Source organism: Leucobacter faecis, from assembly GCF_054456695.2.
This window is the reverse complement of sequence record NZ_JBTJER020000006.1, coordinates 115343-173013: the sequence shown is the minus strand read 5'-3', so window position 1 is coordinate 173013 and position 57671 is coordinate 115343. Positions and strand designations below refer to the sequence as shown.

Here is a 57671-nt window from a genome sequence, read left to right as displayed (position 1 = left end):
GGCCCTGCACCCCGGCACCGACGCCGCGCTCGGCCTCGCCATGGGGCACGTGATCTTGAAGGAGCACTACGTCGAGAAGCGCACCGCACGCTTCGAAGACTACATGCGCCGGTTCACCGATTCGCCGTTTCTCGTAGAGGTCGATGCGCTCGAAGGCGACGCTGCCGCCGCGTTCGACCCCGCCACCGGCAAGCTCGTACCCGGCAAGTTCGTGACCGCGGCCGACCTGGGCGGCGAAGCAGCCGCCGCCACCAACGCCGAGTTCAAACCCGCACTGCTCGATATGTCGGGCGACGCACGCGTGCCAAACGGTTCGCTCGGCCACCGCTACGCGCAGGCAGACAAAGGCAAGTGGAACCTCGACCTGGGCGACATCGTCCCGGCTCTGTCGGTCGCAGATCTTGAATCCTGGAACGGCGACGCCGTCGAACTGTCGCTGCCCCGCTTTGACCTCGCGCCCGAGGAGGGGCAGGAGCACGCGGGCGGATCCGGCGTTGTAACAAGGGGCGTGCCCGTGATGCGCGTCGCAGGAAAGCTGGTGACGACGGTCTTCGACCTGATGCTCGCGCAGTACGGTGTGGCGCGCGAGGGCCTGCCGGGCCAGTGGCCCGCGGGCTACGACGACGCCGCGACACCGGGCACCCCGGCGTGGCAAGAGGAGCACACGAGCGTGCCCGCCGAGCAGGCGATACGCATCGCCCGCGAGTTCGCCGACAATGCCGACCGGTCGGGCGGCCGCTCCATGATTTTGATGGGCGCTGGCACCAACCACTGGTTCCACTCAGACACGATCTACCGCACGTTTCTCGCGCTCACGATGATGACGGGCTGCCAGGGCGTGAACGGCGGCGGCTGGGCACACTACGTGGGGCAAGAGAAGGTGCGCCCGCTCACCGGGTACCAGCAGTACGCGGCCGCCGCCGACTGGCAGCGGCCGCCTCGGCACACGATCGGCACCGCGTTTTGGTACCTCGCGACCGACCAGTGGCGCTACGACGGGCTGCCCGCCAACTCGCTCGCCTCACCGCTCGCGCGCGGCCAGTTCGACGACCGCACGACCGCCGATTGCCTCGTCGAATCGGCGAAGCGTGGCTGGATGCCGAGCTACCCGACCTACAACCGCAACCCGCTCGACCTCGCCGACGAGGCAGAGCGGGCGGGCAAGGAGCCTGCCCAGCACGTCGTCGACTCACTGAGCGACGGGTCGCTCGCCTACGCGTGCGAAGACCCCGATGCGCCCGAGAACTTTCCGCGCGTCGTGCTGATCTGGCGCGCCAACGTCTTGGGCTCGTCGGGCAAGGGCAACGAGTACTTCTTGAAGCACCTGCTCGGCACCGACGCGGCCGTACGTGCGCCCGAAGCGGGGCCGGGCGAGCGGCCCCGCGACATGGCCTGGCACGATGAAGCACCCGAGGGCAAGCTCGACCTGCTCGCGACCGCCGACTTCAGAATGACGAGCACCACACTGTTCTCTGACATCGTGTTCCCCGCCGCGACCTGGTACGAGAAGTACGACCTGTCGTCGACCGACATGCACCCGTTCATTCACTCGTTCAACCCGGCGATCGCGCCGCCCTGGCAGACGAAGACCGACTTCGAGCTGTTTGGGCTCATGGCGCAGCGCTTTGGCGAATTCTCTGAAACGCACCTGGGGGTGCGCAAGGACGTCGTCGCAACCCCGCTGCAGCACGACACCCCCGACGCGATGGCAACCCCCAAGGGTCGCGTGCCAGAGGGCGCGCCGCTCATACCGGGCGTCACGATGCCTAAGCTCACCGTCGTCGAGCGCGACTACCCCGGCATCTTCGATCGCTGGCGGTCACTCGGCCCGCTCACGAGCGAGCTCGGCATGATGACGAAGGGCATCAAATACCAGCCGGATCCCGAGATCGAAGCCCTCGCGCACGTGAACGGCACGGTGCCAAACGGGCCGTGCGAGGGGCGTGTGCGGCTCGACACCGACAAGCGGGCGTGCGAGATGATTCTCGCGTTCTCGGGCACGAGCAACGGGCGCCTCGCAACACAGGGCTTTCGCCAGCTCGAAGAACACACGGGCCAGAAGATGGCGTTCCTGTCTGAGGAACACGAGGGCTCGCGCATCACATTTCATGACGTGCAGGTGCAGCCGCGCAGCGTGATCACCTCACCCGAATGGTCGGGGTCTGAGCACGGCGGCCGCAGGTACACCGCGTTCGCGATCAACGTCGAGCATTTGAAACCCTGGCACACGCTCACAGGAAGGCAACACTTCTATCTCGACCACGACTGGATGCAAGAGCTCGGCGAGCAGCTTCCCGTCTACCGCCCGCCGCTCGACATGCACCGCCTGTTTGGTGATGCGAAGCTCGGCCGCACGAGCACGCACGAGTCGGGCAACGCCGAGGTCGCGGTGCGCTACCTCACCCCGCACTCGAAGTGGTCGATTCACTCTGAGTACCAAGACAACCTGTTCATGCTCTCGCTGTCGCGCGGCGGGCCCACGATCTGGATGAGCCCCGGGGACGCCGACAAGATTGGGGTGCGCGACAACGAGTGGATCGAATCGTACAACCGCAATGGCGTGGTGGTGGCCCGCGCGATCGTATCGCACCGCATGCCCGAGGGCACCGTCTACATGTACCACGCCAAAGATCGCACGGTCGATGTGCCGATTGCCGAGACGAGCGGGCTGCGCGGCGGCATTCACAACTCGCTCACCCGCATTCTGATGAAACCGAGCCACCTAATCGGCGGCTACGCGCAGCTCGCGTGGGCGTTCAACTATCTGGGGCCCACGGGCAACCAGCGCGACGAGGTGACGACTATTCGTCGCCGCAGCCAGGAGGTGCAGTACTGATGAAGGTCATGGCGCAGATGTCGATGGTCATGAACCTCGACAAGTGCATCGGGTGTCACACCTGCTCGGTGACGTGCAAGCAGGCGTGGACCAACCGCTCGGGCGTCGAGTATGTCTGGTTTAACAACGTCGAGACCCGGCCTGGGGTCGGCTACCCGCGCGGCTACGAAGACCAAGACAAGTGGCGCGGCGGCTGGGTGCGCGACAAGAAGGGCAGGCTGCGGCTGCGCGACGGTGGCCGGCTGCACAAGCTGAGCCGCATCTTCTCAAACCCCAAGCTGCCTGAGATTCACGACTACTACGAGCCGTGGACCTACGACTACGACATGCTGCTGAACGCGCCCAGCGGCGCGCACACCCCCGTCGCGAAACCCAAGAGCTTACTCACCGGGAAGGACATGAAGATCGGGTGGTCTGCGAACTGGGATGACAACCTGGGCGGCTCGATCGAGACGATGCAAGACGACCCGATCCTCAAAAAGATGAGCGAGCAGGTCGAGGCCGAGTACCAAAAGGCCTTCATGTTCTATCTACCGCGCATCTGCGAGCACTGCCTCAACCCGTCGTGTGTCGCATCGTGCCCTTCTGGTGCAATGTACAAGCGTCAAGAGGACGGCATTGTGCTCGTCGACCAAGACGCCTGCCGCGGCTGGCGCATGTGCGTGTCTGGCTGCCCCTATAAGAAGGTGTACTTTAACCACCGCACAGGCAAGGCCGAGAAGTGCACGATGTGTTACCCGCGCATCGAGGTGGGGTTGCCCACTGTGTGCGCCGAGACCTGCGTGGGGCGACTGCGCTATCTGGGGCTCGTGCTCTACGACGCCGACCGTGTCGCCGAGGCCGCGTCTGTTGAGAACGAGCACGACCTGCTCGAAGCACAAAAATCTGTGATTCTCGATCCCTTCGACCCCGAGGTCGTGGCGGGCGCACGCGCCGAGGGGATCCCCGAGGACTGGATCACGGGCGCTCAGAAGAGCCCCATCTACAAGCTCATTAAAGAGTATGAGGTCGCGCTCCCGCTGCACCCCGAGTACCGCACGATGCCCATGGTCTGGTACATTCCGCCGCTGTCGCCCGTCGTCGATGTCGTCACCGGCTCTGGGGCCGACGGCGAAGACGCGCGCACGCTGTTCGCTGCGATCGATAAGCTCCGGATCCCTATTGGGTACCTCGCCGAGATCTTCAGCGCCGGTGACCCCGCTCCCGTCGACCTCGCGCTGCGCAAGCTCGCAGCGATGCGCTCGTTCATGCGGGGCGTGTCAATCGATGATGTGCGTGACGAACGCATCGCAAACGCGGTGGGCATGTCGGGCGCCGCGATCGAAGAGATGTATCGGCTGCTCGCGATCGCAAAGTATGAGGAGCGGTACGTGATTCCGTCGGCCCACGCCGAGCAGGCCCACGACCTCGAAGAGATGGGGTGCTCGCTCGAGTTCGACGGCGGCCCGGGCATGGGCGGCGCGGGCCCCTTCGGCTCGTCGAGCGGTGAGCCCGTCCCCGTAGCGGTCGAGAACTTCAACGCGCTCAAGAACCGGCAGACCGCAGACCGACCGTCGACACCCGGCCGCGTAAACCTGCTCAACTGGGACGGCAACGGCAGCCCCGACGGGCTCTTTCCACCCTCTGGCACCCCCACCACGCTGCCAGAGGGCGACCTCGGGCCCGTGCGCAAAACCGGCAAGCAGGGCCGAGAGCGGGGGCAGGCGTGATCACGAAACTGCTCAATCGTGTCACGCCGAGGCGCCCGCTGCCGGGCACCCTGGCGCCTGTGACGCTTACGCGCGATGAGCGATCCGGAGCGCACATGCTCGCCTCGCTCTTGCTCGATTACCCGGGCCCCGAGTGGTTCGCGCGCTTAGACACGCTCGAAGCCCACGCGCGCACGCTGCCCCCCGTGCTGTCCCAGCTTTTCACCGAGTTCATCGACCTTGCGCGGGCGGCGGGCCCCACCGAATGGCAGCGGCAGTACGTGGTCACGTTCGACCTGAAACGCAAGTGCAGCCTCTACCTCAGCTACTTCGCGACCGGTGACACCCGCAAGCGCGGCACCGCGCTCGTCACGTTCATCGAAGCGTACCGCGCGGCAGGGTGGGAGATCGCTCCAGACGAGCTGCCCGACTATCTGCCCGCTGTGCTCGAGTTCTCGGCACGCTCGGGCGACCCGATTGCCGAGGCGCTGCTAGCCGCGCACCTCGAGGGCATCGAGGTGCTGCGCGCCGCGCTCGAAGCGATCGACAGCCCGTGGGCGGGCGTCGTGCGCACCGTCACGCTGTCGCTGCCGCAGGTGGACCGCGAAACGCGCGAACGCGTGCTGGCGCTCGTGAGCGAAGGCCCGCCCACCGAAACCGTGGGGCTCAGCTTCTTAGGTAACCTACCGCCGTTCAATCCGAGGGGGGACGTATGAGCACCTTAGACATTTTGTTGTGGGTGGCGCTGCCGTACGCGTGCGCTGCCGTCTTCATTGTCGGCCATATTTGGCGCTATCGCTACGACAAGTTTGGCTGGACCACCCGCTCGAGCCAAACCTACGAGAACCGGCTGTTGCGCTGGGGCTCGCCCATGTTTCACTTTGGTATTTTGATGGTGATCGCGGGCCACGTCGTGGGTCTGCTAATTCCGCGAGAGTGGCTCAACGCGATCGGCATCAACGATCACATGTACCACCTCGGCGCCGTATGGATGGGCTCGTTCGCGGCGGTGCTGACGCTGGCCGGCCTCGCAATCTTGATCTACCGCCGCCGCACCGTTGGCCCCGTGTTTCTTGCGACCACGGTGATGGACAAGGTGATGTACGTGTTCTTGGGCATGACGCTGATCTTTGGCACGCTTTCGACGGTCGTCTACCAAATGTTTGGCGAGGGGTTCACCTATCGCACCACAATCTCGCCGTGGATCAGGCACCTGATCATCTTTCAGCCAGAGCCAGAGCTCATGTCGACGGTGCCGCTCTTCTTTCAGCTGCACATCATCTCGGCTTCGCTGCTGTTTGCGCTGTGGCCATTCACGCGGCTGGTACACGTGTGGTCTGCGCCCTTCCCCTACCTGTTTCGCCCGTACATCGTCTATCGATCGCGCGATGCTGGCCCCACCGGTATGCGCCCCGTGAGGCGTGGCTGGGATCCGATCACCGAGCCGCCAGACCCCAAACGCTTGAACCGGCCATAACGATAGGTTACGGTTCACCATACGTCGGATGCGCGTCGCCATCCCCCCATAAACGACGCGCATCCGCCGACCTATTTACACGCGCCTTCGCAGGTGTAAGTGAAACAGGCTTTGTGACAGTACCACAGCGCGGGGCGCTGCTCTGTCTCTCCACACGATAGCCCCACTGTGCTACAGATGTCTATAGTGCGTTTTGGTGGTCGAGAGGTACCGGCTACGGCGTTTGCAGGTCCGCTAGTTCGCGCAGGTCAATGGGATCGGGCACGTTAGGAAACTCGACCGGACGCTGCGAGAGCTCTCGCACGTTGTCAAGTCGGCAAGCGAGTCGCGATGCTCGCGTACCGCTGCACGTTTCGTCGCCGCTGTCGTCAGTGCCGCTGTCGTCGGTGCCGCTGTCGTCAGTGTCGCTCTTCGCGTTCTGCTCCTTGGGGGCGTACTGCCCGATCGCGTCATACTCGCCCGGGAGCACGGGTGCCATGACCGCCCCGCAGGCAAATGACACGATCAGGCAGGCCGCGAGCACGGCCCCCGCCGCGGGCGACCACAGCGCGGGTGCGGCCACGTTCACCAGCACCGTCGCCTTGATCTGACCGCGGGCACGCAACTCAGCCAGCCACGTCAGAAACCACCCCGTGAGCGGCGAGAGCACCATAGCCGACGTCGACAGCAGCATGACCGCTGCGGCATCACCTCTGCTCTGACCGAAGCCCACCGCAGCGTGTATCACGCCAAACAGCAGCCACAGCCCCGCCGATTCAAAGCAACGCAGCACAACGAGCGCCATCTGGCTGCGCCGGTGCGCGGCCAGGCGCACTATCGCATCGCGGTCGAGCACTCCGCCCTCCATGCGACGCGCGCGGGTCAGGTATCCCAGCTGCCACGCCAGCGAGCACGCGAACGACGCCGCGGCGAGCATGCACAGCGCCACAACGACCCAGCGCACCACTACGGCATCGCGCGTGGTCGACGCGACAACGACGGCCGTAACACCGGTCGCCGCCAGGGCACCAAGGACCACGATCTCGCCCAAACGGCGGGCGCGGTCGGCCGGGCCAGATCCGGCAATCTGCGTGCGAAACCCGCGCGAAATGCACTTGCTCAACACCCAATAGCGTGCCCACTGCACGCCGCCCACAATCGCCGCGATAACCCACCACACCACAACATTTCGCGGGTCAGCTGTGCCCCCGGCAAAGCCGGCGAGAATGCCGATCGAAGCGAAAGCGATCAGGTACATTGGCGCGTCGATGCGCACCCTCAGCCGAAACCAGAGCTGCCCAAACAGCGCCGTGCGCGCAATGCGATGCTGGGGGTCACCGGCGAGCAACTTGCTCATCTCGGCCGCGTGCGCAAGCTCTTGCCCCATCATGCCTTTGCCGTTTGTTGGCGTATTGGCGGTGATAAGGCCCGCGTGTAACTCGAGCAGATCGGCGTCTTGCGGTGCCTCTGCAAGCCCCCTCTTGCAGGTCTCGAGGGCAGCACGTGTGCGCCCGAGCCCCCATTGCAAGCGCACGGCAACAGCGATCACGTCTGGTTTGCTCGCAGCAAAGGCGAGCGCCTGCTGCGTTTGTGCGAGCGCAGCGCGTTTCAGGCTGCGCCTGTCGCGACGCTCAGGCATTGCGGCAACAAGAATCTGTGCGCTCTGCAGCAGAAAGGCCGGGTTGTTTGGCTCCGCCGCCAAGCAGGCGTCAACCTCGCGTTCGGCCTGCTGGTGCTTGTTCTGCTGTAACAGCGCGTGAGCCAAGAGGTATCGCGCACTGGCCAGATCGGGGTGCGCCCCCAGCAACTGTTCAAGCGTGAACCGTGCCTCATCGACCCGCCACAGTTTGAGCAGCACCCAGGCACGCTCGTGCAGCAGGTAGGGGTTCTGCGGGTCAACCGCGAGACCCGGGCCAAGCGCCTCGAGCGCCTCGGCAAAGCGCCCCTGTGCACCAAGCATTTCGGCGTGTTTGAGGCATAGATCAATCTGCTGCCCCGGGTCGGGTGCGCCCGCACCGGGAGATGCCGCGCGCACCGTCATTTCATGAATTTTTCGCGGGTGAGGTACTGCTGCAGTTCGTCGTAACGGCCGTCGACGTTGCCAAACGTGACAACATTCACGGCGCTGTGCATCCACCCGCCCGTGCTCGGCTGCACCTCTGCAAATGCGGCATCAAAATCGGCCATCGTGATGGGGCGCACCTGGCCCGCGGCAATCGAATCGGCCATCGCCTTCTCAGCGGCGGTCGTCGCGAGGTGTTCAAGGTCGGCCCCCGAGAATTTCTCCGTGCGCTGCGCGAGCCGTGCAAGGTCGATGCCCGCCAGCGGGCGCCCGGCGAGTGCACCGCGCAGAATTTCGATGCGGGCCGGGGCATCGGGCGGAGTGACCAGCACCACCCGGTCGAAGCGGCCCGGGCGCAGCAGGGCGTCGTCCACCTCCCACGGGTGGTTCGTTGCGGCGAGCACAAACACGCCGTCGTTATTGCTGCCCACCCCGTCGAGCTCGGTGAGGAGCTGATTAACTACCCCACGCATCCACGTGGCGCTCGAACTGTACATCGAACGTTTGCCGCCAATCGAGTCGAGCTCGTCAATGAACAGCACACACGGGGCATGCTTACGGGCACGCTCGAACAGGCGCTGCACGTTCTTTTCGCTTTCACCGATAAACGAATTGAGCACGTCAGCGACGGTGACCGTTAGAAACTTCGCGCCGAGCTCGCCGGCGATCGCCTTCGCAATGAAGGTCTTGCCCGTACCGGGAGGGCCGTAGAGCAACAGGCCGCCGCGCAGGCTCTTCTGAAACGCCTTCGCGATTTCGGGGTTGCGCATGGGTTCGAGAAACGCGACGTTCAATCGGTCTTTCACATGCTGCAGCCCGCCCACATCGGCAAGCGTCACCGCGGGGGTCTCGGGCGGAGCATCGAGCTCGGCCTCGGCAGTGTCACCTGATACGGGCATTGGCTGCGCTGTTTCGGTAGCACCAACGTACTCTATTGACCCGACGAACGGCGGGTCAATCGCCACGTCGACTTCTTGTTCGAGGCGCTGCCAGTCGATCCCGTCGGCGGCACCGGCTTCGCTGTGGCTCGAGCTATCCCCCGCCTCGGCCTGGCTCGGGGCACTCGTGGCACTCGGGGCGCTCAACGCCTCGCGCATCAGCTGCTGCGCTCGCGCGTTGCTCGCATCGCGCACGAGCACCTGAGACAACTCGGTCACGGCGCGCGCAGACTCGCCGTTTGCAAGAAGCAGCTCAGCGAGGTGCAATCGTAGCGGCAGCGATTCGGGGTCTGCGGCCACCGCAGTGGCTATCGCGCTGATGAGGTCAGTCATGTCGCCCCTTTCGGCGTGAACGTTTCGGCCCCGAGCGAGGCCCTTTTAGTCTCTCACGGGGCGGGTGGGCAACGTCGCGGCGACGGCCCGCACGAACCGCGTAGCCGGGGCCGCGAGCACCGCATGCACCTCGCCCTGCTGCGCGATACGGCCACGCTCGATGACGATGAGTCGGTGTGCCAGCTCGGCCGCGTCGACCGCCGAGTGCGACACAACTACGGCGGTGGTGCCGGTGCGCTTAAGTTCTTCACGCAACAGCGCACGCATGTCGGCCGCGGCCTCGACATCGAGCGAGGCAAACGGTTCGTCGACGAGCAGCAGCCGTGGGGCCGCCGCGAGCGCGCGGGCGAGTGCGATGCGCTGACGCTGGCCACCCGACAGCTCTGCGGGCAGCTTCGCGGCCACTTCGTCAAGGCCGAGGCGCGTGAGCCACCCGTCTGCTTCGGCGAGCGCCTCGCGTTTGCCTGTACCACGTGCGCGGGCGGCGAAGGCGATGTTGCGCGCGGCACTGAGGTGCGGAAACAGCCGCGGTTCTTGCCCGAGTAGCCCCACGCCTCGCGCGTGCGGTGGCACGTGCACGCGTTCCCCCGCGTCTGCGAGCACGAGCCCCTGCGCACCACCGAGCACTATGCGGCCCGCGGTGAGACGCTCGGTGCCGGCAAGCGCGTGCACGATGCTTGACTTACCCGCCCCGCTCGGCCCCATGAGCGCGAGTGTCTCGCCAGCCATTAGCTCGAACGACACGTCAAGTTCAAACCCCGTACGCGGCATGCCGATCGCGGCCGAGAGCGCGGCGGGGCTGAGTGGCAATGGCCGCTGCGCGCTGATCCGGCGCCTCATTTGAGCGCCCCGGGCTTCCAGGCGCGCACGCTCACCAGCACCAGCACCGCGGTCGCGAGCAGCAGTAGCGAGAGCGCGACGGCCGGCTCGCGGCCAGACGCGGCGCCGTTGAAGGCCGTGTAGATCGCGAGCGGCATGGTCTGGGTGACGCCCGGAGCGTTACCGGCAAACAGGGCGGTCGCGCCAAACTCCCCGATCGCGCGCGCAAAACACAAGATCACGCCGGCCACGAGTCCCGGGGCCGCGAGCGGCAAGGTCACCCGCGCAAACACCATCCAGGGGCCCGCCCCGAGGGTCGCGGCGGTGCGTTCGTAGGCGGCGCCCGTCGCGCGCAGCGAGCCCTCCACCGACAGCACGAGAAACGGCAGCGCGACGAACGCCTGCGCGAGCACGACCGCGGCGGTCGTGAACGGCAGCGTGACGCCCCACAGCTGCTCGATGACCTGGCCCACGGGGCTCGTGCGACCGAATAAGAACAAGAGCGCGACGCCGCCCACCATGGGCGGCAGCACGAGCGGCACCGCCACGAGCGCCCGCAGCAGCTGCGATGTTTTGGGGCCGGATCGCGCGATGACCAGCGCCAATGGCACGCCGAGCGCGACGCACAGCGCGGTTGCCGCGAGCCCCGTGCCGAGCGACAGCGCGAGCGCCTGCCTGGCGGTTTCGCTCGTGATGTCTTGCCACAGCGTGCTCCATGACGCGCGGCTCACGAGCGCCGCGAGCGGCAGCACGAGCAGTGCGATACCGAGCACGGCGGGCGCGACCGCGACGCCCGGGGCGTTCGAGCCAGTGCGGGAGGTCTTCATGATGCTGTGGTTCCTGTGTGTTGCTGTAGTTTTGCGGTTCTTCGCGCTACAGCGCCGAGCCGAAGCCGTGGCGCTCGAGCACGCCCTGCCCGTCTTTGCCCAGCACGTATGCGACGAACTCGCGCGCCGCAGCGTGCTTCGCGTCGCTCGTGTTGGCGCCTGAGCTGGCCTTGGCGTCGCGCGACTGGGCCGCGGGGGTGAGCGCTGCTATCGGGTACCTATTGACCACGTCTTGGGTGCCCTCGGGGTCGATGCTTTCGACGGCGTCGTCGCCTACCACGTCGGTGCGGTAGACGAGGCCCGCATCTGCCTCGCCCGCGGCAACCTTCGCCAGCACCGCGGTGACGTTTTGTTCGAGGCTCGCGGGGGTCACCTTGACGGCCGCGTTCTTCAGCAGGGTCTCAGATGCTCCGCCGCACGGCACCTCGGGCGCGCACAGCACCGTTACCGCGTCTTGCAGGTCTTTGAGGCCCGTCACCTTAGCCGGGTTGCCCGCGGGCACCGCGATCACGAGCGTGTTTGTCGCAAAAACTTGCGGGTCGCTTGCGAGAGCCTCGTCGACGACGACCTGCATGTTGCGTTCATCGGCAGACGCAAACACGTCGACCGGGGCGCCCTCGACGATCTGTGTCGCGAGCGTCGATGAGCCGTCGTAGCTGAGAGTGACCTTGACGCCGGGGTGCTGTTCTTCGAACTGTTGCGCGATCTCGTCGAAGGAGCGTTGCAGCGAGGCCGCGGCCGACACGTTGAGGGTGACCGTCCCTTCCTCCGCCGTGTCGCTGACGCTTGAACAGCCCACAAGCCCCATCGCCAACACCGCCACTACAGCGGCGAGCGCGCTGCGCCGACCCGAGCGGCGGTGCTGCTGGTTCGTGAACGGGTGCGGCTTTGTGCTCGGCAGCGGCATGCACGGTCTCCTTGTGGTTCGTCTCGCAACTCTCTTGCACCCCAACGCTATCGAATCAGCCCACCCGGCCTCTCGGGGCTTGCCTCTGCCGTCGCTTTGACGGCCGCGGGTATCGCTGCGGGGTCTGCGTCTGGGTGAAACTCGGGGTGCGTCGTCGAGGCGTAGAGGTTGAGGCCGAGTGCACGCGAGAGGTACGCGCAGGCCCGTTCGCCTCGAACGCTGTTACCGGCAGAGTTGAGCGGCGGGGAGTACGTCGCAAGCGCTCCCTTGCCCGGCGCGATCGCGACGATGCCGCCCGATACACCCGACTTCGCGGGCAACCCGATCTCGAACAGCCACTCCCCCGAACGCTCATACATGCCGCAGCTCGCAAGCACCGCGAGCGTGTCACGGGCCACGCTTGCAGACACCACCCGCTCACCGGTGATCGGGTTCACCCCGCCGTCTGCGATCGTCGCTCCCATCACCGCGAGATCGTAGGCCGAGACCTTTAGCGCGCACTGCTTCGTGTACACATCGACGGCCTCTTCGGGGTTGCCATCGATGCGACCGTAGCTGTGCAGCAGCCGGGCGATGCCGCGGTTGCGCGAGTTGGTACGCGACTCTGATTCGTAGACGGCCTCGTCGATTTCGAGAGCACGCCCCGCAAACCGTGAGAGCCCCGCGCGCACGTTCTCCCAGCGCTCCCGCGGTGTCGCACCAGGCACCATGCTCGTCGTTACGATTGCCCCCGCGTTGACCATAGGGTTTTGCGGGCTGCCCTCGTTGAGCTCAAGCGCGATCACCGAGTTAAACGCGAGCCCGGTGTTGTTGACACCCACGCGCTCGGGCACCGCGCGGTGGCCAATCGCATCGCACACGAGTGCAAACACAAACGCTTTTGAAATCGACTGAATCGAAAATTCTACGGCAGAGTCGCCCACGGTGTGGGTGCTGCCGTTCACGCCCACAAGCGCAAGCCCAAACTCGAGCGGGTCTGCGCTCGCGAGCACCGGAATATAGCTGGCGACCGTACCGTCGTAGGTGTCGCGGTAGCGCGTGTGCGCTGCGAGTAATAGCTCATCTACTCTGGCCGCTGTGGGTAATTCGCCCGTCGAAACACGCTGTGTAACCTTCAAAACCTCGACTTCTGGCACGGTGGAGCTCCATTCTGCGGCGACGGGCGGGCACCCATCACGCTATCGCGCAGCTCCGCCCCCTGTCACTAGCGGGCCCGGGTTTATTCACGGTGGGCGAACTCGCGCTCCTTGCCTACGGGCCCTAGTGTGGAGATGAAGCTGCGATCCGGATCGGACGCAACAAGATAGGCCCGCACGCTCGCCGCGTGCACGCCGGGTGAGGAGGCGATTCATGGCGCAGATGCTGCCGTCAGCGGGGGTCGCCCCGGGCCTTGCCGACGCACGTAACCGGCCGCTGCGCGATCTGCGCATTTCGGTGACGGATCGCTGCAATTTTCGCTGCGTGTACTGCATGCCGAAGGAGATTTTCGGCCGCGACTTTCAGTTTCGTGAGCGCGACGAGTTGCTCACGTTCGAGGAGATCGAGCGGCTGGCGCGCGTCGCCGTGGGCCTCGGTGTGCGCAAGCTGCGGCTCACCGGGGGCGAGCCGCTGTTGCGCCGCGGCATCGAGGAGCTCGCGTCTCGGCTTGCCGCGCTGCGCACCCCCGAGGGGGATCCCGTTGACCTCGCGCTCACCACGAACGGTTCGGCGCTGCCGGTGAAGGCGGCGGCGCTGAAGGCGGCGGGGCTACAGCGCGTCACGATCTCGCTCGATTCGCTCATCGAGGAGCGGTTTCAAGCGATTAACGACGTGAAATTTCCTGTGGCTCGCGTGTTTACTGCGATCGATGCGGCCGCCGAGGCGGGACTTGGGCCGGTCAAGATCAACACGGTGCTCAAACGCGGCGTCAATGACGACGAGATTCTGTCGCTCGCCGAGCGTTTTCGCGGTACGGGGCACGTGCTGCGTTTTATCGAGTACATGGATGTGGGCGCGACTAATGGTTGGCGGCTCGACGACGTAGTGCCGTCGGCCGAGGTGGTGGCGCGCATTAGCGAGCGGTACCCGCTCGAGCCCGCGGCCCCCACCCACCCCGGCGAGACGGCGAAGCGCTGGCAGTACGTAGACGGTGCCGGCGAGATCGGTGTGATCTCAAGCGTCACCGGCGCATTTTGCGGCGACTGCTCGCGCGCCCGTGTGTCTGCCGAGGGGCAGATCTACACGTGCCTGTTTGCGTCGTCGGGCTTCGACTTGCGTGCGCTGTTGCGTGGCGATGACAGCCGTTCTCCTCTGACGGACGCAGAGCTCTCTGACGTATTGGCGGGCCGCTGGCGGGTGCGCGACGACAACTACTCTGAGCGCCGCGCAGCCCTCACCCCCGGCAACCGCCGCCGCATCGAAATGTCGTATATCGGCGGTTAGGCCGACGCTGCCTTGTCGAGGGCCGCACGCTTGAGGGTGTCGAACTCCTCTTGCGTGATCGTCTGTTCGTCGAGCAGCTTCTTCGCCTGCGCGATCTGCTCAGCCGGGTGCGGGTGCACGGCGACCGAACGAATGTAGTCGTCTGCGGCGTTCTGTGTTGCCTGCGCCTGCGCGGCAGCGCGCTCGCCCATGCCCCTACCGCGCGCAATCAGGTAGACGATCGCTGTCAAGAACGGCAAGAATACGAGAAAGATCAGCCAGATTGCTTTCGCGACACCGGGCAGCTTCTTGTCACGGAAGAGGTCACTGATGATCGAGAACAGCGCCATGAGGTAGGCGATAAACACGAAGATCGTGACCGCAAACCACAAAAAGTCCCAAATGTTTGCCAAGAAGCCCATGATGTTCCTTTCGCAGGTGAGCAACAGCGCTCCCCGTGGTTTCATCCTGGCATTACCGCGCCCGCGTGCGCCTCACGATGACGAATTGTGATGCGTTCTTCACCCGCACTTTCACCCGGTCGTGAGGCGTGCCCACACAAAAGCGGGGGTGAGGTGCGCTCGGCCCCTCACCCCCGCTCTGTGTCATGCGCCTCGCGCCTCGCGGCGCGCACGCGGCTCGCGCTAGCGCGTGTTCACGGTCTTTCGGCGCGCCCGGAGCACCAGCACCGCACCGGCAACCAGTAGCAGCAGCGCCACGCCCCCGCCAATCCCCGCCTGCGCACCAGTGATGCTTAGCCCGGGGATCAGTGGCTTGGACGTCGACGCTTCGGGAGTGGTGTGCGTCGTCGTGGCCGGCGGCGGGGTGATCGTTGTACCGCCCGGCGTCGCGGTCGACGACACCGTGTTTTCGATCGTCACCTTGCCCACTTCGTCATGCACCTTCACGCGGTAGGTGACGTCGACGCGCTCGCCAATGTCGAGCGTGCCCTCCCAGGTAAGCGTCGTGCCGTCGAGCTGCGGCGCGGCAGCCCGGGATTCGACGCCCTGGGCATCTACGATCGTAGCGCTCGGCGTGCCCACCAATTCGGTGTTGTCAAGCACGGCCGACAGGTCATCGGTCAGCACCACCGGGTCGAGCACGGTCGCGCCCGTGTTCGTGCCTGTGAGCGTGAACTGGATCAGCTGGCCTGCTTTTACCTCCGTTCCGGATCCGGGATCGCTCGTCTTGGCGAGGGTGTACCCCGGCACCGGGTGCTCCGTCGTAGCGGGGGGCGGCTCAACCGGCGGCTTGCCAGGCGGGGTCGCTGTTGAGACGGCAATATTTTTGAGCGTTTGACCTTCAGCGCCTTCGTTCACGGTGACGCTGTAGTTGATGCTCACGGTCTCCCCGACCTCGAGCTTGCCAGACCAGCTGAGCGACGTTCCGCTCAATTCCGGTGCCGTACCCTCGCGGGCTACACCGTCGGCTCCGGTGATCGTTGCTTCGATGTCACCGTCGAGCGTTGCATGCGCGAGTACCTTCGATAGATCATCGGTAATCTCGACCGGATCGAGTACGGTCTCGCCGCTGTTGCGCCCGGTGAGCGTGTAGGTGATCGACTCGCCCACGGCAACCGGGTTGTCACGCGCCGGGTTCGCGCTCTTCCAGAACGTGTAGCCCGGGGTTGGGTGCTGGGTTTCGACCGTCGGCGGAACGATGGGTGGCTGACCCGGTGGGGTCGCCGTCGACGATGCCCTGTTGTGAATGATCACACCCTCGGTCCCATCGTTGAGCTGTACCGAGTACACCAGCTGCACAGATTCGCCCACTCCCAGCGCACCGGTCCAAGCAAGCGATGTGTCATCAGCGGTCACTGTTCCACCGTCACGGGTGGCCCCCGCGGCGTCAGTGATCGTGACGACGGGGTCACCCATGAGTACGGCATGTTCGAGCACACCCGACAGGTCGTCGGAGATCTCGACCGGGTCGAGCACGGTGAGCCCCGTGTTCGTGCCCGTCAACGTATATGTGATCGCCTCTCCCGGAAGCACAGTTGTGCCCGAAACAGGGTTGCTCGTCTTCGTGAATTCATAGCCGGGCACAGGCTCAAGCGCCAGGTCCAGGGTGAGGTTCGTGAACTCGTCGGTGGTCAGCGGACTGACACTGAGCGAGCCAACGTTGTCACCGATCGGCTCGTGGCCGATAATCTTCGAACCATCGACACTGGCTGACAGTGTAATCGTGCCGGCGCTGCGCACTCGATCACCGTCGTTGATGGCGTGGTGATCGGCGGTCTCGTTGAGGTCGGTGTCTGCGTCTGCCTTTGAGTTCACGGCGGCGGCTGAGTACCCTGCCAACAGACCCCCACTCGCAAACTCGGCCGCGGGAATCACGGCGTAGTAATCACCCTCGGCGAGGTCGTTGAGAATCCAACGCCCGTCCTCGTTCGTAGTGGCCCGGCCTGCGAGTGTGCCCCCGTCGGCTGCACTGTACACCTCAACGGTTACTCCTGCGGGTGCCGCAAGATCGCGAGCTTCATCGAATTTACCGTCACGATCCTGGTCGATCCAGATCAGGTCGCCCAGGCTAAAGCCGAGCACGCGCACGGTCGTCTGGTTTGAGGTGAGAAGCTGGTAACCTTCCTGTTCCCCTGAGAACGTATCGCTAAACGCGGTAAAGCGGTTCGCGTACAGGTCGCCGGGGTCGTTGTCGCGCTGCTCGGTTTCGAAGGTCAGAATCAAGCCCGACTTCTTCGTGTTTGTACCGGTCTCGAGCTTCGTGTCGCCCACAAATTTGAAGGCGGTCACCTGAGTCCAGTCGGCGGGCGCACCCGGCGCACCGAAGTCGGACTCAGCAAACCAGATGCTCGCGTCATCGTCGTTCAGGTTTTGTGGCACATCTTCTGGCGCTACCGAGGTGTAGTACGTGGTGCCGGCTAGTGCGGTTTCACCTCCGAAGTCGGTTGCCGTCACCGGGCCGGTCAGACCGCTGGTACCCGCGAAGTCAGAAGCCGGCGTACGGTTCACGTTTGCCTGGTTCTTGGCGTCACCGTTATACGGGAGCACCTCGATCACGGTTACCGGCAAGATCGACAGATTCTGACTGAAGTTCTTCACCTTCAGGGTGTAAGCCTGCGTATCGTTTTGCAGGTCAAGCGTCTGATCGACGCTCTTCTGCAGCTGCAGCTTGCCGTCCTGTGCGAGGGTGACAGTGTGATCGTCGGCGTGTGCCTTAAGCGGCACGAGCGTATCGCCGGTAATCTTGGCGCTCGACACCAGGGCGGTGCTCGCGGGTGTCAGCGCGTCAGTGTCGGTGTAGATGATGCGTGACGGCAGTTTCTCGTTGGGCGTCACGTCACCGATCAGCCAGGTGAGGGTCGTCGTTCCGTCGGGGTTCACCACAGCGGTCGTGGCGGGTGTACCGCCCCGAGTAAGCGCCGTCATCTCTGCGTTGTACGTGACGTGCTTGGGCAGCGTCTGTGTAACGACAACGTTCTTCACCAATGCGGGTGTGGCCGAATTGGCTGAGACCCCAGCAACCGTCTCCCATATCACCGGTGTACCAGCGAGGGTGCTGCCTGTTGTGTCGAAGTCGGCTGCACCACCGCCCACACCCTCGACCTCGATGGTGCGCAGGTTGAGCTGTGCCATCGCTCGAGTTACGGTCCAGCGGTCCCCGTCGGTGAGCGCTGACTCAGGCTGCGGCTCATACCGCTGAGCGAATGTCGAGTCGGTGAGCTTCAGACTCCAGCCCGGGCTGAGGGTGTCTGTGGTGACCTGGCCATAGTTCGCTGCCACGGTTCCCACAGGGATCGTCTGCCCCGCATTGGGGCCTCCGTTGAACTCGTCTCGCTGCTCAAACGCGCTCATCAGGTACAGGCTCGTGCCAGTCGAAATCTTTGACCCGTCGGCGGCGACGGCACGGATCGCGTTGACGCTGTCGATTCCACCCGCGACCTTGTTGGGGTCACTGTGCCATTCGGTGGCGGTGTCGGCGCAGCGCGCATTGGCCTGGTTCAGCCAGGAGCCCCCGAAGCGGTTGGTACCCGCGTCGAACACCCCGTTGTTGGCGGTGTCGTTACCAAAGTCGAATGCACCGTACTCGATCGTGTAGTGCTGCTGGTTTGGTTCTTGGCTCGACTTGCGGCCCGGCAGTGAACTGTCATGCACATAGGCGTACAGGTCATTCGCGTACTGCGCCGCGTTCGCCTCGCTCATGCCCGTTACCTGGTTGAGCGGTGCAAGCTTCAGAGTTGTGTTGTCGAATACGTCGCACAATCCCGCTTCAGTCCAGGGGGTACCGCCGTTCACAAGCACCACTTGGGACTGGTGCACTTCGCCGGGCTGGATCGTCGCTGCCCCGTCGTGTGAGCCAGTGGATCCCGGGAGCCTGGTGAGTGTATAGCTCCACGGCGTCAAGTGGTCAAGAAAGCTCTTCGAGAACGAGCCAGGTGACATCTGAATCGATGTGGGACCCGCGACGTTGTTGCTGCGCGTGTTGTCTTCCATCAGGTCACACCTGTTGAAGTCACCTCCCACGCGGCGATCCGCACAGAAGCCGGGCTCGTTGTCGTCGCCAAAGTTGCTGACGCCGCTCAGACCCACGGGGTCAAACCCGGTGATCTGGTTGTACGCGTACAACTGACCAATTCCGTCTCCCTCGACGCCGTTCGCACGGTCAACCTGAGTGAGCGGTATGAACACCGCCACCTCATAGCTGGCGACATAGTAGGGGCCAGCGCTCAGGTCAGCTCCACCGTTCAACTTCGTGGGGTAGTGCTTGCCAGACGTATCGATTCCGTCGAAGGTGAGCGTGTACGGACTCGTGTTGTCGTCGGCGGTGCGCTCAAACGCGCACGTGCCCGAGTCGCTCACGCTTGACGCAGAGTTCGTGTCGCCCTTGTTGACACCGCCGAGGATCGCCTCTGTCGTTCCATAGTTCGTGGAGGGACGGCAGGCGACGATTTCGTATTCAAGGTCTTTGACCGCAGACGTTCCCACCTCGGCCTTGCGGTCGAGCTGCGCCCAGAAGTCTTCAGTAGCGGTAACGGGCTGTTGGAATGCTTCTACGCCCTGCTTGCGGTCTGTGGAAATGGTGATCGGGTAGTAGATCTGGCGCCCGGGCACCTTCTCACCATTGATCGTGCGGAAGGTCCAGGTGCTCGAGAACGGTGCGTGCTTTGCGAGGTCATAGCGTGGCTTCGAGGTGATCTCGATCGGGCCTACCGCGACCGGCCCGTCGGGCCGAGCGGTAGCGACGCCCGCGGCGTTCACGCCGTACACACGTGTTACCGAGGTGAAAGTCGAACCGTTGACTGAGTCGGGGCTCGCCCAAACCGCAGTGTCGAGCAGTGTTGCCGCAGTAGCAATGCCTACTTCACCGAGGTTGCAGGTGAGGGTGACGTGGGTGGTACCAGCGGGCGGCGCTGTGCGCTTCTCGATAGGTGTGCCCACCGTGTCATTCGGTGACGAGAACGCCCGAATTTCGCTGGCGGGTGCTGTCCCGTCGCACACCATTGGCACGTTTGTGAAGTTTGCGACTGCTCCGTCGCTGAGCTCAATCGTCTGCTCGAACACCGCCGATGTGAACGCATCGGCGAGCGCCTCCGTGGCGTTTGCGGTGATACTCCAGGTGAACGACGTGACGTCGCCGCTGCGCACCACGTCGTTGTCGGTGCCGGTGTCAGAGCCCGGGCCGTTCTTCGAGTCCCAGGGCGCAGCACCAGTGAACACGGCTTTACCGTCAAGTCCACCTTCTGCGTTGGGGAGCTTCACGTCTAGCTGCCACGTGGGCCACACCAGCGCATCGAGGTTCGCCGGTGCGCTCTCGGCGCTAAACGGCGTGCTACGCGCAACTTGGTTGGCATCGTTGACCGCCGCAAAGGCATTGTCTGCGCTCACCGACTTGTGTACCGCATAGACGTCGCCCGCGACGCCGGTCACGTCTACGGTGACGTGCAGCTGGTCGTCTGCGCAGTGAGCCTTCCAGTCGGTGTCAACTGCGAAGCTCCATGCCCCGTTCGCATCGGTCTGCGTTGACCATCCGCCGTGCTCGGCGTCGAGCGGCGTGGCGCACGCGAGTGTGACCGCGGCCTCTGCCACACCCAGGTCGACCTTACCGGCCGTGCCAGATGCATCAAGTGCGTTGTTTTGTGTCGCGTCGGCATACACAGTACCCGCTACGAGCACCGGTTCCGTCGTGCGCTCAGGCGCTGCCGCGGCGGGTGTCTCGTCTTGTATGAGCGAGAGCCCCGACAGCACCATCACTGCGCACAGTGCAGCGCCCAGGAGGCGCCGCCCCGACGCCCGTTTCTTGCGCGTGGCATGATCGCCACGTCGTCGTGTTACAGAAAGTTCTGACACCCCGAAGTCCTTCTTTCAATGCCGCCCCGCCCGCGCAATCGGGCAGCACTCAAAGAGGCACCCCGGCACACAGGTGGTAGCTGCGTTCCCCAAGCAAGATGTCGTGTTGGCGTGGCGTCGTCAGGTTTCACACCTCACCGTTGCTCAACACGTGCTTTGTAAATAAGCAAACCATAGGCGACACCAATAACCTAAATCGCCACTTTCGTAGTGGGCCGCGGCTACAGGCCCACCCACTCCGACACGCCTGCGACGAAGTGCTGCCGCTTCCAAATGGGTACCTCGTGCTTAATGCGTTCGACGAGACGTTCAATCGCTTCGAATGCCTCGCGCCGGTGCGCCGACGCTGCGGCCGCCACGAGCGCAGCGTCGCCGATCGCGAGCGCTCCCACTCGGTGCACGGCCGCTAAGCGAATACCGGTGCGCGCATGTTCTTCGGCAACGATGCTCGCGAGAAACCGCTCGGCCTCGGGGTGGCACGAATAGTCGAGCGCGCGCACGCTCTCGCCGCCGTCATGATTGCGAATAATGCCGTGAAACATGACGACGGCCCCCGCGTCGGGCCCGTCAACGGCGGCCCGCACCGCCGCCTCATCGATAACCTCGTCGGTGACTCTCGCCAGCTGCTCGCTCATGCATTCCTCTCGATCAGCTCGGGCGCTACCTGCGCAACCTCGAAGATACCGCCCGTCACCACGCGCGCGTGCACGCCACCGCGAGCAAGCAATTGCGCGGCCCGCACCGACCGCGGGTCGCGCGCGCAGTGCACAAAGATCGGCGCGCCCTGCCCCACCGTCTTGATGAGCGCCGCGACGCTCTCGGGCACGGGATCGCCCGCGCCCGCGGCCGCCTCAATCTCACCGAGCGGCACGCCCCACGAGCCTGCGATGCGCGACTCACCCCGCTCCTCGGGCGTGCGCACGTCGATCAGGCAGGGCGCAGCTCCGGATCGCAGCATGCGGGCCAGCTCGGCGGCACTGGTGCGCTCGGGCTGCGCATCTTCGCCCGAGCAGAACAGCTCGTAGTCGATGAGTTCGGTGATCGGGCTCGCCTGCGGGTCTCGGCCGTAGCTGATCTCGCGGGTGCGTGCGGCGAGCGCGTCGTATACGAGAACCCGGCCAATGAGCGGGGCCCCAATGCCCGTGATCACTTTGAGCGCCTCGGTTGCGAGCAGCGAACCGACGGTGCCGCACAGGCCGGGGAGCACACCTCCCACCGCGCAGCTCGGCACCGTGCCTGGGGCGGGCGGCGCCGGAAACAGGTCGCGATAGCCCGGCCCGTATTCGTGCCACGCGACACCAACCTGCCCGTGGTGCTGCAAGATGGCGCCCCACACCAGCGGAATACCGCTGAGCTGCGCCGCATCGTTGGCCAGGTAGCGGGTCGCAAAATTGTCGCTGCCGTCGATGACGAGGTCGTAGCTGTTGAATATCTCGAGGGCGTTGTCTGAGGTGAGACGTAGGGTATGCCGCACCACATTGACCCCCGGGTCGAGGCGGTGCGCGGCCTCTGCCAGGGAGTCGGTTTTGTTGTGCCCGAGGCCCGCGGTCGTGTGTGTTACTTGCCGGTGCAGATTAGAGAGTTCCACGACGTCATCATCGAGAATACCGATCATGCCTGCCCCCGCCCCCACACCGGCGCCGACGAGGTAGGGCACGCTCGCGCTGCCGAGCCCGCCCGCACCGATCACCAGCACGCGGGCATTGGCGAGTCGACGCTGCGCTTCTTCGCTGAATCCGGGGAGCGTAAGCTGCCGCTCAGCGCGAGCACGCTGCGCTGCAGTGAGGGGTGCCCCCAGCGAGGCGGCGGGGCCGGGGCGAGTTGCGGTCATACTGGGATCCTACGCTTCTGCGGCCGCGCCTTGGGGAGTGGATAACATAGCAGCATGTCGCAAATCACTGTTCGATACTTTGCGGCCGCGGCCGAAGCGGCCGGGCTTGAAGAAGAGCCCTGGGCAGCTACGACGCTGGCCGTACTACGCGCGGGCCTTACCGACAAGTACGGCGAGCCCATGGCACAGGTGCTGCGCGCCGGCAGCTTTCTCGTCGACGGCGTCGTGCGTCGCGACGACGGGCTGATCGCAGCTCCAGCAGACGAAACAGGCGCCGCGAGCGGGGTGGGCGCCGCTACGCACCGATCCGGCATCACGGTCGACGTGCTGCCCCCGTTCGCCGGAGGATAGGACAGACATGGCCTGCACGCTAGAGAAGCACCGCGACGAGATTGCCGCGCTGCTGCAGCCGCTGCTCGCGCACGTGCGTGAGAACGCCCCCGAGTCCCTGCACGTTGCCGACCCTGCGCTCGCGGGGCGCGTCACAGCGCGCGAGGTGACGGCCCGGCTGCCGATTCCGGCGTTCACGAACTCCCAGATGGACGGTTACGCGGTGCGCGCGGTCGACCTGGCGGCGGCTTCGAAGCAGTCGCCGGTCACGCTGCCCCTCGGGTACGCGGCGGCAGCGGGTGACCCGCAGCTGTGGCACGCGCCGCGCACCGCCACCCCCGTGATGACGGGGGCGCCGGTGCCGCGGGGCGCCGACACGATTGTGCCCGTCGAAGAAAGCACGAGCGGCGAGTTTGCGCCGCTCACGCGCGCCCCGCGAGGCGGGGCGACCGCAACGAACACCGCCACCGCCGAGTTTCACGCGCTGCCGAGCGGCAGCGCGACGTTTACCGCGCCGAGCCCCGAGGGCCGCTTCGTGCGCCCCGCGGGCGAAGACCTCGCGCACGGAGCGGTTGTAGCAGCTGCCGGCGCAGCGCTCACTCCCACCCGCATCGGTGCGCTCGCTGCGAGCGGCGTGACCGAGGTGGCGGTGCGGCGCAGGCTGCGCGTGCTCGTGTGCGCGACAGGCGACGAGCTTGCGCACCCCGGTGAACCGTGGAACGCAGCGCACATTCCCGACGCGAACGGGCCCATGCTGGCTGCGCTGCTGCGGCAGTACGGCGCAGAGGTCGAGCACACGATCGTGCCCGACGACCCGCAGCTGCTCGCCGAGCGGCTACACATGCACGCTGGTCTCGCCGACCTGATCATCACGATGGGCGGCATCAGCATGGGCGCCTTCGAGGTGGTGCGCGAGGCGCTCGCCCCACTGGGCGGCGAGTTTCACGCGGTCGCGATGCAGCCGGGCGGCCCGCAGGGCTTCGCCCGGGTTCAACTCGCGGGCGTGCCAGACACCCCGGTGCTGTGTTTTCCGGGTAACCCTGTGAGCTCGTTCCTGTCTGCCGAACTGTTTCTCGCGCCCATTCTGCGCGAGTTTGCGGGACTGGCCGAGCCTGAGCCCGGCACGCACCCGCTCGCGCACGACGTCAGCTCCCCCGCCGCGAAACACCAGGTGCGCCGCGGCATGCTCACCCCCGAGGGCACCGTGCAGGTGCTCGCCCCGGGCTCGCACCTCGTGCACGACCTCGCGAACGCCGACGTGCTCGTACAGATTCCCGTGGGCGTGACGCACCTCGCCGCGGGCACCCTCGTAGAAACCTGGAGACTCAATGCCTGACCCGGCTGACCCCGCCGCCCCTGCTGTTCCCGCTGTTCCCCCGCAAGAGTCGCGTCTCACGCACCTGCGCGCAGACGGCAGCGCTCACATGGTCGACGTGAGCGACAAGGCCATCACCAAGCGCACCGCCACGGCCGAGGCGTTGTTCGTCACCCGCGCAGACGTGGTGGCGCAGCTCATGGCGGGTGATCTGCCCAAGGGCGAGGCCCTCGGCACCGCCCGCGTCGCCGGCATTATGGCCGCCAAGCGCACTTGGGAGCTCGTGCCACTGTGCCACCCGCTGCCCATCTCGAAGGTTGCCGTCGACTTCGCCGCCGAGGGCGATTGCGTGCGCGTCACGGCCACGGTTACGACGAAGGGTGTGACCGGAGTCGAGATGGAGGCGCTCACCGCCGCGAGCGTCGCCGCGCTCACCCTCTACGACATGACGAAGGCCGTCGACAAGCACGCCGAGATCACGGGCCTGCGCGTGCTCGCCAAGTCGGGCGGCAAGAGCGGCGACTGGAGCCTTGAGGCGCGAAATGGGGCGGGCGATGCCACGCACGACGCATGATCCGAGTCCCGCCGCTTCACCTGGCGAGCCAGGCACCGCGCCCACTGCCGCGGTGGTTGTCGCGTCGACAAGCGCCGCCGCCGGTGAGGCGCCCGATCGTACGGGCCCCGTGATTGCGCAGTGGCTGCGCGAACGCGGATTCTTGGTTGAGGACCCGATCGTCGTGTCGGACGGGCCGCCGGTGGGCGTAGCGCTCGATAGGCTCCTCAACCCGTTGCTATTGCCCGACGCCGTGGACGACCGCAACCCCTGTCTGGCGCCGAGCGTGATCCTCACTACGGGTGGCACTGGTGTCTCTCCCTCAGATCAGACGCCCGAAGAAACCCGCCCGTACCTCGATGTCGAACTGCCCGGCATTATCGAGGCGATCAGGAGCCGCGGTGCAGCAACTGCGCCGCTCGCGGCCCTCACCCGCGGTGTTGCCGGCTTCGCCCGGACGACTCTGATTGTGAACTTTCCGGGCTCCCCCGGCGGGGTGCGCGACGGGCTCGCGGTGCTCGAGCCGCTGCTTACGCACGCGCTCGCGCAGCGGGCGGGCGGGGGCGCGCACGATGCGCGCCCCCGCATCTAGCCCACTTCGAGGTCGTGAGCGCGAAGCTCAGGCACTTTGGGTGTTAGGCACCCCTTTGGCGGCGCCTGGCGGCCACCAGCAGCGTGGCGCCTGCGAGCAGCAGCGAGACCGTGAGGCCTCCGGCGATCGTTTCTGCACCGCCGGTCGTCGCAAGCGACGGCCCCTGCCGCAACGGTGTTGCGGTGGTTGGTTTCTTATGGTCGGGAGTTGGTTTCTTCGGCGGCACATACGCTTCGACGGTCACTGCGAAGTCGGCGGTGGCGGTGTTCTCGGCCGCATCGACCGCGGCGCAGGTCACCGTGGTGACTCCGGCCATCAGTGTGCTCCCTGACATGGGGGCGCACGAGGGCGCGACCGCGCCGTCCACGAGGTCGTTGGCGCTCGCTACATATGTCACCACTGCGCCAGCCGGGCTGCTCGCGGTGGCGCGCATGTCACTCGGTACAGTAATGATCGGCGCCGTGGTGTCGCGCACGGTTACCTCAAAGTCGCCGGAGGCGATGTTGCCCGCGGCATCGCTCACCTCGCACGTGATCGTCGCCGTGCCGAGAGGGAGCTCGGCACCAGAGGCGGGGGTACATGCGGGGACTAGTGCGCCGTCTACGAGGTCTTCTGCGGTGGCCGTGTAATCGATCGTGGCGCCGCCTGGGCCTTCAGCTTCAATCGACAACGCCCCCGGCAGAGTGAGCGCGGGCTCGGTGGTGTCCTCGATGGTCACCGTGAATGAACCGGTCGCAGAGTTGCCCTGCGCGTCGGTAGCTTCGCAGTTGACGGTCGTATCGCCGAGTGCAAACACGGTGCCAGAGGCCGGCGTGCAGCTCGCGGCCACGGACCCCTCAACAAGATCGCTCGCTGTCACAGTGTACGAGACTTCGGCGCCGTCGGGGCCCTCTGCTTCTGCTGTCACCGAGTCGAGGCCTGCGAGCATCGGGGCGGTCGTGTCGACGAGCGATACTACGAAACTCGCGCTGCCGATGTTGCCGGCGTCGTCTTCGGCTGTGCAGGTCACGGTGGTATCGCCGAGAGGAAAGAGTTCTCCCGAGGCGGGGGTGCAGCTCGTCGGGAGGCTCCCGTCGACGGTGTCGCTCGCGGTTGCCGTAAAGGTGACCACGCTTCCCGCCGCACTCTCTGCCTCGGTTGTGACCGCAGCCGGAGTCGACACGGTCGGCTCTGTCGTGTCACTCACCATGATATGGAATGAACCCGTCGCCGTATTCTGTTGCGAGTCGGTTGCCGTGCACGTGACGGTCGTGTCACCGAGCGCGAACAGCGAGCCAGAGGCGGGCGTGCACGTCGCAGTGAGCGCTCCGTCAACCAGGTCGGCCGCGGTTACGGTGAAGTCGACGGTAGCACCGTCTGCACCCGTCGCTTCAGCGGTGCGGCCGTAGATCCCCAACAGAGTCGGTGCGACACTGTCTTGAACCGTCACCGTGAAGCTCTGAGAACCCGTATTACCGGCAGTGTCGATTGCATCGCAGGTAACCGTGGTGACTCCGAGCGGAAAGGTGGACCCCGAAGCGGGGTTACACGACGGTGTGAGTACACCGTCGACCGCGTCATTGGCGGCCGCGGTGAAATTTACGGCGGCACCACCCGGGCCTGTGGCCTCCGCGCTGATGGGCGCAGGTACGCTAACCACGGGCGCTTCCTCATCACTCACGTGCACTGTGAACGTTGCAGTCGAGCTGTTATTGCGGCTATCGCTTGATGTACAGGTGACAGGCGTCGACCCGAGCGGGAATCGGGAACCGGATGCTGGAGAGCAGCTAACCGGGCGTGCCCCCTCGACGAGGTCTGAAGCTGTGACCCAGTAAGTAACGATGGAGCCACTTGCGTCCTCAGCCACGGCGCGGACCGGCCCTTGGGTGGTGATGCGCGGTCCTGTTGTGTCGATTACGTCCACAGTAAAGCTGCCGGTGCCGACGCTGCCCGCCGCGTCCGTCGCCGTACACGTGACCAGGGTGGAGCCGAAAGGAAACCGCGACCCCGAGGCCGGTGAGCATGTAGGCGTGAGCGCGCCGTCGACGTCGTCTGTGGCCGTCGCGCTATAAGACACGCTGGCGCCCGCGGGCCCTTGCGCCTCGGCGATAACGGGTGATTGCGGTACCGTGACGACCGGCGGGGTCGTGTCGATCACTGGGCCCGCCGAGGGCAGAAGCGTCACCTCAATCGGCGTGATCGTGGAGCTCACATCCACTGAAAAATCACCGAGGTCGCTCGCCCCCAGGCCCGAAACCACCAGGTAGAACGTCTGCTCGGTATAGGGGGCAGGCAGCGCATTGATCGGGGTGGTCATCGGAACCGTCGCACCTGCCCCGCTCCCGTTGATCGAGCCCCAGCAGTTCACATGCGGGCCTTCGGGCAGAAACGCTCCCTGGTACAGGCTGATATTCGCCGCGAATCCCACCGGATTTACGGCGATTGTGAGGTTGGTATCTGCCAAACCGCCCACCTTCACCGCGATCACGCGATAATGCGTCGGAATGCTGCCCACAGCGCAGGGGTTTCCTGCAACCGGGTTCAGGTGGGTGTAGGTCGGGTCGGCGGCGGTGATTGTGCCAGACACCGACCCGGAGTCGGCGCGGGCGCCGGGCACCGCGACAAAGGTCACAATGAGCAGCGCCATGATCGCCGTGCCCGCGAGCAGCACAGCACGACTTTTCCCCCACGAAAGTTTCACATTCTGAATTTTAGACACCGTCAAGAGAGCGATCGATCACTTTTTGTTACGGTTTTGTTGCAATTGCGCTGAGGGCCGGCTGTGGCGGGTGGGCACGGCCTGATCCGGCGCGCGAAAATGGGCAGTGAGACCAATAATCCCCCTCTCGAACACGAGAGGGGGATTATTGTTCACTCACCACAGTGACCGGGGCGAACCCCATTTTCGAGCCTTAGGCCCGAAAGCTATTGCGCGCTACGCCGTGACGTAGGAGTCGGCGACGTTCAACGCCTCGTCGATGATGTCGAGGCCCTTGATCAGGTCTTCCTCTGAGATCACGAGCGGCGGTGCGACCTGCAGACGGTTGCCCGCGGCGAACGGCCACAGGCCCGCGGCCTTGCAGGCTCCGACGACGGCGTTGAACGGGGCCGCGGCCTCACCCGACGCGTTGAACGGTACGAGCGGCTCGCGCGTCTCGCGGTTCTTGACGAGCTCGATCGCCCAGAACAGACCCTTGCCGCGCACCTCACCCACGGAGGGGTGCTTCTCGGCCATCGCCTCGAGACGGGGGCGCACGACGCGCTCACCGAGGTCGCGCACGCGCTCGAGGATCTGCTCTTCTTCGAAGATGTCGAAGGTTGCGACGCCCGCGGCGCAGGCGAGCGGGTGGCCCGAGTAGGTGAGCCCGCCGGGGAACGCCTTCTGATCGAACGTGTTGTGAATCGCCTCGCTAATCACGACGCCACCGAGGGGCACGTAGCCCGAGTTGACGCCCTTCGCGAAGGTCACGAGATCCGGGTTAACCCCGAAGCCCTGGAACGCGAACCACTCGCCGGTGCGGCCGAAGCCTGCCATGACCTCATCGCAGATCATCATGATGCCAAACTCGTCGCACAGCGCGCGCACGCCCTCGAGGTAGCCGGGGGTAGGAATCAAGATGCCGTTGGTGCCGGTGACCGACTCGAGGATGATCGCCGCGATGGTGCTGGCACCCTCGAGCTCGATGGTCGCACGCAAGTGTGCGAGCGCCCGCTCGGTCTCCTGCTCCGGGGTCTCGGCGTAGAACGCCGAACGGTAGGGGTAGGGGCCCGTGAAGTGCACAACGCCCGCGTCGAGCGTGCCGTTGGCCCAGCGGCGCGGTTCACCTGTCAGCGTGATCGCGGTGCCGGTTGAGCCGTGGTACGAGCGGTAGCGTGCGAGCACCTTGTGCTTGCCTGTGTGGTGACGGGCCATGCGCACCGCGTACTCGACCGCGTCGGCGCCACCGTTGGTAAAGAACACCGAACGAGCGCCCTCAAACGAGTGCTCAACGATGCGCTTCGCGAGTTCGCCGCGCACGTCGCTGCCGAGCGCGGGCTGAATCGTCGCGAGGCGGCCCGCCTGCTCTTGAATCGCCTTCACAAGGCCGGGGTGCTGGTGACCCAGGTTGAGGTTGACGAGCTGCGACGAGAAGTCGAGGTACTCGGTGCCGTCGTAGTCCCAGAACCGCACGCCCTCGCCCTTGGCGATGGGCAGCGTGTTGAGCGTGCCCTGCGCCGACCACGAGTGGAAGACGTACTGGCGGTCGTTCTCGCGCACCTCGCGCTGCGCCTCGGTGTCGCCAAAGCTCTGCTCGGCACCGTTCAAGTCTGTGTAATCAGCCATGATGTCTGTTCCGCTCGTCCTAGTGGTTGCTCGGGAAGCCCAGGTCGATCTTGGACTGATCCGGCTCAGGCCAGCGCGTCGTGACGACTTTCGAGCGCGTGTAGAAGTTGATCGACTCGGGGCCGTAGATGTGGGTGTCGCCGAACAGCGAGTCCTTCCAACCACCAAACGAGAACGAGCCCACGGGAACGGGGATCGGCACGTTGATGCCCACCATGCCGGCCTCAACATCGAACTCGAACTGGCGCGCCACGCCACCGTCGCGGGTGAAGATGGCAGTGCCGTTGCCGAACTGGTGCGAATTGATGAGCTCGAGGCCCTCTTCGTAGGTCTCGACGCGCACGACTGCGAGTACGGGGCCAAAGATCTCGTCACGGTACACGTCGCTGTCGGTCTTGACGTGGTCGAGCAGGGTGGGACCTGTGAAGAATCCGTTGCCCTCGAACTTGAAGTCGCGGCCGTCAACGACGACGGTAGCGCCCTGAGCGGCGGCCCCTGCGACGTAGCTGTCAACGCGAGCCTTCGCCTCGGGGGTGATGAGCGGGCCCATGTCGGTGCCCTCGGCTGCGCCGTCGCCGATCTTCAAGTCAGCGATGCGGCTTACGAGCTCAGGGATGATGCGGTCGGCCATGTCATCGCCCACAGCTACGAGCACCGAGACAGCCATGCAGCGCTCGCCTGCTGCGCCGTACGCGGCCGAGATCGCAGCGTCTGCCGTGACCTTGATGTCGGCGTCGGGCATAACGAGCATGTGGTTCTTTGCGCCACCGAGCGCCTGCACGCGCTTGCCGTTGGCGGCCGCACGCTCGTAGATGTACTTTGCGATGGGGGTCGAGCCGACGAACGAGATCGCCTTCACGTCGGGGGCGTCGATCAGGGTATCGACGGCAACCTTGTCACCGTGTACGACATTCAGCACGCCATCGGGCAGGCCGGCTTCGCGGAACAGGTCGGCGATGAACACAGAAGCCGAGGGGTCGCGCTCAGACGGCTTGAGTACCACGGTGTTGCCGCAGGCGATGGCCGAGGCGATCATCCACAGCGGCACCATGATCGGAAAGTTGAAGGGGGTGACGCAGGCGACAACGCCTACGGGCTGCTTGATCGAGTGCACGTCAACGCCGGTCGAAACCTGCTCGTCGCGCTCGCCCTTCAGTACGTTGAGCAGGCCAGCGGCGAACTCGACGTTCTCGAGACCGCGCGAAACCTCGCCCGCGGCGTCTGAGAGTACCTTGCCGTGCTCAGCGGTCACGATCGCCGAGAGCTCGGGGGTGCGCTGCTTGAGCAGCTGGCGCAGGTTGAAGAACACGTTGGCGCGCTTGGTGAGGCTGGTGCGGCGCCAAGCGGGAAGGGCTGCCGCGGCGGCCGCGATTGCTTCTTCAACGGTCGCGACCGATGCGATCGCTACTTCGTGCTGCTCTTCGCCGGTGGCGGGGTTGTAGACCGCCTGGTAGCGCTCTGCTGCGTCGGTCTTTTCGCCGCCGATGACGTGAGGAATGCGAGCCATTCGTGTGCCCTTTCTAACTGGGGTGAGATACTGCGCCGGATCTAACGGGCATACTGTTCGAGGCCGTGCGCCTCGCCACCACCCATGTTGCCACTAGCCTCTGGGCATATCGAGCGACAAACCATCGCAATCTCTGCCCGGTTTCGTACAATGTGTATGTGTCTGATTTCAGTGCTGCGAACGCGCCCACTATTACCGTCGACGACGTGCTCAGGTTTCCTGAGTTACGCGCAGGCAAAGCAGAGATAGTCGCAGGCAGAAAAGGGCTGTCACGCACGCTGCGCTGGGCACACGTCGTGGCGGGGCAGAGCGCGATCTCACTGCTCGAGGGGGGCGAGTTGGTGCTCACCACGGGTGCTGGCTGGCCGGTGACGGGCCCCGCACTAGACGATCTCGCAGCGCAGCTCGTCGCGTCGGGCCCCGCGGGCGTCATACTCGAGCTCGGCGGGCAGTACGACTCAGCCCCGCCAGAGCTCATTGCCGCCTGCGAGCGGGCCGGTATTGCGCTCGCGGTGCTGCACGGCGAGGTGCGATTCGTGCAGATCACGCAGCGCGTGCACCAGCGCGTGCTCGCCGCGCAGACCGAGGCGCTCGAGGCGCGGGCAGCGGTGCACGCGATGCTCACCGAGCTCGGACTCAATCGCAGCCCCATCGACTACGTGATCGAGCGGTTGGCCGAAACGATTCAGGCGCCCGTCGTGCTTGAGGACTCTGCCGGCCGCGTCGTCGCCTGGGCGGGCGGCGGCGCAGGGAGCGCAGGGAGCGCAAACCCCGAGCTGGTGCTGCGCGGCTTCGGCGAGATTGCGCCCGCAGCAACAACAGCCGCAACAACAACCACAGCCACAGCGACAGCCACTTTCACCGACAACACCGATCATGTGCCGGTCGAGGCACAGGGCAAACGCTTTGGCAGGCTTACGGCGCTGCCCGGCCCCGCGCACCCCGCTGGCCGCCGCACCGTGCTCGAGCTCGGCGCATTCGCTCTCGCGCTCGGCAGGCTCGCCGACCCCGAGGGTGATCAGTGGTTGCAGCTGAGCTCAAAGCAGCTGTTCGACACGCTGCTGAGCGGCAGATTTCGGCGCGACGCCGAGGTGGCGGCGCAGCTGCGCGCCGCAGGCCTGCCCATCGATGGGCGCATGTTGCAGGGCGCTACGCTGCGCGGCACGGGTGACTTTGGCGCGCACGAGTCGCTCGAGCGCGCGGTGCTTGAGACCGCGCTCCGGCGCGCGGTCGCCCCCGAGGGCCGTGTGATCTTGGTGCCAGACCCAGACGACCGCTCCCCCAACCCCGCCCTGCTCGCGCTGCTATCGTTTGCGCCAGGCGACCCGCGCGTGCAGATCGCGCAGACCCCACCGCTCGCTACGCGTCTCGCGCACGAGCTCGATATGCTGCTGCCCTCGACGACACCCCGCCCCTGGCGTGCGCACCTGGGCCTCGGAGCCCCCGGCCGCGGGCTACGTTCGCTCATCACGTCGCTCGAGCGCGTGCGCGCCTCGGGTCACCTCGCCCCCACCGCCAAGACCGGCCGAGTCACGGTGCAGCAGGCCGAGCGCCAGGCGCTCGCGTATCTCATGCGCGGGCTCGCCGCGCTGCCCGAAGTGCAGGAGTTTGCGAGTGACACCCTGGGGCCGCTCATCGATCACGACGAAGCCACCGGCCCCGGCCACTCGGGCGACCTCATCACGGTGCTCGAGGCGTACCTCGCGCACCCCACGAACCGCTCGCTCGCAGCCCAGAACGCCCGGCTCTCGCGCTCGGTGTTCTACCAGCGGCTCGCGCTCATCGAAGAGCTGCTCGCGGTCGATCTCGCCGACGGCGGCACGATCGCCACTCTCGCGGTCGCGCTGCACGCGCGCCGCTAGCGGCCGTGGCAGCTTGGAAAGATCCGGATCATGCCGCGCACACCCACGGTCGTCCTGCGGTGACGGAGTCGCTCGCAGGATCCACGCTGCTAGGGCGTCGCGTTCCAGAGCGCCGGGTAGTCGTACCCGAGCCCTGTGACGAGCCTGCGCAGGGCGGGTAGCGACAGCCCGATCACGGCACTCGGGGCACCCTCGATGCGCTCAATGAACGCGCCCGCGAGGCCGTCGATCGCGAAGCCGCCGGCGAGCTCGAGCGGTTCGCCGGTGGCGACGTAGGCCGCGAGCTCGGCGTCGGTGACATCGGCGGCGAGCGTCACGCGCGCCGTATCGACTGCGCCGGCCGCACCGCGCTGCTGCCCGCCTGTGTGGTCGATGAGCCAGTGGCCCGAGTGCAGCGAGCCCGCGCGGCCGCGGTGCGCTTTCGAGCGTTCGAGCGCGACCTCGGGCAGGTGCGGCTTGCCGAGGATCTCGTCGCCGAGCAAGAACATGGAGTCACCGCCGAGCACCAGCCCGTCGATTTCGTGGCCGTGGCGTCGCACGACATCTTCGGCTTTGAGGCGGCCGAGATACTCCGTGAGCTCTGGCGCGGTGAGCGGGCGGCCGAGCTCGGCCTCGCGCTGGGCGACCGCGGCGTCTTCGTCGACCTCGGGTGACAAACAGATCGGTTCGATACCGGCCCCGCGCAGCACCGAAAGGCGGGCGGGCGAAGTGGAGGCGAGATACAAGCGCATAGCCAAAATACTAGCTATTTGCATGTCTGCGTGCGAAGATGCGCGCATGGGCCACCTCATCTATGCAGCAACCACCGAGTACGCCATTGAAGACCGGGCGCTCGCCCATTTGAAGGCTGCTGTCGGCGTGAAGTTGCGGCTCCACGAAACATTTTTCGTGAGTTGGTCGTTTACGCCCGAGCAGGGCAGCGGGCGCGTTTCGCTGTGGTGCGGGCCTTCGATACCAATGATCTTTCGGTTCTCGGGCAGTCGCCCTGTTGAGCTCAACCCCGTGTGGGTCGAGGTCTTGACTGAGCTCGGTAACTCTTCGCGGGGTATCCAGCTGCTCACCGAACACGAGGCCGAGCGGTATCACGCGGCACATCACGGTTAGTCTCGCTCACTGCCCACGCAAGCTGACGCTAACCCTCTCACTTTACGCCTCATATTTGGTGAGAGCCAGGGGGTGGGATTCGCTCCGTTTGAGGCATACTCTGGCGTCACCATGAGGTTTAGCGCCGCGAGGTGCTTGAGATCGAACGGAGGATCGCCATGTTTACACTCAACGACCAAAGTTCATCGGGCGGGGCCCGGCATGCTTCTGACGAGCCGCAGGGTCTGTCAGAAGATTTGGCGCAAGATGAGCCGCTTGAGCCACGTTCTGTTGGAGACGACGCGGCTGCGGCTGCGCGCCCGTCGAAGGAAGCCCCGCATCCCGCGTCTCGCTACGACGCTGGCACAGGGCAGGGCACCCTCTTCAGAATGCCGCAGGGCGATGTCATCGAACACCCCGTGCTTGACGGCGCTACCGAGGGCCGCGCCGCCCAGCGTGCCACAGAGAACCCGTTTAGGGGCCACAGGGACCCTGCGATGGGCGAGTGGAACTACGTGCATCCGCACGATCACGAAGACGAGGTCGCCTACGAGCCCGAGCGCAGGCGCGAACGCGAGGCCGAGGAGGCCGCGCACGCAAACGACCCCGAGCCACGGCACTGGTACAAGTACGACCCGTTTCGTGAGGAGCGCAACCGCGAAAAGGCCGAGGCGCGGGCGCACGAGGAACACGAGGGCCGCGGCCGCGAGGCACACGAGGAGGGCTAGCGCGTTCGCAGCGCGCGGTGCTCATAGGACTCGCGGCGCTTACAGCATTTACGGCGCTTACGGCGTGCGCCGCCGCAGCGTAAGCGCCGCGAGTCCTAGCGCGCCAACGGTTACCGCGGCGATCACGATGAGCGGCGCCCCCAACGTCCAATCGGTGTCGCCCGCTGCCACCGCGTTCACCGCATCGACAACGTAGCTCAGCGGCATCCAATCAGAGATGGCCTGCAGCACGTCTGGCATGGCGTCGCGCGGCAGCAGCAGCCCACCAATGAGGATCTGCGGAAACACGATGAGCGGCATAAACTGCACCGCCTGAAACTCGGTGCGCGCAAACGCGCTCGCGAGCAGCCCCAACCCGGTGCCGAGCAGCGCGTCGAGCACCGCCACGAGCCCCAGTAGCCACACCGACCCCGTCACCTCGAGCCCGCACACGAGCACCGCAAACGCTACCGTGATCGTCGCTTGCAGCGCGGCGACCAGTCCAAATGCGAGTGCGTAACCCACGATGAAGTCGGCCTGTGTAAGCGGCGTCGTCATGAGCCGCTCGAGGGTGCCAGATCGCCGCTCGCGCAGGGTCGTCACACTCGTCACCACGAACATCAAGATGAACGGAAACAGGGCGAGAATGGGGCCGCCATAGTGGTCAAACGCGCCCTTCTGGTCGCTCATCAGCCATGCAAACAGCCCCACGAGCAGGCTCGGCGCGGCCAGCAGCAACGCCACCGACCGGTGGTCGTGCGACAGCTGCCGCAGCACACGCGCGGCGGTCGCGAGAGTGCGCACGGGGCTCATGAGCTGCTCGCTTTCTCAGCGCGCGCAATGACCTCAAGGAATGCTGCCTCTGGGTCGTTCGTGCCGGTCTCCGCGAGCAGATCACTGGGCGAGGAGTCAGACAAAATACGGCCGTCACGCATGAGCAGCAGTCGGTCGCAGCGCAGCGCCTCGTCCATCACGTGGCTGCTCACGAGCAGCGTCACCCCCTCGCTCGCGAGCCCGCGAAACAGGCTCCAGAGCTCGGCCCGCAGCACCGGATCAAGGCCCACCGTTGGCTCGTCGAGTACGATCAGCTCTGGCTCGCCGAGCAGCGCCACAGCGAGCGAGACGCGCCCCTGCTGGCCACCGCTCAGCGTGTGCACGCGGCGGCCCGCCTCGGCACCGAGGCCGACCCGTTCGATCGCACGCTCGGCGGCGCCCGCGCCGAGCCCCTGCACACGGGCAAAGTATCTGAGGTTCTGTACGACTGACAGGTCGTCGTAGACAGACGCCGACTGCGTGGCGTACGCGACCCTCGTGCGCAGCTGCGGGTTGCCGGCCGGGCGCCCCAGCACCGTCAAGTCGCCCCGCACTCGAGCCTGCACCCCTACGATGCTGCGCAAAAGCGTACTCTTGCCACACCCCGAGGGGCCAAGCAATCCGGTGATCTGCCCGACCGGAATACTCAGGTCGAGGCCGTGCAGCACTTCTCGCCCGCCCCGTCGTACGGAGAGGGCCGTGCTCGATATCGCGAAGCCGCCGTGCTTCATGCGCCCATAATAAACCCGCTAGCGCGCGAGCGCGAGGGGGTGCGCGGCCACACGAAAACTGACCGTCCCACACGGGCGCACAACCAGCCAGGCTCTGGGAGAATAGACGCATGGTATCTACCCCGCAGAACTCTGCACTCTCCATCGGCGACACCGTCGAACTCGAGGTCACCGGCATCGCTCACGGCGGTATCTGCGTGGCTCGCCACGACGGTCGCGTCGTCTTTGTCTCTGACGCGATTCCCGGCGAGCGCGTGCGCGCCCTCGTCACCGACGCCAAGAAGAAGTCGTTCGCACGCGCGACGACCGTCGAGGTGCTCGAGGCTTCACCCCACCGCCGCGATCACGTCTGGGCCGAAGCGTCGGTCGATCGCGCTCCCGAGGACCGCGTGGGCGGCGCCGAGTTTGGACACATCAATCTTGACCACCAGCGTGCGCTGAAGGCGCAGGTGCTCACCGACTCGATGCGCCGCTTTGGCGGTATTGAACTCGCCGAGCTGGGCTTCGACCTCGCGCACCCCGAAGAGGGGCGCGTAGAGGCGGCCCCCGGCGATGACGAGCGCAACGGCCTGGGCTACCGCACCCGCGTACGGCTGCACGTTGACGAGGCGACCGGCATGGTCGGGCCCTACGCCGCACGCAGCCGTCGCATCATCGATGTCGAAAGCCTGCCGCTTGCAAACGACGAGATCGGCCAGATCGCGCCGCTCGGCGAAGAAATGCAGGGCGTCGAGTCTGTCGACCTGGTGGCTCCGTCAGGGGACGACCCGCGCATGCTGCTGCGACTGAGCGGCGAGAAGACGCGCTCGGGTGAAGGCGACGCAGTGGGCGAGCTCGTCGAGGAGCGCGGCTTCGTCGTGCGCGCCGGCGGCTTCTGGCAGGTGCACCGCGAGGCCCCTGCCGTGTTGTTTACGGCTGTACGCGACGCGGTGCAGGGTCTCATCGAGCAGGGCGTCTTCGACAATAGCGCCGCGAACCTCGACCTCTACGGCGGCGCGGGCTTGCTCGCGGCTGCCATGCTCGAGGCCGCGGGCCCCACGCTCAAGGTGACCACCGTCGAGGCCGACTCAGGCGCAACCGAAGACGCGGGCGAGAACCTCGCCGACTTTGTGGGCGCGCTCGCGATCACCGCACGCGTTGACCGCTACCTGAGCGAGCTCCTCGCGGCCGCTGCTCCCGTGCGCGGGCGTCTTCGCCGCGGCACCGTGGTGCTCGACCCGCCCCGCTCGGGCGCGGGCGGGGACGTCACTAAGCAGCTGGGCGAGCTCGCCCCCGCCAACATCATCTACGTTGCGTGTGACCCCGTTGCGCTCGCCCGCGACACGAAGACGCTGCTTGACGCCGGCTACAAGCTCACGAGCCTGCGGGCGTTCGACATCTTCCCGCACACGCACCACTTCGAGTCGCTCGCGGTGTTTCAGCGCGCATAGGCCGCGCGGCGGTGCATTGCACCGAGGCCCGCCGGGCTGACGCTTTGGGGCCAAGGGTGGTGGTAATGAGCACGCATTACCACCACTCTTGGCCCCAATAGGTGTAGCGAGCGTGCGGCGGCTCCCGTGCTCGCGGCTACAACGCCCGCGCGGCCACGAGCGCACAGCCGTAGGCGCCCGCCCAATCGCCCAGCTGCGCGGGCACGATCTCGGGCACACGGTGAAACGTGGCACGCTGCCTGGCCGCACGCGCTGCCTCTGTGACGAGCGTGTGTGGTGGCTGCGCAAGCCCGCCACCGATCACAATGCGCCCCGGATCAACGAGCGCACACAGCGTGAGCAGCGCCTCACCGAGGGTGTCGGCCGCGCGGTCAACCACCCCGGCCGCAGCCGCATCGCCCGATGTGTGGGCCGCAAACAGGCCACGCGTACCACCCGTGCCGCCGGCCCGTTCCCAGGCCGCCGTTACGGCAGGGGCGCCCAGCACCGTTTCAAGGCAGCCCGTGTTACCGCACGAGCAGAGCGCACCTGTGGGGTCAACGACGACGTGGCCAAGTTCGCCCGCAAAGCCGTGTGCGCCGCCCGCGACCTCACCCGACACCACATGGGCGCCCGCGATACCGGTGCCCAGGGCGAGCACAAACACGCTCGTCTGGCCGCTACCAGCACCCCACTCGGCCTCGGCGAGCGCCGCCGCCGCGCCGTCATTAACGACCCGCACCGGCACCCCGGTCGCCGCCGCGAGCTGCGGACCCAGGTCGACGCCCGAAAGCTCGGGAATGTTGACACACTGCTCGACCGCACCGCGCTCGGCGTCAACCGTGCCCGGAATCGACACCGCAATCGCTGCCACCGTAAAATCTCGCTGCACTTGTGCGACGATCTCGAGAAGCCCCGCGACGGGAGCGGCATGCGGGGTGGGGGCCCGAAACTGCAGCACCGCGTCGGGTTTACCAACGATTACCGCACCAACCGGTGTCGCAAGCACCTTGACGCTCGAACCGCCCACGTCGAGGCCGAGCACGACGGTGCCGCGCACAGACTCGTGAACCCGGTTGTGGTCCGCCAGCTGTCCGGCGCCGTGCACCGCGCCACCCTGCACCGCGGTCACGCCGCTCGGCCCGTGAGCGCCGCGATCACCGCACGCGCGGTGTCCTCGCAGGTCACTTCGTACCCGCCGACCCCGTCGGCGTCGCTCGACCCCATACTCACGATGGGGCGCTCGACGACGTCGCGCTTCGCCGAAAAGTGCACGGCGTCAACGCCTGCGGCCCACAGCTCGGCCACGTTCTGCGCGTTCACACCGCTGCCCGCCATGACCGCGATGCGGCCCGAAGCCGCCGCCACCATGCGCGCGAGGGTCGCTGCTCCCTCGATCGCGCGGGGCGCTCCCCCAGACGTCAGCACGCGCGCCACGCCCAGATCTGGGCGATCAGCGAGGGCCTGCACGGTCGCGACCGGATCGGGGGTTACGTCGACTACGCGGTGCAGCGAGAGCTGCGCGTCGCCCGCGGCCTCGCGCATGCGCGCAAGGGCCTCGAGGTCGAGTTCGCCCGAGGCGAGCTGGCTGCCCACGACCACGCCGTCGACGCCCGAGCGCACGGCCGCGCGAATGTCTGCGAGGATCACACAGAGCTCGTCATCCGAGTACACAAAGCCGCCCGCGCGCGGGCGAATCAGGGCGTGGACTTCGACCCGGTGCGTAGGCGTAGCGCTCGCACGCGACGCCGCAACGGCTGCCTCGACGAGGCCGGCGCTCGGTGTAATGCCGCCGAGCGCAAGCCCCTGGCACAGCTCGACGCGCGTCGCACCGAGCCTTGCCGCGAGTCGCACCGCGGCCGGGTCTTGGGCGATGATCTCGTACTCAAACGAACGGGTCATGGGAGCCTCACTTGCTCGCAGCGAGCAACGCGGCACGCGATATACGACGCTCGCGCTGCGCGGCCGGATCCGGAACAGGAACCGCAGCCAGCAGTCGCCGGCTGTAGGCGTGCTGCGGATGCAGCAGCACCTCAGCCGACGAGCCCACCTCGACAAGCTCACCCTGCAGCATCACGGCGACGCGGTCAGAGAAGCTCTCGACGACGGCGAGGTCGTGGCTGATGAACAGGCACGCGAAGTTGAACTGCTCCTGCAGCCCCTTGAGCACGTCGAGCACCGCCGCCTGCACCGACACGTCGAGCGCGCTCGTCGGCTCGTCGGCGATGATCAGCTCAGGCTCGAGCGCGATCGCACGCGCCAGGCCGATGCGCTGGCGCTGGCCGCCCGACAGCTCGTGCGGGTACCGCGACGCGTAGTTCGCGGGCAGCTCGACAGCCTCGAGCAGCTCGCCCACCTTTTGGGCGCGGGCGGCGGCAGACATCGGGTGCAGCTTCTTATGCACGATCAGCGGCTCGGCAATCGCCTCACCGATCGACATGCGCGGGTCGAGGCTTGATCCGGGGTCTTGGAAGATCGCGCCGACGCGGCTGCGCAGCGTGCGCTCCTCGCGCCGTCCCAGCTTGCCGCCCAGATCGGTGCCGAGCAGCGACATTGATCCACCCGACAGCGGCAGCAGGCCGAGCGCCGCGCGCCCCAGCGTTGACTTGCCCGAGCCCGACTCGCCCACGAGGCCCACGATCTCGCCGGGGGCGATCGACAGGCTCACATCGGTGAGCGCCTGGAAGCTCTTGCCGCCCCGCTTGTAGGTGACGCACGCGCTCGTGAATTCGAGCGCGGGGGTCACAGCGGGCTCTGATGTGTTCAGTACCGGATCGGTTCCCGCGGCGGCCGCCTCGGGCAGCGCCTCGGGCAGCCTGGGCACGACGCTCAGCAGCTTCTTGGTGTAGTCGTGCTCTGGGTGCATGAGCACCTGCGACACGTCGCCCACCTCGACCATGTCACCACGGAACATCACGGCCACGCGGTCGGCGATGTCGGCGACGACGCCCATGTTGTGGGTGACGAGCAAGAACGCGGTGCCGGTGTCACGCGCGAGCGAGCGAATCAGGTCGAGGATCTCGGCCTGCACGGTCACGTCAAGCGCGGTCGTGGGCTCGTCGGCAATGATCAGCTGCGGACCGCAGGCGAGCGCGATCGCGATGACCACGCGCTGACGCTGGCCGCCCGAAAGCTCGTGCGGGTAGCTCTTGGCGCGAATCGCGGGCTCGGGAATGCCCACCTTGCCCAGCAGCTCGACGGCCTCGTCCCACGCGACCTCGGCGCTCACCTCGCGGTGATTACGAATCGCCTCGGTGATCTGGGCGCCGATGCGCATGCTCGGGTTGAGCGCCGTCATCGGCTCCTGAAACACCATCGAGATCTGCGCGCCGCGCACGCCGTTCATCTCGGACTCGGTGCACGCGAGCAGGTCGCGGCCGTCAAATTCGACGCTGCCGGTGATCTGTGCGGTCTTGGGCAGCAGCTGCAGCACCGCCATCGCGGTGACCGACTTGCCCGAACCTGATTCGCCTACGAGCGCGAGCACTTCGCCCGCGCGCACCGACAGGTCGATGCCCTTCACGGCGTGAACGAGGCCGTCTTCGGTCGTAAAGTCGACCTTGAGGTTTTCGATGTTCAGCAGTGCGCCGCTCATGCGTTGCGTCCCTTCACGTCGAAGAAGTCACGGAGGCCGTCGCCGATGCTGTTGAATGCGCACACGGTGAGCACGATGCAGACGCCGGCGGGGAAGATGAGCCACCAGGCTCCTGAGTAGGTGTAACTCATGCCGCCGGTGAGCATCGCGCCCCAGTCGGTGGCGGGCTTCTGCAGCCCCATACCGAGGAACGAGATGTAGGCGACGAGCAAGATCGCGTCGGCGACCTGGAACGTGGCGTTCACAACGATCGTGCCCACGGCGTTGGGCACGATGTGCTTGCGCACGGCGCGCGCGTGGCTGCCGCCCATGGCGCGCAGCGCCAGCACGTACTCGCGTGACTTGAGCGAGATCGATTCGGCGCGCACGAGGCGGGCGGGCACGAGCCACGAAACGAGGCCGATCACGAGGATCATCAGCGGCACGCTCGGGCGCATCACGGCCGACAGGATCAGCAGCAAGAAAGTCGCGGGGATCGCGATGCCGGCATCAACGATGCGCATCATCACCGAGTCGACCCAGCCGCCCGCGTAACCTGCGACGGCGCCCCAGATCGTGCCGATCAGGGTAGCGAGCACGCCCGCGGCGAGGCCGATGAGAATCGAGACCTGGCCGCCGACCATGAGCCGGCCGAGCACGTCGTAGCCGACGTCATCGGTGCCGAGCAGGTGGCCCTGCTCGCCGGGCTTCAGCATCGCGCTCGTGAGGTCGGTGTGCACCTGATCCGTCTGGTAGAACAGCGGACCCAAGAAGCAGAAGATCAGAAACAGCGCGATCGTGGCGAGGCCAAAGACCGCGAGCTTGTTGCGCATGAAGCGGCGCATGCCGCGTTTGCGCGGCGAAATCGCTGCGGCCTGTGCCGCGGGCGTCGAAGCAGTGGTGGTCATGCTGAGAGCTCTCCTCGCGTGCGGGGATCAAGCAGTGCCTGAATGATGTCGGCGAGCAGCGAACCGATGACCGTGGCGAGCGCGATAATGAGCACGCAGCCCAGCAGCACGGGGTAATCAGAGGTCTGCGCGGACTGCCAGAACAGCAAGCCCATGCCGGGGTAGTTGAAGAGCGACTCGATCACGATCATGCCGCCGAACATGACGGGCAGGTAGTAACCCAGCATCGCGATGACGGGAGTGAGCGAGTTGCGCACGACGTGCTTGGTGACGACGACCGACACGGGCGTGCCTTTGGCGCGCGCGGTACGCACGTAGTCCTCAGAGAGGTTATCGATCGTGGCCGAGCGCATGTAGCGCGAGAACGTGGCGATGATCGCGAGCGACGCGGTGAACACGGGCAGCACGAGCGCCTCGGGCTGCGAGAGCACCGACATGACAGTGTCGCCCTGCGGCGCCTGGGCCGGGAACCAGCCGAGCCACTGCGAGAACACAATCACCAGAATGAGGCCCAGGAAGAACGAGGGCGTCGAGTAGATGATGAAGTTGATCGTCGTGAGCGTGTAGTCGGCCTTCTTGCCGCGGCGCACAGCCTGGAAGATGCCCATGGGAATCGCGACGATGAGGGCGACGATCATCGAGATGAGCGCGAGGATCATGGTCTTGGGCAGACGCATCGCGATCGCTTCGCTCACCGGGCGGTTCAGTTTGAACGAGTCGCCCAGGTCACCCTGCAACAGCTGGGTGAGAAAGTTTAAATATTGCTGCCACAGGGGCAGATCGAATCCGTTCGCTTTATTGAACGCTTCGATCTGCTCCTGTGTGGCCTGCATACCGAGCACACCGGCGGCCGGGCCATTGGGCATGGCGAGGTGGAGCAACGCGAACACAATCAGCGTCACGAGCAAGATCACCAACAGACCCTGCCCTAAACGTTTCAGAAGGTACCTTCCAAAACCCGAACGACTCTTCGTTCGTTTGCTTGCGCTTGGCGCCGCTTCCACCACACTCATGTGTTACTCCGGTTTGCTTACTTCCAGGACCAGCGCTGCGGCAAGAATGACGCGCCCGGATCCTGGTGATCGATATCGAGGCCGTCACGCACCACCGACACCTGGTACACAGGGTTCGGCATCCACATCACGGGCAGGTCCTTTGCGAGGTACGCCGAGTACTTCTTGGCGATCTCGGGGTCGGTTGAGTAGGCCATCTCTTGGATGATCTCTTCAGCCTCGGGGTTGTCGTACTGGCCAGCGTTCCACTTCGTGTCTTTCGCCCACACGCGCACACCGGTGGCGTACGGCTCGAAGTACCAGCTACCGGCCGAACCGAAGAAGGTCAGCTCCCAGTTACAGGTTGAGCCTTCCTTGCACTCCTGCGCGTCAGCGAGCACGCTGTCGAGCGGCTTCGAGTCGATAATCATCTTGACGCCAGCCTTCGCGAGCGACGACTGAATCTCGGCCATCATGTTGTCGGTCTCTTTCGAGCCGTTCTGCGTGGTGACAACGATCTCGGCCTTCTCGCCCTTTGCGATGCCCTCGCCGCACTGCTTCTCGCCGCTGCCGGCGTCCTCGCACACGAGGATCCCGTCCTTACCGGCCTTCCAACCGTGGCTGGTGAACAGCTCGGTCGTCTTCTTCAGGTCGAAGGGGTACGGGTTGTTGTTCTGCTCGTCAGAGAGCAGGTCGCTCGCACCCTCGGTCTGCGGGATCGGGCCGTAGCCGGGCGTTGCCGCGCCGTGCCAGATGACGTCTGAGATCGTCTCTTGGTCAACCGCGTGCTGCAGTGCCTGGCGCACGTACAGCTGCTTGTAGAACGCGCCCTTCTCGGGGTTCGCGAAGTTGTACGGCATGTAGGTGACCGACCAGCCAGTCCACGGCACGACCTTGTAGCCCAGGTCAGTGAACTGCTTCTCGTTGGTCAGCTGAGCGGCCGTGATGTAACCGTAGTCAATGTCGCCCGCGCGCACCACGTTCGTCTCGGCGTCGGCCGAGGTGAAGGGCAAGAACTCGACGTTCTTGATGGAGGGCTTGTCGACACCGGTGTAGGTTTCGCTCGCCTCGAGCTCAACGACGCCAGCGTCAGACCAGCTCTTCACGTTGTACGGGCCCGCGGTCACCTTCCACAGCGGGTTGGTGGCGTAGGTCTTCATGTCCTTCGCCTCTGAGAAGAGGTAGTCGAGCACCTGCTGAGCGCCGGCCTCGTCGCGGTCGTGGTCGCCCACTTCGCCATCGGCGCTGGTCTTGTCCCACGCGTGCTGCGGCATCGGCACCATCATGGTGAGCTGGTTGCCGAGCAAGAACTCTTCGTTGTACACCTTGTCCATGGTGAGCGAGAAGGTCTTATCGTCGATCGTCGTGAACTCAACAACGTTCTCGGGCATCATGCCTGCGGTGTAGCCGCCGGTCTTCTCACCGTTGAAGCGCACCAGGTTGTACCAGAATTCCACGTCGCGCGTGGTCATCGGGGTGCCGTCGCTCCAGTCGAGGTCGTTGAGTGTGACAGTGACGGTTTTGCCGTCTTCTGAGAACTCGTAAGACTTCGCGGCCGAAGCCTTCTCGTCCCAGCCCATGGTGCCGTCGGCGCCGTTGTATTCAAACAGGCGCGGCCACATGGTCGCCTTGATGGCGCTGTTGTGGGTGGCCATCGTGTCGGGTGACGCGATGGGCAAGATCCAGTTCGGGCCGGTGCCGACCTGAAGCGCAAAGCTCACCGAGTCTTTAGTAGCGGCGGCGTCATCGCCCGCCCCCGTTGAACAACCTGTCATAGCGAGCGCGGCGACCGCGAAAGCACCGATCGGTGCCAGCAGTCGACGACGCAGTGTCTGAGTACGCATCGAACCTCCTTGTCAGGGCCCCGCCGAAGGTGAAGTTACTTCACCAGCGAGGCGTACTTTTTATCTTTACTGGAGTAAGTCGAGGGACAAAATCCATTTGGTTACATTTTGATAACGAGATGCCCGCCCGAAGGTGGGCACACGCCCTACTTCAGGTGGGCACACGCCCTACTTAAACAGCGTCGCGGTGAAATCGGGGCTCTCGTCGAAGTTGTCGAACGGAAACATCGGGCGCTCGATGCGGTGGTGCCCGAGGCGCTCGAGGTCCTGGTCAACACCGCCGGGAGTCAGCGCCAGGGTCCAACCGCGCTGCGCGTCATACAGCGTGGGCTCGAGGTAACCAATCTTGGTGACCACGATCTGAGCGGTCGCGGGGTCAAGGCCAATGCGCGTGAAATCGTCGATCGCGTGGTAGGCCTTGCGAAACTCGGTGACGATCGCATAGATGCCACCGACGCGAATCACGGCGATGCCGCCCGCGTCGATGTCGCCCTCGTGCAGACTGTGCAGCACACCGTCAATCTGGGCAGGCCCGTGCGGGCCGTGGTCGACGCCCGCCCCCACTGCGAGCGAAACGCGGTCACCCACGGTGTGCGTGCGCAGGGTCGCCAGGGCCGCAGCGTCGAACACCGAGGCGACGAGCGTGGTCGGCGCGCCCTCAGCGGTGAGCTCGGGCTTCTTCAAGAGCTCGGCGAGGGTCCAGGTCACGTCGCCCGTGCCGCCAGCGCCCGGGTTATCGCCCGAGTCGCTAATGAAGTAGGGGGTGTCGGTAGCGGCAAGGCCGGCCGCGACACCCTCGTCGAGGGTGCCGGGAGGGCCAACGAACTCGAACTCGTCACGCACCGCCCAAAACTCTTCGGCGAGCTCCTTCGCAGCGGCGGCCGCAACGTTAGCATCGTGCCCCATCACGACGACCGTGGCGTGGCAACGGGGCTCGTCGGCCCAGGCGTAGCCGATCCAGATCGAGGCATCGGTGACGCCGTCACGCTCAAGCAGCTCGGGGATCCGGCCGTAGAGGCTCTTTGCGGGCTCGACGCGCGTGCTCGTCTTCTCGCCGGGCAGCAGGATCGGCACACGCACCCAGGCCTTGTGCGGCAGTTCGCCAGTCTCAAGCGCGGTGACGAGGTGACGCAGCGCGCGATCCTTCGTCTCCCACACATCTTCGTGCGGCGCAAGGCGGTAGCAGGTGATGAGGTTGACCTCATTGATCAGCACCGGCGAGACGTTGCCGTGCAGGTCCATGGGCGATGACACGATGACATCGGCGCCGATGACCTCGCGAATCGCTGCGATCAGGTCGCCCTCGGCGTCATCGAGCCCCACAACGCTCATCGCGCCGTGGATATCGAAGTAGAGACCGTCGAGCTTCTGCCCATCTGCCACAAGCTCAGCGAGGCCTGCACAGATGCGCTGCTTGATGGACTCGTACACCTCGGGCAGCACTGCGCCGCCGGGAATCGAGCGGGCGTAGTACACCGGCAGCCACTCAGCCCGGTCGCGCAGCTCGCCGTCGCGAATCGCGGGGTAGCGCAGCACCAGCTCATCACCCGTGAGGCGCTGGAAGTCACGCTCACCGGCGCGGTGCGGCGAGAACGTGCTGGATTCGATTGCCATGCCCGCAATCGCGATGCGGGGGCGTGCCTGTGTTGCAGTCATTCCTTCAGAATACGACAGCTTTCGAAGGAACTCGCGCACTTTGCCAAAATACGCGAGTTACTTGCTCCGAAAATAATCTAAAGTCGCTATTCTTCGATCCGGATCACGCCGCTGCGCGGCGGCGTCACCCTACAGCGCAACCCGATGCCCGTGCACCGCCGCATCGATGCTCTGCTCGGTGAGCAGCCGCTCGGTGAGCTCCCACGCCGCACCACGGGCACTGCCCACCTGGCCCGCGCGTGCAACTGAAATCTCGAGCCGATCGGTCGACATCGGCAGGCACAGCGTAAAGATCGACTGGCGCACGCCCGCCACAAACGCGTCGGCGAGGGCGAGGCTGCCGCCGAGCACGAGCGCGTGCGGGTTGAAGAAGTTGATGATCGTCGACAGCACGGTGCCGAGGCGTGCCCCCGCCTCGCGAAGCGCCCCCATCGCGATGGGATGGGCATCACCAGCCAGGCCCATCACTTCGTCGAGACTCGACACCATGACGCCCTGGGCACGCAGCGTCGCCACGATCGCTGAGCCACTCGCCACCACGTCGAGGCACCCCGACCTGCCGCAGCTGCACAGCACGCTCTCGCCAGCGCTGATCGCAACATGGCTAATGTCGCCCGCGACACCACCAAAACCGCGGTATACCTCGCCGTCAATGACAATACCTGCGCCAATTCCAGTGCCCGCTTTGACGCTGATGAGCTGCTCAGTCACCCCGTCACGCGCGAGATACTCGCCAAGCGCCATCGCGTTCGCGTCGTTCTCGACGAGCACGGGCAATTCGGTGTGCTGTTGCATGAGCGCGCGTACGTTCACACCGTTCCATCCCGGCATGCGAATCGGCGAGATGAGTCGCTCACCGCTCGCATCGACCGGGCCCGGCACGCTGAGCGCGATCCCCTCGAGTGTGCGCGTGTGCTCGGCCGCTAGCTCGTACGCGAGCACTACAGCGCGGGCCACCACTTCGGCGGGGCTCTCCCCCGGTACAAGGGCCGCGCGTGTCTCAGCGACCACAGCGCCGCTGCGGCTCACGAGCGCGAGAATCAATGCGTCCTCGCCCAGGTCAACCCCCACCACCGCGTGGTTGTTTTCGCTCACTTCAACAAGCCGCGGCCTGCGCCCGCCACTCGAGGCGCCACGCCCCGACTCGGCGAGGTAACCCAGCGTCATGAGCTCCTCAACGCGCTGCGCCACCGTCGACGCTGAGAGCCCCGTGACACGCGCGAGGTCGGCTCGCGACCCGGCCCGGCCCCCGCGCACGAGCGCAAACAGCGCGCCGGGGCTCGTCGCATACACCGACGCCATGCTAGCCTCCCACGACGGTGACGACGCCCGTCATTTCAGGGTGCACCGAGCAGTCATACCCGTACTCGCCCTTTTGCTCGAACACGTGAGTGTAGCTGCCCTCGCGCATCAGTTCAGACACGAAGCTGCCGTCGTCGGCTACGACGTCGTGCTCGGCCGAGCCCGCAAATTCCCAGCGCACGGCCTGCCCGGCCTGCACCTGAACCTTGGCCGGCTCAAACTTGTTGTCGATCGCGCGTACGGTGACGGCGGGCCTGGCGCTCTCGTTCGAGGGCACGAGCTCGGGTTTACCGGGGCGCGCGCAGCCGGCAAGCAGCGCCGCGGCCGCAACGCCGAGTACCCCCACGGCACCGCTCAGCACGCGACGACGCGTGAGGCGGGTGGGCACTACAGATTTCGTCAGCTGCATCATCAGCCTGGTTCTCCTCGTGTGTCGGACCGCGACTAGGCCTTGTGCAGTGCGCGCGCCGCGTCGGTGATCGCGCCAGACATCGACGGGTACACCGCAAAGGCCGAAGCCACCTGGTCAACGGTGAGGCGATGCTCGACCGCGAGGGCCAGCGGAAAGATCAGCTCGCTGGCGCGGTGCGATACGACCACGCCGCCGATCACGGTGCCAGACGCCTCCCACGCAAACAGCTTCACGAAGCCGTCGGTGAAACCGATCATTTTGGCGCGCGGGTTGACGCTCAAAGGAATCGTGTGCGACACGGCCTTCGCGACGTCACTGGCGTCTGCGAGCGAGTGTTCGTTCCAGCCGACCGTCGCGATCTCTGGGTATGTGAACACGTTTGCCGCGACGTTGCGCAGGTCAATGGGTCGCACGAAGTCACCCAGCGCGTGCATGATCGCGGTGCGTCCCTGCATCGACGCGACCGATGCGAGCGGAAAGAAGTTGGTGCAGTCACCAGCGGCGTAGATCGACGGCACGGCCGTGCGCGCCACCTTGTTCACCTCGATGTGACCGCTGTCGGTGAGCGTGATGCCCGCTTCCTCGAGCCCCAGATCTTGCGTGTTGGGAATAGATCCGACCGCCATGAGGCAGTGCGAGCCCTCCACCGTGCGGCCATCTGCAAGCTCAACGATGATGCCGTCTGTAGTGCGGGTCACAGTCTCTGCACGCGACTTTGACATCACGTTCATGCCGAGCCGTGTGAACTCGCGTTCAATCACCTTCGCGGCGTCGGGATCCTCGCCGGGCAGCACCTGCTCACGACTCGACACGAGGGTGACCTCGGCGCCGAGCGTGCGGTAAGCGTTGGCAAACTCTGCCCCCGTAACACCCGAGCCGACCACGACCAGGTGCTCAGGGATCGCCTGCAGATCGTACAGCTGCTTCCACGTCAGAATGCGTTCGCCATCGGGCTTCGCGCTGTCAAGCTCGCGCGGGCTGGCGCCCACCGCCACGACAATGGTGTCTGCTTCGATGCGGTCGAAGTCGGTGCCACCAGCGCTCGTCGACACGAGCACAGCGTTCGGGCCGTCGAGTCGCCCTTCGCCCTGCACCACGCGCACACCCGCCTCTTCAAGCGAGTTGAGCATGTCGGTCGACTGCGCCCCCGCCATTGCGAGCAGACGCTTGTTCACGGCGGCAAGATTGACCGCGATCTCGGGGCGCACCGGCTTGCCGTCACCGCCGGGCACGAACGTCTGCACGCCGAGCTTGCCCGAGTCGCGCACCGCTTGCACACCACCCGCGGTGGCGATGAGACTCTTCGAGGGCACCACGTCAGTGAGCACGGCGGCGCCGCCGACTCCTGCGCGTTCGATCAGGGTGACTTCTGCCCCCTGCTGGGCCCCAGCGAGTGCGGCGTCGTAGCCGCCGGGGCCGCCCCCCAGAACCGCGATCCGGTGCTTGCGTTCAAAGGATTTAGCCATGCGGCCAGTCTAGTCGGCGCGCAGCCTGGGGCAGGCATCGCGGCTGCAGCCGGGCCAGCGCTTCTCGAGCCGACACTCGAAGCGCCGCAGAAACGGAGCGATCGCGGTCTCGGCGTACGCAGCGGTGAACACTTGCACCGCACGCGAACCTGCCGCTTCGACCCATAGCCACTCGGCAAACCAGGCGTCGACGGCCGCGGTGAGTGCCGCGCCGGGGCGTTCACCCGGCCGCAGCCAGGTGATGCCGATGCCCTTCGGAGCGACAAGCATTTCGCGCCCCGCAGCTGTCGCGGTCGCGTTCGCGTTCGCCTCGATGAACACCTGTCCGTAGGCGCTCGCGTCGAGCGCGCCCAGCCACTCGCGCAGTTCGGTCAGGTCATCGTCCGTCGCGGCCCCAACCACGGGCGCGAGCTCGGCGGGGTCGTCGATCGGGTCGCCCAACGGATACCCGGCAGAACCATGCGTCGCAGAATCAAACATCATCAACGCCCATCTTAGGCCATCCTTACTTACATCGGAAGAACTCTCGGTGAGCGGTCAGCCAAACGGGCAGCGCAGACGATGCCAAGCATCGTACGACCCGGTGAGCGGGACTCCTGTACGCGCCCGGGCATATGGAATGCGCCTATGATCGACGCCAGGGGTACCGAGCACGGTCGAGCGCGAAGCGGTCGACCCTGTCGAACCCCGCGCGCACCAAGCGCGACAACGACGTTGGAAGGACTGCCGCACAGATGACGATGACTGACGCGCCACACTCGCGCCTCCCGCATTCCGCCAGCACGGGCGACGCGCTGCCACAGGCCAAGCCAACTCAGGTGATTACTGCGCCGTTACACGCGGCAGTTGACGCCGCCGCAGCGACACCCGCCGCTACGCTCGAGCGAGATCCGGGCATGCCCGCGAGCACCTGGCGGCTGCGCAGTGACGCGTGGGAGTACCTGCGGTTCGCGGTAAAGCGGCTCGCGCTCGCGGGCGAGGGCGAAGACGCGCTCGCCCAAGACGGTGAGGTGCAGCGGTCGCTGCGCGCCCTCGAAACGATCGAAATGTACTGGGCCGGGTTTGGCCAGCGCTATGTCGCGGCGATCGGCGAACTACTAGAAGCCGGCGATTACAAGACCGCTCTCGACCGCATCGGTCGGGTCGTTAATCGGCTGCGCGCCGAGGTCGATGACGAGCCGCGCGAAGAGTTCTTAGACGCCGACGAGCGGGCCGAACGCGTAGGCGACGCCGACAAACGCCCGAGATTCGAAGTGCTCGTCGTCGATGAGACCACCGAGGCCGAGCGCGACACGATGCGCGCCGAAGGAGGCCGGTTGCGGTCACCGGCCGACGCGTTCATCTACGATTACGTCATCGTCCCGTCGGCCGACGACGCGGTCGCCGCGATCCTCACGAACCCCAATATTCTCGCGGTCGTCGTGCGCCCCGGGTTCACCGAGCGCACTCGCCAGCGGCTGAGCCGCGACCTCTCTGAATCAATCGAGCTCGCGCGCGCAGAGATCGCCCCGGGCCTGGCACCCGAACGTGCGTCGCTCGCGAGCGTGCAGCGCGTGCTCGGCCTCGCCGACACGCTCATCGCGCTGCGCCCCGAACTCGACCTGTACCTCATGGCGGGCGCCCACATCGAGGAGCTCGCGGGCGCCACCACGCGCCGCTTCCGGCGCGTGTTTCGACGCGAAGATCAGCTCGAGCTGCATCTCACACTGCTGCGCCGCGTATCGCACCTCTACGACACACCGTTCTTCACCGCGATTCAGGATCACGCGCGCAGGCCCGTGGGCGTGTTCCACGCGCTACCGGTTGCGCGCGGCGGCTCGGTGATCTCTTCGAAGTGGATACGCGACCTCGGTGACTTCTACGGGCTCAACCTGCTGCTCGCCGAGACAAGTGCCACGTCTGGTGGGCTCGACTCACTGCTCGCGCCCGTGCACACGCTCAAGAAGGCACAAGACCTGGCGGCGCGGGCCTACGGCGCGAAGCACACGTTCTTTGTCACAAACGGCACCTCGACCGCGAACAAGATCGTGCACCAGGCCCTCGTCTCCCCCAACGAAGTGGTGATGGTCGATCGCAACTGTCACAAGTCGCACCACCACGCGGTGATGCTCACGGGCGCGCGCCCCGCCTACCTCGAGGCGTACCCGCTCAACGAGTTTGCGTTCTACGGCGCCGTGCCCATCGACCGCATCAAGCAGATGCTGCTCGACTACCGTGCCGCCGGCCGGCTCGACGAGGTGCGCATGCTCACGCTCACCAACAGCACGTTCGACGGCATCGTCTACGACCCCGAGCGGGTGATGGCCGAGTGCCTCGCCATCAAACCCGACCTGGTGTTCTTGTGGGACGAGGCGTGGTTTGCGTTTGGCGCGTTTCACCCCGTCACCAGGCGCCGCACGGCGATGGCATCTGCGAAGCGTCTCGAGCAGCAGCTCGCCACCTCGGCGCACGAGGCGGCCTATCGCGCACAGCAGGCGCGCCTGTTTGACGAGAACGGAAACCCTGCGCCCGATGCCAACTGGTTAAGTGAGCGGCTCATCCCCTCACCCGACGCGCGGATTCGTGTCTACGCCACGCAGTCCACCCACAAGACGCTCACCGCACTGCGCCAGGGCTCGATGATTCACGTGTACGACCAAGACTGGGGCCGCGAAGCCGAAGAGCCGTTCCATGAGGCGTACATGACGCACACCTCAACATCACCGAACTACCAGATTCTTGCATCGCTCGATATTGGCCGCCGGCAGGTTGAGCTCGAGGGATACGATCTCGTGCAGCAGCAGCTCGACCTCGCGACGAGCCTGTCGCAGGCGATCAGCCGTCACCCGCTCTTGCGTCGCACGTTTAGGGTATTGACCGCCCACGATCTGATCCCTGAAGCGCACCGCCAGGTGGGCCGTCCCATGCCGCTGCGCGACGGACTATCGACCATGTGGGAAGCCTGGTGCACCGACGAGTTCGTCATCGACCCCAGCCGCATCACCATCGAGATCAGTCGCACGGGCGTCGACGGTGACACGTTCAAGCACGAGCACCTCATGGATCGCTACGGCATTCAGGTCAACAAGACGAGCCGCAACACCGCCCTCTTCATGACCAACATCGGCACCTCTCGCAGCGCAATCGCGTACCTCATTGAGGTGCTCGTGAAGCTCGCCGAGAAGTTCGAGGACGAGCGCGAGCAGCGTGACCCCGATCTCACGCGCGCGATCACCGCCGCGATCGATCTGCCCATGCCACCACTGCCCGATTTCAGCTCGTTCTCTGACCACTACTCGACCGACGGCCAGCTGCCCGATGGTGACATGCGGGCCGCGTTCTATCGCGGCCAGCGGCGCAAGAATATTGAGCATGTGCTGCCGGATCAGTTGCGCGCCCGCGTTGCCGCCGGTGAAAAGCCTGTCTCCGCGGGCTTTGTGACGCCTTACCCACCCGGGTTCCCTGTGCTCGTGCCCGGTCAAGTAATCACGGCCGAGATTCTCGCGTTCATGCGGGTGCTCGATACCCGCGAGATTCACGGGTACGACCCGGTGCGCGGTTACCGCGTGCTGCTCGAGGAGTAGGAGTAGCGCGACGGACGGCGGCTTCAGATCTCCGCTTAAGACGGGGGCGTCGCGGCAGGGGTGGGGCGGCCGCCCGTCAGGTCTGCGCGAATCCTCCACGTCACCCTGCGCGCCCCCACCACGTCAACCCGCGCGCAGCCCACCACGTCATCCTGCGCGACGAAGGAGACGCAGGATCCACCCCACCTAGATTCTGCGAGTCGCAAGCTCCCGCAGAATGACCGAGTCGGAGATTCAACGGCTACGTACCTTCGTACTACCTCGCTCCAAAAAGCCAGCAGATCGTCTGCTGCAGTAACCTTGGCGCCGCTAGTAGGCTGAACCCGGTGCGCCGGGCGCAAGACGCGCACTACAAACAACGAGGTTTGAGGAGACAGCATTGGGCGCACACATCGAATCAGTCGACGTCGTGGTCATCGGAGCCGGGTTTGCGGGGCTCACCGCGGCGCGCGAGCTCGGGCAAGCGGGGCTCAAGGTGCTCACGCTCGAGGCGCGCGACCGCATCGGTGGCCGCACCTGGACCGATTACCGTCTCGGCCACGACCTCGAGATGGGTGCCAACTGGATCCACTGGGTGCAACCTCACGTGTGGGCCGAAGCGACCCGCTACAACCGTGAGATCACGCGCAGCCCGGCCGCCGATGAGGCGTACTGGCACGGCCCCGACGGCACCCCGCGCAAGGGTACCCTCGCTGAGTTCATGGCGCTCATCGAAGACGGTCAGCAGCGCATCATTGACGACGTGCGCACCGCGATTCCGCGCGGCGTGGAGCCGACGGTCGGCACGATCCGGCAGCTCGATCACCTGAGCATTCAAGATCGCTTCGATGAGATCGGCCTTGACCCTGAGGCGCGGGCGGCAAACGAGTCGGTGTGGGTGGGGCACGTGAACGCGCCGCTCGCCGAGACCGGACTGTCGAGCGCACTGCGCTGGGTCGCGGCGACCGGCGGCCACTGGCAGCTGATGCACGAGGCGTCGGCAACGTACCGCGTCGTAGACGGGATGCGTGGCTTCACCGACGCGATCGCACACGATGTGCCCGGCGAGATCCAGCTCGGTACGCGGGTGATTTCGGTGACGCAGGAGTCCTCCGAGCTGGGCAGCGAGGCCGTCGTGGTGACTGCAGACGGCGGCCTGATCCGGGCCAAGAAAGTAGTGAGCACGCTGCCCGTCAACGCGATCTCGGGCATTGAGTGGAGCCCCGCGCTGCCCGCGGCCTGGCAGCGGCAAAGCAGCGAGACCGTCGCGTCCCAGGGCACGAAGGTGTGGCTGCGCGCCGAGGGCCACGTGCCGAGATTCTTTGCGTACGCCAGCCAGAGCGACCCGCTCTCGGTGCTCAAGGCCGAGTTCTACTGCAGCGACGAGGCGGGCGACTACACGATTCTGGTCGGCTTCGGCCCCGACCACACGCGCATTGACCAGGACGATCTGGCCGGCGTGCAGGCCGCGGTTGACCGGTTCAGGCCGGGCCTCACGATCACAGAGGTGACCGCGCACGACTGGATGACGGACCCGCTCGCGCGAAACACCTGGATGACTCACCGACCGGGCCAGCTCACCCGCGATCTCGAAGAACTGCGCGAAGCGGCGGGCCACGTGCACTTCGCCACGACCGACAACGCGAACCTGTGGGGCGGGTTCATTGACGGCGCGATCGAGAGCGGCCTGCGCGAGGCCCGCCGCGTCATCGACGCGCTGCAGTAACTCTTCACGACGCCACGCAGATGCCCCAGTTTGTTTGCTTTAGAACACTCCAAAACAAACAAACTGGGGCATCTAAATTCCGATACGGCGGCACACTCGATTTGTTCAAACTCGATTCGTGCGTGCGCTGAGCCTAAAGAGTCGTACCTTGCGGTCATCAGAGATTCGCGTGGAGATGCTCTACGAAGGTGCGAATAGGCTTGTACGCCGGCGCGCTCCACGGGCTGACGGGAATAAACATGACGGTGTCGCGCGTGCGCAGATAGTCGTCGATGTCGAATCGCACTGTCCGCTGGGGGTCATGCTCCGCCCCCTCGATCGCCAAAAGGCAGACACCATGAGTCACACGAACAAAGTTCTTGACCACGATTGTGATTGTCGATGTTGATTCCTGTGTGACCAGTATCTTGCCACCCAAGGAAGCACCCAATTCAGATGCATCGGCGACGATCTGCATGATCTGCTTGTGGGACTTCGTCGTTCCCCTCACAAAGCTCAGCGCATTCATTTTTTCATCAATGCCGGCCATGTCATTCCCCTTCTGCCTTGCGCTGTTCGATGCGCTGTTCAACATTGCTGCGTTTGGCCGCCTGCACCATCTTCTGCCCAACAAACGCGCCCACCGAGCCCACTACAAGCAAGCCCAAGACGAAAGGAAGTTCGCTGGGGTAGTACCCAATAATCACGGCCCATGCGAGGCCCCAAAGTAGCAGCGCTACCCCACACCACATGATCAGGTACCCGGGTATCAGGGATTTTGTGTTCATGATTTCCTTCTCCAATGTGTTGAATGTGTTGTAAGAATTCGTCTCGTGGCCTCCTGAGTCACAAGACGTCTAAAACGAGGAGCCGTTGACAATCTGCGACGGTCAGTGTTTCCCTCACGGCAACCGCGCTGTAGCTGTTGACCACGGACTGGAGCGATGCGTCAGTGTGCATGTCGCGTATACGCCTGACTCCTCCCAGGCTTGCGGCAATGCCAGCGAGACGACGCAACAGATCCGCAACCTTAATCGATACATAAGATCGGCCATGATCACGATCGATTCGTCGCATGCGAGCCGGAGTCAGCCCGTCCACGGGCCAGCTCACAAGCAAGGTTCCACCCGGCCGAGTCGCCCTGGTTGCTCGCTCGAGTACGCGCTTCGGCTCGGTATGCAGATGCAGCACGTTGGTCACCACCGTGACGTCTGCGGCGTCGTCCTGCAGCGAGATGGTTGCGATGTCGCCCATGGTGGCTTCGTCGACCCGGCCAAACACAACCGCCCGTCTCAGCATCGCCGCTGAAGAATCGACGCCGACGACTCGTGTTCCTGGTACTCGAATGCCTGCAGATACTGCGCCTGTGCCGCAACCGAGGTCGAGGACGACGGCAGCACCGCGCGCCCTCGACGCGACTGCACGCCGCATGCTGTCGAGCACCGGTCCGCCACATGCGTGATCATACATTTGCGCATACAGCGTCCAGAACAGGTGTGCCCTGGTTACCAGATAACCCATTTTTCGCCTGGCAATACTAGATAGGCACCGTACCCCAGAACGAGCAACTCGAGGTACCAAATATTAGGTGTGATGACGAACAAGATGATCGCGACAATGACGAGTACAACACCGTACACACGCACGAGCACGTTGCCAGTTGCCTCAGCGACACGCTCCACACTGTCTACCGCAGCACCGGCTTTGCCACCGCGATCTGAGATCTCACTCCAGATCCAACCGATGCCGAAAATTCCCGCGATGACGATAATTCCCCACATCCATTCGGGCATGATCCGTCACCTCAGCCGTCAATGTTTCGGATCGGATCAGAGTCTGAGCCCACGGTGCTGCAGTACAGTTTCGCGGACTGCTGGAAAAGAATGACCTTGCCATTGGCCGGGTCTGAATCGCCCTTCTCGTTCTGGAAGTTTCGGATCACCTGCTTTTGATCGTCTGATCCCATTGCAAGATACTCACTGCAAGTTGTGTCGCCGCCGCCGACAGCAGAACCGCTGCAGCCTGCGAGCGTCAGTCCCAGCGCCGCTGCAAACAGGATCCCCATTGCCCGTGCACCAGTTGAAACAGCCATGTCAAAGTCCTTTCCCCTAGTGGGAGCCTCTGTACGTTGACCACCCACAAATTAGATTCAGTTCGAGCCGTTGTAGTTCTTCACGGCTCATCCTCAGCTAAGCAAGCAGAAGCATCCCATGGGTGTGCTTCGTGATCGAAGTAGTGGTTTCAGGAAATTCCGAACAAGAATCCCCCACCCGGGCGCGCTACGCATCGCGTTACGCCCGGGTGGGGGAGCTCACACGTCTCAAATGATTTGGGGGCACTTCACGCAAATAAGGCGTTGTTACTGTGTAGCGCTCGCAAGCCCATTTTGGTCGGCCGTAAAACAGACTCCGCCTGTCTCAACATCGGTGTTGGGAAACTTCTGAATGTCGTCGATTACACCGCTCGCAACGTCATAGCGCTGCATCTCGGTGGCACACGCTTCTTGGTTGACCGCGAGATAGAACATCGCTGTGCCATCACCGTAGCCTGGGTACCCGTGCTCCTTACTCCACACTTCGGTTGCTCGCACCGCGTCCACTCCCACTACCCTGCTGTCTTGTGCCACATTGGTGTTCAGCACGCCATCGAGTAGCACGGCAACA

The 57671-nt window shown here is 65.5% G+C and carries 48 protein-coding genes (2 of these 48 running past the window's edge); 15 read left to right on the top strand and 33 right to left on the bottom strand.

All coding sequences use genetic code 11. From position 1 onward, the window contains the following. The 4 genes in view from ACXR2W_RS08735 to narI are tightly spaced (each overlapping or abutting the next) and all read left to right on the top strand, a layout consistent with a single transcriptional unit that may run on beyond the window. Nucleotides 1-2836, top strand: partial view of a nitrate reductase subunit alpha gene (locus ACXR2W_RS08735; RefSeq protein ID WP_458814415.1) — the 3' portion only. 923 nt of this gene lie to the left of the window's left edge; the window shows 2836 of its 3759 coding nt (coding positions 924-3759); its start codon lies beyond the left edge, outside the window; its stop codon occupies nt 2834-2836. After that, nucleotides 2836-4545: a nitrate reductase subunit beta gene (gene narH, locus ACXR2W_RS08730; protein ID WP_458814417.1), complete on the top strand. Its 1710-nt coding sequence runs from the start codon at nt 2836-2838 to the stop codon at nt 4543-4545. Before ACXR2W_RS08735 ends, narH begins: the two co-directional genes overlap by 1 nt. Then, nucleotides 4542-5240 carry a nitrate reductase molybdenum cofactor assembly chaperone gene (gene narJ / locus ACXR2W_RS08725; RefSeq protein WP_458814419.1) on the top strand — a complete coding sequence of 233 codons (699 nt, stop codon included), beginning with the start codon at nt 4542-4544 and terminating at the stop codon, nt 5238-5240. The genes narH and narJ overlap by 4 nt, the downstream gene beginning before the upstream one ends. Further along, nucleotides 5237-6001 carry a respiratory nitrate reductase subunit gamma gene (gene narI, locus ACXR2W_RS08720; RefSeq protein ID WP_458814421.1) on the top strand — a complete coding sequence of 255 codons (765 nt, stop codon included), beginning with the start codon at nt 5237-5239 and terminating at the stop codon, nt 5999-6001. The genes narJ and narI overlap by 4 nt, the downstream gene beginning before the upstream one ends. Before the next feature lie 214 nt (nt 6002-6215). Here narI and ACXR2W_RS08715 read toward each other — a convergent pair whose 3' ends face one another. Genes ACXR2W_RS08715 through glsA form a run of 6 tightly spaced genes read right to left on the bottom strand, consistent with a single transcriptional unit; the run spans nt 6216 to nt 13002 of the window. Further along, complete coding sequence (locus ACXR2W_RS08715) at nt 6216-8021, bottom strand: tetratricopeptide repeat protein (RefSeq protein ID WP_458814423.1); 1806 nt, start codon at nt 8019-8021, stop codon at nt 6216-6218. Then, nucleotides 8018-9313, bottom strand: coding sequence for an ATP-binding protein (locus tag ACXR2W_RS08710; RefSeq protein WP_458814425.1), 1296 nt, complete (start codon nt 9311-9313; stop codon nt 8018-8020). Before ACXR2W_RS08710 ends, ACXR2W_RS08715 begins: the two co-directional genes overlap by 4 nt. A 45-nt stretch (nt 9314-9358) precedes the next feature. After that, nucleotides 9359-10153: an ATP-binding cassette domain-containing protein gene (locus ACXR2W_RS08705; RefSeq protein ID WP_458814427.1), complete on the bottom strand. Its 795-nt coding sequence runs from the start codon at nt 10151-10153 to the stop codon at nt 9359-9361. Then, nucleotides 10150-10959, bottom strand: coding sequence for an ABC transporter permease (locus tag ACXR2W_RS08700; protein WP_458814429.1), 810 nt, complete (start codon nt 10957-10959; stop codon nt 10150-10152). The genes ACXR2W_RS08705 and ACXR2W_RS08700 overlap by 4 nt, the downstream gene beginning before the upstream one ends. A gap of 46 nt (nt 10960-11005) precedes the next feature. Further along, complete coding sequence (modA, locus tag ACXR2W_RS08695; protein WP_458814431.1) at nt 11006-11866, bottom strand: molybdate ABC transporter substrate-binding protein; 861 nt, start codon at nt 11864-11866, stop codon at nt 11006-11008. Nucleotides 11867-11913: 47 nt separating this feature from the next. Then, nucleotides 11914-13002 carry a glutaminase A gene (glsA, locus tag ACXR2W_RS08690; protein WP_458814433.1) on the bottom strand — a complete coding sequence of 363 codons (1089 nt, stop codon included), beginning with the start codon at nt 13000-13002 and terminating at the stop codon, nt 11914-11916. A gap of 214 nt (nt 13003-13216) precedes the next feature. Between glsA and moaA the strand changes: the two genes are divergently transcribed. Further along, nucleotides 13217-14287 (top strand): GTP 3',8-cyclase MoaA, encoded by a 1071-nt coding sequence (gene moaA / locus ACXR2W_RS08685; protein ID WP_458814435.1) that lies wholly within the window; start codon nt 13217-13219, stop codon nt 14285-14287. On the opposite strand, the gene ACXR2W_RS08680 is transcribed toward moaA, so the two are convergent. The 4 genes from ACXR2W_RS08680 to ACXR2W_RS08665 all read right to left on the bottom strand — a co-directional run bounded on the left by ACXR2W_RS08680 (nt 14284) and on the right by ACXR2W_RS08665 (nt 22402). Then, nucleotides 14284-14688 carry an SHOCT domain-containing protein gene (locus tag ACXR2W_RS08680; RefSeq protein ID WP_458814437.1) on the bottom strand — a complete coding sequence of 135 codons (405 nt, stop codon included), beginning with the start codon at nt 14686-14688 and terminating at the stop codon, nt 14284-14286. The two genes, moaA and ACXR2W_RS08680, sit on opposite strands and share 4 nt — an antisense overlap. 222 nt (nt 14689-14910) lie before the next feature. Next, on the bottom strand, nt 14911-20571 hold the full coding sequence (locus ACXR2W_RS08675; protein ID WP_458814439.1) for a DUF7927 domain-containing protein: 5661 nt from the start codon (nt 20569-20571) through the stop codon (nt 14911-14913). A 221-nt stretch (nt 20572-20792) separates the two neighbouring features. Next, nucleotides 20793-21206, bottom strand: coding sequence for a molybdenum cofactor biosynthesis protein MoaE (locus ACXR2W_RS08670; RefSeq protein WP_458814441.1), 414 nt, complete (start codon nt 21204-21206; stop codon nt 20793-20795). After that, entirely contained in the window at nt 21203-22402 is a 1200-nt protein-coding gene (locus tag ACXR2W_RS08665) for a ThiF family adenylyltransferase (RefSeq protein WP_458814443.1), read from the bottom strand. The genes ACXR2W_RS08670 and ACXR2W_RS08665 overlap by 4 nt, the downstream gene beginning before the upstream one ends. A 54-nt stretch (nt 22403-22456) precedes the next feature. Between ACXR2W_RS08665 and ACXR2W_RS08660 the strand changes: the two genes are divergently transcribed. From ACXR2W_RS08660 to ACXR2W_RS08645, 4 genes are read left to right on the top strand one after another with little or no spacing between them, the layout of a single operon-like run. Further along, a complete protein-coding gene (locus ACXR2W_RS08660) occupies nt 22457-22753 on the top strand; it encodes a MoaD/ThiS family protein (RefSeq protein ID WP_458814445.1) in 297 nt (98 codons plus the stop codon). Nucleotides 22754-22760: 7 nt separating this feature from the next. After that, nucleotides 22761-24068: a molybdopterin molybdotransferase MoeA gene (locus ACXR2W_RS08655; RefSeq protein WP_458814447.1), complete on the top strand. Its 1308-nt coding sequence runs from the start codon at nt 22761-22763 to the stop codon at nt 24066-24068. Further along, entirely contained in the window at nt 24061-24621 is a 561-nt protein-coding gene (gene moaC / locus ACXR2W_RS08650) for a cyclic pyranopterin monophosphate synthase MoaC (protein WP_458814449.1), read from the top strand. Before ACXR2W_RS08655 ends, moaC begins: the two co-directional genes overlap by 8 nt. Then, nucleotides 24602-25192 (top strand): MogA/MoaB family molybdenum cofactor biosynthesis protein, encoded by a 591-nt coding sequence (locus ACXR2W_RS08645; protein ID WP_458814451.1) that lies wholly within the window; start codon nt 24602-24604, stop codon nt 25190-25192. Before moaC ends, ACXR2W_RS08645 begins: the two co-directional genes overlap by 20 nt. A gap of 43 nt (nt 25193-25235) precedes the next feature. Here ACXR2W_RS08645 and ACXR2W_RS08640 read toward each other — a convergent pair whose 3' ends face one another. From ACXR2W_RS08640 to ACXR2W_RS08630, 3 genes are all read right to left on the bottom strand, one after another. Next, on the bottom strand, nt 25236-27872 hold the full coding sequence (locus ACXR2W_RS08640; protein WP_458814453.1) for an HYR domain-containing protein: 2637 nt from the start codon (nt 27870-27872) through the stop codon (nt 25236-25238). Nucleotides 27873-28106: 234 nt separating this feature from the next. Continuing rightward, nucleotides 28107-29495: an aspartate aminotransferase family protein gene (locus tag ACXR2W_RS08635; protein ID WP_458814455.1), complete on the bottom strand. Its 1389-nt coding sequence runs from the start codon at nt 29493-29495 to the stop codon at nt 28107-28109. 19 nt (nt 29496-29514) lie between these two features. Beyond that, the gene (locus ACXR2W_RS08630) at nt 29515-31002 is read right to left on the bottom strand and encodes a CoA-acylating methylmalonate-semialdehyde dehydrogenase (RefSeq protein WP_458814457.1); all 1488 of its coding nucleotides are present in this window, start codon (nt 31000-31002) and stop codon (nt 29515-29517) included. A gap of 158 nt (nt 31003-31160) precedes the next feature. On the opposite strand from ACXR2W_RS08630, the gene ACXR2W_RS08625 reads away from it, so the two are divergent. Continuing rightward, nucleotides 31161-32864: a PucR family transcriptional regulator gene (locus tag ACXR2W_RS08625; RefSeq protein ID WP_458814459.1), complete on the top strand. Its 1704-nt coding sequence runs from the start codon at nt 31161-31163 to the stop codon at nt 32862-32864. Nucleotides 32865-32953: 89 nt separating this feature from the next. On the opposite strand, the gene ACXR2W_RS08620 is transcribed toward ACXR2W_RS08625, so the two are convergent. After that, on the bottom strand, nt 32954-33595 hold the full coding sequence (locus tag ACXR2W_RS08620; RefSeq protein ID WP_458814461.1) for a Maf family protein: 642 nt from the start codon (nt 33593-33595) through the stop codon (nt 32954-32956). A gap of 22 nt (nt 33596-33617) precedes the next feature. On the opposite strand from ACXR2W_RS08620, the gene ACXR2W_RS08615 reads away from it, so the two are divergent. Beyond that, complete coding sequence (locus tag ACXR2W_RS08615) at nt 33618-33968, top strand: DUF7882 family protein (protein ID WP_458814463.1); 351 nt, start codon at nt 33618-33620, stop codon at nt 33966-33968. Between the two features lie 158 nt (nt 33969-34126). Continuing rightward, entirely contained in the window at nt 34127-34675 is a 549-nt protein-coding gene (locus ACXR2W_RS08610; protein WP_458814465.1) for a hypothetical protein, read from the top strand. Between the two features lie 57 nt (nt 34676-34732). Here the strand turns inward: ACXR2W_RS08610 and ACXR2W_RS08605 are convergent, their stop codons facing one another. Further along, nucleotides 34733-35467: an ABC transporter permease gene (locus ACXR2W_RS08605; protein ID WP_458814467.1), complete on the bottom strand. Its 735-nt coding sequence runs from the start codon at nt 35465-35467 to the stop codon at nt 34733-34735. Further along, a complete protein-coding gene (locus tag ACXR2W_RS08600) occupies nt 35464-36198 on the bottom strand; it encodes an ABC transporter ATP-binding protein (RefSeq protein ID WP_458814469.1) in 735 nt (244 codons plus the stop codon). The genes ACXR2W_RS08605 and ACXR2W_RS08600 overlap by 4 nt, the downstream gene beginning before the upstream one ends. Before the next feature lie 110 nt (nt 36199-36308). Here ACXR2W_RS08600 and ACXR2W_RS08595 point away from each other — a divergent pair, with 110 nt between their 5' ends. Further along, nucleotides 36309-37628: a class I SAM-dependent RNA methyltransferase gene (locus ACXR2W_RS08595; RefSeq protein ID WP_458814471.1), complete on the top strand. Its 1320-nt coding sequence runs from the start codon at nt 36309-36311 to the stop codon at nt 37626-37628. 136 nt (nt 37629-37764) lie between these two features. On the opposite strand, the gene ACXR2W_RS08590 is transcribed toward ACXR2W_RS08595, so the two are convergent. The 11 genes from ACXR2W_RS08590 to ACXR2W_RS08540 all read right to left on the bottom strand — a co-directional run bounded on the left by ACXR2W_RS08590 (nt 37765) and on the right by ACXR2W_RS08540 (nt 50244). Beyond that, nucleotides 37765-38739: an ROK family protein gene (locus ACXR2W_RS08590; protein WP_458814473.1), complete on the bottom strand. Its 975-nt coding sequence runs from the start codon at nt 38737-38739 to the stop codon at nt 37765-37767. After that, nucleotides 38736-39509 (bottom strand): copper homeostasis protein CutC, encoded by a 774-nt coding sequence (locus tag ACXR2W_RS08585; RefSeq protein ID WP_458814475.1) that lies wholly within the window; start codon nt 39507-39509, stop codon nt 38736-38738. Before ACXR2W_RS08585 ends, ACXR2W_RS08590 begins: the two co-directional genes overlap by 4 nt. Before the next feature lie 7 nt (nt 39510-39516). After that, nucleotides 39517-41202, bottom strand: coding sequence for an ABC transporter ATP-binding protein (locus ACXR2W_RS08580; protein WP_458814477.1), 1686 nt, complete (start codon nt 41200-41202; stop codon nt 39517-39519). After that, entirely contained in the window at nt 41199-42089 is an 891-nt protein-coding gene (locus ACXR2W_RS08575) for an ABC transporter permease (protein WP_458814479.1), read from the bottom strand. The genes ACXR2W_RS08580 and ACXR2W_RS08575 overlap by 4 nt, the downstream gene beginning before the upstream one ends. After that, nucleotides 42086-43102 carry an ABC transporter permease gene (locus ACXR2W_RS08570; RefSeq protein WP_458814481.1) on the bottom strand — a complete coding sequence of 339 codons (1017 nt, stop codon included), beginning with the start codon at nt 43100-43102 and terminating at the stop codon, nt 42086-42088. The genes ACXR2W_RS08575 and ACXR2W_RS08570 overlap by 4 nt, the downstream gene beginning before the upstream one ends. A gap of 17 nt (nt 43103-43119) precedes the next feature. Beyond that, entirely contained in the window at nt 43120-44925 is a 1806-nt protein-coding gene (locus ACXR2W_RS08565) for a peptide ABC transporter substrate-binding protein (protein ID WP_458814483.1), read from the bottom strand. A gap of 168 nt (nt 44926-45093) precedes the next feature. Continuing rightward, entirely contained in the window at nt 45094-46581 is a 1488-nt protein-coding gene (locus tag ACXR2W_RS08560; protein ID WP_458814485.1) for a M81 family metallopeptidase, read from the bottom strand. 129 nt (nt 46582-46710) lie between these two features. After that, entirely contained in the window at nt 46711-47883 is a 1173-nt protein-coding gene (locus ACXR2W_RS08555; RefSeq protein ID WP_458814487.1) for an ROK family transcriptional regulator, read from the bottom strand. A 1-nt stretch (nt 47884) separates the two neighbouring features. Further along, nucleotides 47885-48295: a cupredoxin domain-containing protein gene (locus ACXR2W_RS08550; protein WP_458814489.1), complete on the bottom strand. Its 411-nt coding sequence runs from the start codon at nt 48293-48295 to the stop codon at nt 47885-47887. Between the two features lie 32 nt (nt 48296-48327). Next, nucleotides 48328-49761: an NAD(P)H-quinone dehydrogenase gene (locus ACXR2W_RS08545; protein WP_458814491.1), complete on the bottom strand. Its 1434-nt coding sequence runs from the start codon at nt 49759-49761 to the stop codon at nt 48328-48330. Between the two features lie 9 nt (nt 49762-49770). Then, complete coding sequence (locus ACXR2W_RS08540) at nt 49771-50244, bottom strand: hypothetical protein (protein WP_458814493.1); 474 nt, start codon at nt 50242-50244, stop codon at nt 49771-49773. Nucleotides 50245-50657: 413 nt separating this feature from the next. Here ACXR2W_RS08540 and ACXR2W_RS08535 point away from each other — a divergent pair, with 413 nt between their 5' ends. Together ACXR2W_RS08535 and ACXR2W_RS08530 are read left to right on the top strand one after the other, a co-directional pair. After that, on the top strand, nt 50658-53324 hold the full coding sequence (locus ACXR2W_RS08535; RefSeq protein WP_458814535.1) for an aminotransferase class I/II-fold pyridoxal phosphate-dependent enzyme: 2667 nt from the start codon (nt 50658-50660) through the stop codon (nt 53322-53324). A gap of 379 nt (nt 53325-53703) precedes the next feature. After that, entirely contained in the window at nt 53704-55029 is a 1326-nt protein-coding gene (locus tag ACXR2W_RS08530) for a flavin monoamine oxidase family protein (protein WP_458814495.1), read from the top strand. Between the two features lie 157 nt (nt 55030-55186). Here ACXR2W_RS08530 and ACXR2W_RS08525 read toward each other — a convergent pair whose 3' ends face one another. The 6 genes from ACXR2W_RS08525 to ACXR2W_RS08500 form a co-directional block, all read right to left on the bottom strand. Beyond that, nucleotides 55187-55558, bottom strand: a complete 372-nt coding sequence (locus ACXR2W_RS08525) for a hypothetical protein (RefSeq protein ID WP_458814497.1) — start codon at nt 55556-55558, stop codon at nt 55187-55189. Nucleotide 55559: 1 nt separating this feature from the next. Beyond that, nucleotides 55560-55796 carry a hypothetical protein gene (locus tag ACXR2W_RS08520; RefSeq protein ID WP_458814499.1) on the bottom strand — a complete coding sequence of 79 codons (237 nt, stop codon included), beginning with the start codon at nt 55794-55796 and terminating at the stop codon, nt 55560-55562. A 58-nt stretch (nt 55797-55854) separates the two neighbouring features. Continuing rightward, nucleotides 55855-56478, bottom strand: a complete 624-nt coding sequence (locus ACXR2W_RS08515) for a class I SAM-dependent methyltransferase (RefSeq protein ID WP_458814501.1) — start codon at nt 56476-56478, stop codon at nt 55855-55857. A gap of 35 nt (nt 56479-56513) precedes the next feature. Next, nucleotides 56514-56801 carry a hypothetical protein gene (locus ACXR2W_RS08510; protein ID WP_458814503.1) on the bottom strand — a complete coding sequence of 96 codons (288 nt, stop codon included), beginning with the start codon at nt 56799-56801 and terminating at the stop codon, nt 56514-56516. Nucleotides 56802-56812: 11 nt separating this feature from the next. Beyond that, complete coding sequence (locus ACXR2W_RS08505; RefSeq protein ID WP_458814505.1) at nt 56813-57100, bottom strand: hypothetical protein; 288 nt, start codon at nt 57098-57100, stop codon at nt 56813-56815. A 267-nt stretch (nt 57101-57367) separates the two neighbouring features. Continuing rightward, nucleotides 57368-57671 carry the 3' end of a hypothetical protein gene (locus ACXR2W_RS08500; protein WP_489948841.1) on the bottom strand. The gene runs 362 nt beyond the window's last position, so only the last 304 of its 666 coding nucleotides appear in the window; its start codon lies beyond the right edge, outside the window; its stop codon occupies nt 57368-57370.

Bases quoted from the DNA above. Each gene is read 5' to 3' on its own strand.
- narH (WP_458814417.1), top strand. From the start codon at position 2,836: ATGAAGGTCATGGCGCAGATGTCGATGGTCATGAACCTCGACAAGTGC.
- ACXR2W_RS08645 (WP_458814451.1), top strand. From the start codon at position 24,602: ATGCCACGCACGACGCATGATCCGAGTCCCGCCGCTTCACCTGGCGAG.
- ACXR2W_RS08600 (WP_458814469.1), bottom strand. From the start codon at position 36,198: ATGAAGCACGGCGGCTTCGCGATATCGAGCACGGCCCTCTCCGTACGA.
- ACXR2W_RS08655 (WP_458814447.1), top strand. From the start codon at position 22,761: ATGGCCTGCACGCTAGAGAAGCACCGCGACGAGATTGCCGCGCTGCTG.
- ACXR2W_RS08505 (WP_458814505.1), bottom strand. From the start codon at position 57,100: ATGGCTGTTTCAACTGGTGCACGGGCAATGGGGATCCTGTTTGCAGCG.
- ACXR2W_RS08585 (WP_458814475.1), bottom strand. From the start codon at position 39,509: ATGACCCGTTCGTTTGAGTACGAGATCATCGCCCAAGACCCGGCCGCG.
- ACXR2W_RS08610 (WP_458814465.1), top strand. From the start codon at position 34,127: ATGTTTACACTCAACGACCAAAGTTCATCGGGCGGGGCCCGGCATGCT.
- ACXR2W_RS08520 (WP_458814499.1), bottom strand. From the start codon at position 55,796: ATGAACACAAAATCCCTGATACCCGGGTACCTGATCATGTGGTGTGGG.
- ACXR2W_RS08545 (WP_458814491.1), bottom strand. From the start codon at position 49,761: ATGGCTAAATCCTTTGAACGCAAGCACCGGATCGCGGTTCTGGGGGGC.
- ACXR2W_RS08680 (WP_458814437.1), bottom strand. From the start codon at position 14,688: ATGGGCTTCTTGGCAAACATTTGGGACTTTTTGTGGTTTGCGGTCACG.
- ACXR2W_RS08515 (WP_458814501.1), bottom strand. From the start codon at position 56,478: ATGTATGATCACGCATGTGGCGGACCGGTGCTCGACAGCATGCGGCGT.
- ACXR2W_RS08635 (WP_458814455.1), bottom strand. From the start codon at position 29,495: ATGGCTGATTACACAGACTTGAACGGTGCCGAGCAGAGCTTTGGCGAC.
- modA (WP_458814431.1), bottom strand. From the start codon at position 11,866: ATGCCGCTGCCGAGCACAAAGCCGCACCCGTTCACGAACCAGCAGCAC.
- ACXR2W_RS08540 (WP_458814493.1), bottom strand. From the start codon at position 50,244: ATGATGTTTGATTCTGCGACGCATGGTTCTGCCGGGTATCCGTTGGGC.
- ACXR2W_RS08565 (WP_458814483.1), bottom strand. From the start codon at position 44,925: ATGCGTACTCAGACACTGCGTCGTCGACTGCTGGCACCGATCGGTGCT.
- ACXR2W_RS08715 (WP_458814423.1), bottom strand. From the start codon at position 8,021: ATGACGGTGCGCGCGGCATCTCCCGGTGCGGGCGCACCCGACCCGGGG.
- ACXR2W_RS08615 (WP_458814463.1), top strand. From the start codon at position 33,618: ATGTCTGCGTGCGAAGATGCGCGCATGGGCCACCTCATCTATGCAGCA.
- ACXR2W_RS08700 (WP_458814429.1), bottom strand. From the start codon at position 10,959: ATGAAGACCTCCCGCACTGGCTCGAACGCCCCGGGCGTCGCGGTCGCG.
- narI (WP_458814421.1), top strand. From the start codon at position 5,237: ATGAGCACCTTAGACATTTTGTTGTGGGTGGCGCTGCCGTACGCGTGC.
- ACXR2W_RS08665 (WP_458814443.1), bottom strand. From the start codon at position 22,402: ATGACCGCAACTCGCCCCGGCCCCGCCGCCTCGCTGGGGGCACCCCTC.
- ACXR2W_RS08525 (WP_458814497.1), bottom strand. From the start codon at position 55,558: ATGGCCGGCATTGATGAAAAAATGAATGCGCTGAGCTTTGTGAGGGGA.
- ACXR2W_RS08550 (WP_458814489.1), bottom strand. From the start codon at position 48,295: ATGATGCAGCTGACGAAATCTGTAGTGCCCACCCGCCTCACGCGTCGT.
- ACXR2W_RS08660 (WP_458814445.1), top strand. From the start codon at position 22,457: ATGTCGCAAATCACTGTTCGATACTTTGCGGCCGCGGCCGAAGCGGCC.
- ACXR2W_RS08570 (WP_458814481.1), bottom strand. From the start codon at position 43,102: ATGAGTGTGGTGGAAGCGGCGCCAAGCGCAAGCAAACGAACGAAGAGT.
- ACXR2W_RS08620 (WP_458814461.1), bottom strand. From the start codon at position 33,595: ATGCGCTTGTATCTCGCCTCCACTTCGCCCGCCCGCCTTTCGGTGCTG.
- ACXR2W_RS08710 (WP_458814425.1), bottom strand. From the start codon at position 9,313: ATGACTGACCTCATCAGCGCGATAGCCACTGCGGTGGCCGCAGACCCC.
- ACXR2W_RS08510 (WP_458814503.1), bottom strand. From the start codon at position 56,801: ATGCCCGAATGGATGTGGGGAATTATCGTCATCGCGGGAATTTTCGGC.
- ACXR2W_RS08580 (WP_458814477.1), bottom strand. From the start codon at position 41,202: ATGAGCGGCGCACTGCTGAACATCGAAAACCTCAAGGTCGACTTTACG.
- ACXR2W_RS08595 (WP_458814471.1), top strand. From the start codon at position 36,309: ATGGTATCTACCCCGCAGAACTCTGCACTCTCCATCGGCGACACCGTC.
- moaC (WP_458814449.1), top strand. From the start codon at position 24,061: ATGCCTGACCCGGCTGACCCCGCCGCCCCTGCTGTTCCCGCTGTTCCC.
- moaA (WP_458814435.1), top strand. From the start codon at position 13,217: ATGGCGCAGATGCTGCCGTCAGCGGGGGTCGCCCCGGGCCTTGCCGAC.
- ACXR2W_RS08555 (WP_458814487.1), bottom strand. From the start codon at position 47,883: ATGGCGTCGGTGTATGCGACGAGCCCCGGCGCGCTGTTTGCGCTCGTG.
- ACXR2W_RS08670 (WP_458814441.1), bottom strand. From the start codon at position 21,206: ATGAGCGAGCAGCTGGCGAGAGTCACCGACGAGGTTATCGATGAGGCG.
- ACXR2W_RS08560 (WP_458814485.1), bottom strand. From the start codon at position 46,581: ATGACTGCAACACAGGCACGCCCCCGCATCGCGATTGCGGGCATGGCA.
- ACXR2W_RS08705 (WP_458814427.1), bottom strand. From the start codon at position 10,153: ATGAGGCGCCGGATCAGCGCGCAGCGGCCATTGCCACTCAGCCCCGCC.
- ACXR2W_RS08630 (WP_458814457.1), bottom strand. From the start codon at position 31,002: ATGGCTCGCATTCCTCACGTCATCGGCGGCGAAAAGACCGACGCAGCA.
- ACXR2W_RS08605 (WP_458814467.1), bottom strand. From the start codon at position 35,467: ATGAGCCCCGTGCGCACTCTCGCGACCGCCGCGCGTGTGCTGCGGCAG.
- ACXR2W_RS08575 (WP_458814479.1), bottom strand. From the start codon at position 42,089: ATGACCACCACTGCTTCGACGCCCGCGGCACAGGCCGCAGCGATTTCG.
- ACXR2W_RS08535 (WP_458814535.1), top strand. From the start codon at position 50,658: ATGCCCGCGAGCACCTGGCGGCTGCGCAGTGACGCGTGGGAGTACCTG.